General features: G+C 64.3%; 57 protein-coding genes and 1 pseudogene (2 of these 58 cut by a window edge). 22 read left to right on the plus strand and 36 right to left on the minus strand.

All coding sequences use genetic code 11. From position 1 onward, the window contains the following. On the plus strand, positions 1-1,504 hold the 3' portion of the coding sequence (locus tag F8237_RS15335; protein WP_162006377.1) for a response regulator. 722 nt of this gene lie to the left of the window's left edge; only the last 1,504 of its 2,226 coding nucleotides appear in the window; the start codon falls outside the window, past its left edge; its stop codon occupies positions 1,502-1,504. A 122-nt stretch (positions 1,505-1,626) separates the two neighbouring features. On the opposite strand, the gene coaA is transcribed toward F8237_RS15335, so the two are convergent. From coaA to hisB, 7 genes are all read right to left on the minus strand, one after another. Next, complete coding sequence (gene coaA / locus F8237_RS15340) at positions 1,627-2,583, minus strand: type I pantothenate kinase (protein WP_151645856.1); 957 nt, start codon at positions 2,581-2,583, stop codon at positions 1,627-1,629. A gap of 26 nt (positions 2,584-2,609) precedes the next feature. Further along, positions 2,610-2,930: a phosphoribosyl-ATP diphosphatase gene (locus F8237_RS15345; protein ID WP_151645858.1), complete on the minus strand. Its 321-nt coding sequence runs from the start codon at positions 2,928-2,930 to the stop codon at positions 2,610-2,612. A gap of 77 nt (positions 2,931-3,007) precedes the next feature. After that, positions 3,008-3,784, minus strand: a complete 777-nt coding sequence (gene hisF / locus F8237_RS15350) for an imidazole glycerol phosphate synthase subunit HisF (RefSeq protein ID WP_151645860.1) — start codon at positions 3,782-3,784, stop codon at positions 3,008-3,010. Positions 3,785-3,794: 10 nt separating this feature from the next. Beyond that, a complete protein-coding gene (gene hisA / locus F8237_RS15355; RefSeq protein ID WP_201280197.1) occupies positions 3,795-4,538 on the minus strand; it encodes a 1-(5-phosphoribosyl)-5-[(5-phosphoribosylamino)methylideneamino]imidazole-4-carboxamide isomerase in 744 nt (247 codons plus the stop codon). After that, positions 4,526-5,176, minus strand: a complete 651-nt coding sequence (gene hisH, locus F8237_RS15360; RefSeq protein WP_014438822.1) for an imidazole glycerol phosphate synthase subunit HisH — start codon at positions 5,174-5,176, stop codon at positions 4,526-4,528. Before hisH ends, hisA begins: the two co-directional genes overlap by 13 nt. Further along, positions 5,173-5,703: a DUF2628 domain-containing protein gene (locus F8237_RS15365; RefSeq protein ID WP_151645862.1), complete on the minus strand. Its 531-nt coding sequence runs from the start codon at positions 5,701-5,703 to the stop codon at positions 5,173-5,175. The genes hisH and F8237_RS15365 overlap by 4 nt, the downstream gene beginning before the upstream one ends. Before the next feature lie 65 nt (positions 5,704-5,768). After that, positions 5,769-6,362, minus strand: coding sequence for an imidazoleglycerol-phosphate dehydratase HisB (gene hisB / locus F8237_RS15370; protein ID WP_151645864.1), 594 nt, complete (start codon positions 6,360-6,362; stop codon positions 5,769-5,771). A 203-nt stretch (positions 6,363-6,565) separates the two neighbouring features. On the opposite strand from hisB, the gene hslV reads away from it, so the two are divergent. Genes hslV through F8237_RS15390 form a run of 4 tightly spaced genes read left to right on the plus strand, consistent with a single transcriptional unit; the run spans position 6,566 to position 10,261 of the window. Then, a complete protein-coding gene (gene hslV, locus F8237_RS15375; RefSeq protein WP_151645866.1) occupies positions 6,566-7,126 on the plus strand; it encodes an ATP-dependent protease subunit HslV in 561 nt (186 codons plus the stop codon). 3 nt (positions 7,127-7,129) lie between these two features. Then, positions 7,130-7,750 (plus strand): DUF2585 domain-containing protein, encoded by a 621-nt coding sequence (locus tag F8237_RS15380; RefSeq protein WP_151645868.1) that lies wholly within the window; start codon positions 7,130-7,132, stop codon positions 7,748-7,750. Positions 7,751-7,803: 53 nt separating this feature from the next. Further along, positions 7,804-9,108 (plus strand): ATP-dependent protease ATPase subunit HslU, encoded by a 1,305-nt coding sequence (gene hslU / locus F8237_RS15385; RefSeq protein WP_151645870.1) that lies wholly within the window; start codon positions 7,804-7,806, stop codon positions 9,106-9,108. A gap of 28 nt (positions 9,109-9,136) precedes the next feature. Beyond that, positions 9,137-10,261 (plus strand): hypothetical protein, encoded by a 1,125-nt coding sequence (locus F8237_RS15390; protein ID WP_151645873.1) that lies wholly within the window; start codon positions 9,137-9,139, stop codon positions 10,259-10,261. Here F8237_RS15390 and F8237_RS15395 read toward each other — a convergent pair. From F8237_RS15395 to F8237_RS15405, 3 genes are read right to left on the minus strand one after another with little or no spacing between them, the layout of a single operon-like run. Further along, complete coding sequence (locus F8237_RS15395; RefSeq protein ID WP_151645875.1) at positions 10,258-10,848, minus strand: Smr/MutS family protein; 591 nt, start codon at positions 10,846-10,848, stop codon at positions 10,258-10,260. The genes F8237_RS15390 and F8237_RS15395 overlap by 4 nt on opposite strands. Continuing rightward, complete coding sequence (gene mltA / locus F8237_RS15400) at positions 10,845-12,413, minus strand: murein transglycosylase A (RefSeq protein WP_162006061.1); 1,569 nt, start codon at positions 12,411-12,413, stop codon at positions 10,845-10,847. The genes F8237_RS15395 and mltA overlap by 4 nt, the downstream gene beginning before the upstream one ends. Next, positions 12,391-13,098 carry a Tim44/TimA family putative adaptor protein gene (locus tag F8237_RS15405; protein ID WP_151645877.1) on the minus strand — a complete coding sequence of 236 codons (708 nt, stop codon included), beginning with the start codon at positions 13,096-13,098 and terminating at the stop codon, positions 12,391-12,393. The genes mltA and F8237_RS15405 overlap by 23 nt, the downstream gene beginning before the upstream one ends. Before the next feature lie 403 nt (positions 13,099-13,501). On the opposite strand from F8237_RS15405, the gene secB reads away from it, so the two are divergent. Then, a complete protein-coding gene (gene secB / locus F8237_RS15410; protein ID WP_151645879.1) occupies positions 13,502-13,987 on the plus strand; it encodes a protein-export chaperone SecB in 486 nt (161 codons plus the stop codon). A 22-nt stretch (positions 13,988-14,009) separates the two neighbouring features. Here secB and dnaQ read toward each other — a convergent pair whose 3' ends face one another. Genes dnaQ through F8237_RS15430 form a run of 4 tightly spaced genes read right to left on the minus strand, consistent with a single transcriptional unit; the run spans position 14,010 to position 16,836 of the window. Next, positions 14,010-14,726 carry a DNA polymerase III subunit epsilon gene (gene dnaQ / locus F8237_RS15415; protein ID WP_151645881.1) on the minus strand — a complete coding sequence of 239 codons (717 nt, stop codon included), beginning with the start codon at positions 14,724-14,726 and terminating at the stop codon, positions 14,010-14,012. 30 nt (positions 14,727-14,756) lie between these two features. After that, positions 14,757-15,356: a dephospho-CoA kinase gene (gene coaE, locus F8237_RS15420; protein ID WP_151645883.1), complete on the minus strand. Its 600-nt coding sequence runs from the start codon at positions 15,354-15,356 to the stop codon at positions 14,757-14,759. A gap of 23 nt (positions 15,357-15,379) precedes the next feature. Further along, the gene (locus F8237_RS15425) at positions 15,380-15,988 is read right to left on the minus strand and encodes a Maf family protein (protein ID WP_151645885.1); all 609 of its coding nucleotides are present in this window, start codon (positions 15,986-15,988) and stop codon (positions 15,380-15,382) included. A gap of 8 nt (positions 15,989-15,996) precedes the next feature. Further along, positions 15,997-16,836, minus strand: a complete 840-nt coding sequence (locus tag F8237_RS15430; RefSeq protein WP_014438838.1) for a pyruvate, water dikinase regulatory protein — start codon at positions 16,834-16,836, stop codon at positions 15,997-15,999. 458 nt (positions 16,837-17,294) lie between these two features. Here F8237_RS15430 and hemJ point away from each other — a divergent pair, with 458 nt between their 5' ends. The 7 genes from hemJ to F8237_RS15470 all read left to right on the plus strand — a co-directional run bounded on the left by hemJ (position 17,295) and on the right by F8237_RS15470 (position 25,905). Then, a complete protein-coding gene (gene hemJ / locus F8237_RS15440) occupies positions 17,295-17,729 on the plus strand; it encodes a protoporphyrinogen oxidase HemJ (protein ID WP_151645887.1) in 435 nt (144 codons plus the stop codon). Between the two features lie 259 nt (positions 17,730-17,988). Next, complete coding sequence (rho, locus tag F8237_RS15445; protein ID WP_028133442.1) at positions 17,989-19,254, plus strand: transcription termination factor Rho; 1,266 nt, start codon at positions 17,989-17,991, stop codon at positions 19,252-19,254. Positions 19,255-19,565: 311 nt separating this feature from the next. Further along, a complete protein-coding gene (mnmE, locus tag F8237_RS15450; protein WP_151645889.1) occupies positions 19,566-20,870 on the plus strand; it encodes a tRNA uridine-5-carboxymethylaminomethyl(34) synthesis GTPase MnmE in 1,305 nt (434 codons plus the stop codon). Between the two features lie 419 nt (positions 20,871-21,289). After that, positions 21,290-23,170 (plus strand): tRNA uridine-5-carboxymethylaminomethyl(34) synthesis enzyme MnmG, encoded by a 1,881-nt coding sequence (gene mnmG / locus F8237_RS15455; RefSeq protein WP_151645891.1) that lies wholly within the window; start codon positions 21,290-21,292, stop codon positions 23,168-23,170. A gap of 9 nt (positions 23,171-23,179) precedes the next feature. Then, positions 23,180-23,953 (plus strand): 16S rRNA (guanine(527)-N(7))-methyltransferase RsmG, encoded by a 774-nt coding sequence (gene rsmG, locus F8237_RS15460; protein ID WP_151645893.1) that lies wholly within the window; start codon positions 23,180-23,182, stop codon positions 23,951-23,953. A 30-nt stretch (positions 23,954-23,983) separates the two neighbouring features. After that, positions 23,984-24,838, plus strand: a complete 855-nt coding sequence (locus F8237_RS15465; protein ID WP_151645895.1) for a ParA family protein — start codon at positions 23,984-23,986, stop codon at positions 24,836-24,838. Between the two features lie 176 nt (positions 24,839-25,014). Then, a complete protein-coding gene (locus F8237_RS15470; protein ID WP_162006062.1) occupies positions 25,015-25,905 on the plus strand; it encodes a ParB/RepB/Spo0J family partition protein in 891 nt (296 codons plus the stop codon). Positions 25,906-26,126: 221 nt separating this feature from the next. On the opposite strand, the gene holA is transcribed toward F8237_RS15470, so the two are convergent. The 3 genes and pseudogenes from holA to leuS form a co-directional block, all read right to left on the minus strand. Next, the gene (gene holA / locus F8237_RS15475; protein ID WP_151645899.1) at positions 26,127-27,155 is read right to left on the minus strand and encodes a DNA polymerase III subunit delta; all 1,029 of its coding nucleotides are present in this window, start codon (positions 27,153-27,155) and stop codon (positions 26,127-26,129) included. A gap of 100 nt (positions 27,156-27,255) precedes the next feature. Then, positions 27,256-27,807 (minus strand): LPS assembly lipoprotein LptE, encoded by a 552-nt coding sequence (gene lptE / locus F8237_RS15480; RefSeq protein ID WP_151645901.1) that lies wholly within the window; start codon positions 27,805-27,807, stop codon positions 27,256-27,258. Next, positions 27,794-30,417: pseudogene (gene leuS, locus F8237_RS15485) on the minus strand (leucine--tRNA ligase). Before leuS ends, lptE begins: the two are co-directional and overlap by 14 nt. Before the next feature lie 190 nt (positions 30,418-30,607). Between leuS and F8237_RS15490 the strand changes: the two are divergent. Next, positions 30,608-31,654 carry a GGDEF domain-containing protein gene (locus tag F8237_RS15490; protein WP_201280198.1) on the plus strand — a complete coding sequence of 349 codons (1,047 nt, stop codon included), beginning with the start codon at positions 30,608-30,610 and terminating at the stop codon, positions 31,652-31,654. A 3-nt stretch (positions 31,655-31,657) separates the two neighbouring features. Here F8237_RS15490 and F8237_RS15495 read toward each other — a convergent pair whose 3' ends face one another. Continuing rightward, the gene (locus F8237_RS15495) at positions 31,658-33,355 is read right to left on the minus strand and encodes a diguanylate cyclase domain-containing protein (protein WP_151645903.1); all 1,698 of its coding nucleotides are present in this window, start codon (positions 33,353-33,355) and stop codon (positions 31,658-31,660) included. A gap of 108 nt (positions 33,356-33,463) precedes the next feature. On the opposite strand from F8237_RS15495, the gene F8237_RS15500 reads away from it, so the two are divergent. Next, positions 33,464-34,153, plus strand: a complete 690-nt coding sequence (locus F8237_RS15500; RefSeq protein ID WP_151645905.1) for a YggS family pyridoxal phosphate-dependent enzyme — start codon at positions 33,464-33,466, stop codon at positions 34,151-34,153. Between the two features lie 193 nt (positions 34,154-34,346). On the opposite strand, the gene F8237_RS15505 is transcribed toward F8237_RS15500, so the two are convergent. Both F8237_RS15505 and F8237_RS15510 read right to left on the minus strand, forming a co-directional pair. After that, positions 34,347-35,132: a 2-keto-4-pentenoate hydratase gene (locus tag F8237_RS15505; protein WP_151645907.1), complete on the minus strand. Its 786-nt coding sequence runs from the start codon at positions 35,130-35,132 to the stop codon at positions 34,347-34,349. A 6-nt stretch (positions 35,133-35,138) separates the two neighbouring features. Beyond that, the gene (locus F8237_RS15510; protein WP_162006063.1) at positions 35,139-35,708 is read right to left on the minus strand and encodes a L,D-transpeptidase family protein; all 570 of its coding nucleotides are present in this window, start codon (positions 35,706-35,708) and stop codon (positions 35,139-35,141) included. A gap of 202 nt (positions 35,709-35,910) precedes the next feature. Between F8237_RS15510 and F8237_RS15515 the strand changes: the two genes are divergently transcribed. Further along, entirely contained in the window at positions 35,911-36,597 is a 687-nt protein-coding gene (locus F8237_RS15515) for a response regulator transcription factor (RefSeq protein ID WP_008142830.1), read from the plus strand. Positions 36,598-36,656: 59 nt separating this feature from the next. Continuing rightward, complete coding sequence (locus tag F8237_RS15520) at positions 36,657-37,100, plus strand: cyclic nucleotide-binding domain-containing protein (protein WP_151645910.1); 444 nt, start codon at positions 36,657-36,659, stop codon at positions 37,098-37,100. 55 nt (positions 37,101-37,155) lie between these two features. On the opposite strand, the gene xth is transcribed toward F8237_RS15520, so the two are convergent. From xth to F8237_RS15580, 12 genes are all read right to left on the minus strand, one after another. After that, on the minus strand, positions 37,156-37,971 hold the full coding sequence (gene xth, locus F8237_RS15525) for an exodeoxyribonuclease III (RefSeq protein ID WP_151645912.1): 816 nt from the start codon (positions 37,969-37,971) through the stop codon (positions 37,156-37,158). A 208-nt stretch (positions 37,972-38,179) separates the two neighbouring features. Then, positions 38,180-38,935, minus strand: a complete 756-nt coding sequence (locus F8237_RS15530; RefSeq protein WP_151645914.1) for an outer membrane lipoprotein carrier protein LolA — start codon at positions 38,933-38,935, stop codon at positions 38,180-38,182. A 152-nt stretch (positions 38,936-39,087) separates the two neighbouring features. Beyond that, positions 39,088-41,574 carry a DNA translocase FtsK gene (locus F8237_RS15535; protein WP_151645916.1) on the minus strand — a complete coding sequence of 829 codons (2,487 nt, stop codon included), beginning with the start codon at positions 41,572-41,574 and terminating at the stop codon, positions 39,088-39,090. Between the two features lie 9 nt (positions 41,575-41,583). Beyond that, on the minus strand, positions 41,584-42,798 hold the full coding sequence (locus F8237_RS15540; RefSeq protein ID WP_162006064.1) for an aminotransferase class I/II-fold pyridoxal phosphate-dependent enzyme: 1,215 nt from the start codon (positions 42,796-42,798) through the stop codon (positions 41,584-41,586). Positions 42,799-43,018: 220 nt separating this feature from the next. Continuing rightward, positions 43,019-43,423, minus strand: coding sequence for a GFA family protein (locus F8237_RS15545; protein WP_151645920.1), 405 nt, complete (start codon positions 43,421-43,423; stop codon positions 43,019-43,021). Positions 43,424-43,627: 204 nt separating this feature from the next. After that, positions 43,628-45,076, minus strand: coding sequence for an ammonium transporter (locus F8237_RS15550; protein WP_151645922.1), 1,449 nt, complete (start codon positions 45,074-45,076; stop codon positions 43,628-43,630). Positions 45,077-45,115: 39 nt separating this feature from the next. Further along, positions 45,116-45,454 (minus strand): P-II family nitrogen regulator, encoded by a 339-nt coding sequence (locus tag F8237_RS15555; protein ID WP_008142813.1) that lies wholly within the window; start codon positions 45,452-45,454, stop codon positions 45,116-45,118. A 445-nt stretch (positions 45,455-45,899) separates the two neighbouring features. Further along, positions 45,900-46,502 carry an ATP-dependent Clp protease proteolytic subunit gene (locus tag F8237_RS15560; RefSeq protein WP_151645924.1) on the minus strand — a complete coding sequence of 201 codons (603 nt, stop codon included), beginning with the start codon at positions 46,500-46,502 and terminating at the stop codon, positions 45,900-45,902. A 40-nt stretch (positions 46,503-46,542) separates the two neighbouring features. Further along, positions 46,543-46,893 (minus strand): SRPBCC family protein, encoded by a 351-nt coding sequence (locus tag F8237_RS15565; RefSeq protein WP_151645927.1) that lies wholly within the window; start codon positions 46,891-46,893, stop codon positions 46,543-46,545. Continuing rightward, positions 46,890-47,204, minus strand: a complete 315-nt coding sequence (locus F8237_RS15570) for an ArsR/SmtB family transcription factor (RefSeq protein ID WP_014438866.1) — start codon at positions 47,202-47,204, stop codon at positions 46,890-46,892. Before F8237_RS15570 ends, F8237_RS15565 begins: the two co-directional genes overlap by 4 nt. Before the next feature lie 42 nt (positions 47,205-47,246). After that, positions 47,247-48,548 carry an ammonium transporter gene (locus tag F8237_RS15575; protein ID WP_151645929.1) on the minus strand — a complete coding sequence of 434 codons (1,302 nt, stop codon included), beginning with the start codon at positions 48,546-48,548 and terminating at the stop codon, positions 47,247-47,249. 73 nt (positions 48,549-48,621) lie between these two features. Then, entirely contained in the window at positions 48,622-48,960 is a 339-nt protein-coding gene (locus tag F8237_RS15580; RefSeq protein ID WP_027535359.1) for a P-II family nitrogen regulator, read from the minus strand. Between the two features lie 238 nt (positions 48,961-49,198). On the opposite strand from F8237_RS15580, the gene F8237_RS15585 reads away from it, so the two are divergent. Then, positions 49,199-50,083 carry a DUF4339 domain-containing protein gene (locus F8237_RS15585; protein ID WP_151645931.1) on the plus strand — a complete coding sequence of 295 codons (885 nt, stop codon included), beginning with the start codon at positions 49,199-49,201 and terminating at the stop codon, positions 50,081-50,083. Between the two features lie 3 nt (positions 50,084-50,086). Here the strand turns inward: F8237_RS15585 and tesB are convergent, their stop codons facing one another. Continuing rightward, positions 50,087-50,950 carry an acyl-CoA thioesterase II gene (gene tesB / locus F8237_RS15590; RefSeq protein WP_143842567.1) on the minus strand — a complete coding sequence of 288 codons (864 nt, stop codon included), beginning with the start codon at positions 50,948-50,950 and terminating at the stop codon, positions 50,087-50,089. Positions 50,951-51,166: 216 nt separating this feature from the next. Between tesB and F8237_RS15595 the strand changes: the two genes are divergently transcribed. Then, positions 51,167-52,387, plus strand: coding sequence for a ubiquinone biosynthesis hydroxylase (locus tag F8237_RS15595; protein ID WP_151645933.1), 1,221 nt, complete (start codon positions 51,167-51,169; stop codon positions 52,385-52,387). Between the two features lie 184 nt (positions 52,388-52,571). Here the strand turns inward: F8237_RS15595 and F8237_RS15600 are convergent, their stop codons facing one another. Both F8237_RS15600 and F8237_RS15605 read right to left on the minus strand, forming a co-directional pair. Continuing rightward, complete coding sequence (locus tag F8237_RS15600; protein ID WP_074117933.1) at positions 52,572-52,769, minus strand: Trm112 family protein; 198 nt, start codon at positions 52,767-52,769, stop codon at positions 52,572-52,574. Between the two features lie 57 nt (positions 52,770-52,826). After that, positions 52,827-53,357, minus strand: a complete 531-nt coding sequence (locus F8237_RS15605) for a TetR/AcrR family transcriptional regulator (RefSeq protein ID WP_162006065.1) — start codon at positions 53,355-53,357, stop codon at positions 52,827-52,829. A 91-nt stretch (positions 53,358-53,448) separates the two neighbouring features. Between F8237_RS15605 and F8237_RS15610 the strand changes: the two genes are divergently transcribed. The 3 genes from F8237_RS15610 (at position 53,449) to F8237_RS15620 (ending at position 54,935) form a co-directional block, all read left to right on the plus strand. Beyond that, the gene (locus F8237_RS15610; RefSeq protein ID WP_151645937.1) at positions 53,449-53,799 is read left to right on the plus strand and encodes a hypothetical protein; all 351 of its coding nucleotides are present in this window, start codon (positions 53,449-53,451) and stop codon (positions 53,797-53,799) included. 202 nt (positions 53,800-54,001) lie between these two features. Beyond that, entirely contained in the window at positions 54,002-54,280 is a 279-nt protein-coding gene (locus F8237_RS15615; RefSeq protein ID WP_162006066.1) for a PepSY domain-containing protein, read from the plus strand. Between the two features lie 52 nt (positions 54,281-54,332). Next, positions 54,333-54,935: a cytochrome b/b6 domain-containing protein gene (locus tag F8237_RS15620; RefSeq protein WP_151645941.1), complete on the plus strand. Its 603-nt coding sequence runs from the start codon at positions 54,333-54,335 to the stop codon at positions 54,933-54,935. A gap of 75 nt (positions 54,936-55,010) precedes the next feature. On the opposite strand, the gene F8237_RS15625 is transcribed toward F8237_RS15620, so the two are convergent. Further along, a protein-coding gene (locus tag F8237_RS15625) for an LON peptidase substrate-binding domain-containing protein (protein ID WP_151645943.1) crosses the window boundary here: on the minus strand, positions 55,011-55,448 show its 3' portion. The gene runs 240 nt beyond the window's last position; only the last 438 of its 678 coding nucleotides appear in the window; the start codon falls outside the window, past its right edge — the gene reads right to left on this strand; its stop codon occupies positions 55,011-55,013.

Raw genomic sequence — 55,448 nt, forward strand, 5'->3', positions numbered from 1 at the left:
TTCGCACGAGATCCGCACGCCGCTCAACGGCATCATCGGCATGGGCGGCCTCCTGCTCGACACCAATCTGACGCCGGAGCAGGCGACCTATGCAAGGGCGGTGAAGACATCAGGCGAAGCCTTGATGGCGCTGATCGAGGAGCTGCTGGACTATTCCAAGATCGAGGCCGGCAAGCTCGATCTCGAGCAGCGTCCCTTCGCGCTCTCCACCCTGATCGAGGAGATCACCGAGCTGCTCGCGCCCCGGGCGCAGGCCAAGCAGCTCGAGATCGCCGCCTATGTCGACGAGCGCCTGCCGCTGGAAGTGGTCGGCGATGCCGCGCGGCTGCGCCAGGTGCTGCTCAACCTTGCCGGCAACGCCATCAAGTTCACCGCGAGCGGCGGCGTCGCGCTGATCGTCGAGCCCGGCATCTGGCCGAACGAGATCAGCTTCCTGGTCCGCGACACCGGTATCGGCATCGCAGCGGACGCGCAGCAGCGCATCTTCCGCGAATTCGAGCAGGCCGACGAGCGCGTCGCCCGCACCTATGGCGGCACCGGGCTCGGCCTCGCCATCAGCGAACGCATCGTCAAGCGCATGGGCGGCCGCATCACGCTGACCAGCGAACCGGGCAAGGGCTCGACCTTCGAGGTCGCGATCCCGCTCGCGCCGTCGCAAGCCGGTGCGGGACAGACCGCGTTCCCAAGCCCCGACCTGACCGGAAAGTCCATCCTGCTGATCGCCGACGGCATCGAAGCGTCGCTGATCGCGCGGCGGCTGGAGCGCTGGGGCGGCCAAACCTGCCTGGTCTCGGATGGAGCGGTCGCCGAGGCGCTGCTGCCGGAACGCTCGTGGCACGCGGTGCTGATCGACCGCGCGCTCGGTCCCGCCATTGCCGACCAGCTGGGAGAAGCCGCGCGCGCGCACGCGCCGCAGCGGCTGGTGCTGCTGACGTCGAGCTCGCGCCATGAAAAGCTCTCGGCCGCCTTCACCGGCTTCCTGGTGAAGCCGCTGCGCGCGGCCTCGCTGGCCGCACGGCTCGCGCTGACGCCGGAGGTCGCCTCGCCGGATCTCGCGCCGGAGCCGCCAGTTGAATCGACCAGCGCGGCGCCAGCCAAGGGTCTTTCGATCCTCGTTGCCGAGGATAACGAGATCAACGCACTGCTGATGCGGTCGCTCCTGACCAAACTCGGCCATCGCGTCGTCATCGCGATCGATGGCGAGGCCGCGCTGGAATCCTGGCTTGCCGCATCGTCCGCCGGCGCGCCCTATGACCTCGTGCTGATGGACATCCAGATGCCGCGTCTCGACGGCATCGAGACGACCAAGCGCATCCGCGCCCACGAGGCCGCCGCCGGCGGTCACCACACGCCGATCCTGGCGCTCACCGCCAATACCCTGGTGGAGGATCGCTACGCCTGTTTCGAGGCCGGCATGAATGGATTTCTGATCAAGCCACTCGATCGCGACAAGCTGGACGAGGCGCTGGCGGGGCCCGCGGCGTCACGGCATCTGGCGGTGTAGCGTCGATTGAAGGTGCCGTAGGGTGGGCACGCTACGCTTTGCCCACCATTCGCGTTCAACAATGCCGGATGGATGGTGGGCACGGCGCTTTGCGCCCTTGCCCACCCTACGGCGTCGAGCTCTTACAGCCTTCTCAACGCCACGCTCTGCACCACGTGGTCGGCGCCCTTCTTGATGATGAGGGTCGCACGCGGGCGGGTCGGCAGAATGTTGTCCTCGAGATTGGCGAGGTTGGTGCGTTCCCAGATCGCGATCGCGGTCGCGGTGGCTTCCTCGTCCGACAACAGCGCGTAGCGGTTGAAGTAGGACTTTGGATTGGTGAACGCGGTGTCGCGCAGCGCCAGGAAGCGCTTGATGTACCAGCGCCGCAGCGCCGCTTCGTCGGCATCGATATAGACCGAGAAATCGAAGAAGTCGGAGACCACAGGCACCGCCTTGCCGTCACGCGGCAGCTTGCCGGTCTGCAGCACGTTGACGCCCTCGACGATCAGGATGTCGGGCTGGTCGATCTCGGCCCATTGGTTCGGCACGATGTCGTAGGTCAGATGCGAGTAGACCGGCGCCCGGACGTGGCGGCGGCCGGCCTTGATGTCGGAGAGGAAGCTGAGCAGCAGCGGCAGGTCGTAGCTCTCGGGAAAGCCCTTCTTCTGCATGATGCCCTGCCGGTCGAGCACCGCATTGGGATAGAGAAATCCGTCAGTGGTGATCAGCTCGACCTTCGGACGCGGCGACCAGCGCGCCAGCAATGCCTGAAGCACGCGGGCCGTGGTGGATTTTCCGACCGCGACCGAACCGGCGACGCCGATGATGTAGGGCATCTTGCGGTCGCGGATGTTGAGAAACTGGCGCTCGGCGTAATACAGCCGCTGCATCGCGTCGACGTAGATCGAGAGCAGCCGCGACAGCGGAAGATAAATGTCCTCGACCTCCTGCAGGTCGAGACGATCGTGCAGCGAACGAAGCCGGTCGAACTCGCCCGGCTCCAGCGTCATCGGCGTGTCGTCGCGCAAACGCGCCCACTCTTCGCGCGTATAGACGCGGTACGGATTATACTGCTGCTCGGGTGCGCGGATATCCATGACGCGACCTTTCCGTTGGGGACCTACTAGCCCTTACGCGAAGCTTTCTCTTCCAGACCTGACATATTCGTACGCTTGTCCAGCGCCGCTTCCACTTCTTCCAGCTTCACGCCGCGGGCCTTGAGCAACACAAGGAAGTGATAAAGCAGGTCGGCGCCCTCGGCGATCAGATGCGCGCGATCGTTTTCGACTGCAGCGATGACGGTTTCGACTGCTTCCTCGCCGAACTTCTTGGCGCAATGCTCGGCGCCCTTGTCTAGGAGCTTGCGGGTATAGGAGGCTTCGCCTCCGGCCGCCGCGCGGGCGTCGATGGTTTCGGCTAGATCGTGGATCGTGAAACGCGGCATCGGAATTACTCGGAAACACAAGAGGACACGGCGGCCATCCCCGCCGGCCTGTGTAGCATTTTTATGAAGCGGAGTCGTCAGGCATCGAGGCGCATGGGCAGCCCCCGCCGCGACATGTGCTCCTTGGCTTCACGAATGGTGAATTCCCCGAAATGGAAGATCGAGGCGGCCAGAACGGCTGTGGCGTGCCCGTCGCGGATACCGTCGACGAGATGGTCGAGATTGCCGACGCCGCCCGAGGCGATCACGGGAACGGCAACGCTGTCGGCGATCGCCCGGGTCAGCGGAATGTCAAAACCCTGCCTGGTGCCGTCGCGGTCCATCGAGGTGAGCAAAAGCTCGCCAGCCCCGAGCGAGACCACTTCCTGGGCATATTCGATGGCGTCGATGCCGGTCGAATTACGGCCGCCATGGGTAAAGATCTCCCAGCGCTCGCCGCCGCCCGCACGCTTGACCCGCTTGGCGTCGATCGCGACCACGACGCATTGTTCGCCGAATTTTTCGGCAGCTTCCTTGACGAACTCGCGCCGCGATACCGCCGCGCTGTTGATCGAGACCTTGTCGGCTCCGGCGCGCAGCAGCGTCTTGATGTCGTTGACCTCACGCACGCCGCCACCGACGGTCACGGGCATGAAGCAGGCCTCCGCCGTGCGCCGGACCACGTCCAGCATGATGCCGCGGTTCTCGTGGGTCGCGGTAATGTCGAGGAACGTCAGCTCGTCGGCACCGGCCGCGTCATAGGCGATCGCGGCTTCGACGGGATCGCCGGCGTCACGCAGATCGACGAAATTGACGCCCTTGACGACCCGTCCGTCCTTGACGTCGAGGCAGGGGATCACGCGCACCTTGAACATCGGATGACTCCTAGGCGCGTGCGTTGCGGATCAAGGTGAGGGCGGCGGCGGGATCGAGCCGGCCGTCGTAGAGCGCGCGGCCGGCGATCGCACCAGCCAGCTTCTTGGTGCGCGGCGTCAGCATCGCCTTGACGTCCTCGATCGAGGCGAGGCCGCCCGAGGCTATCACGGGGATAGAGATGGCGTCGGCCAGCGCAATGGTCGCGTCCAGGTTGAGGCCCTTGAGCAGGCCGTCACGCGCGATGTCTGTGAAGATGATGGCGGCAACGCCGGCATCCTCGAAACGCTGCGCGATTTCCAGCACCGTCACCTGCGAGGTCTCGGCCCAGCCTTCGACCGCGACCTTGCCGTCGCGGGCATCCAGCCCGACCGCGACGCGGCCGGGAAATTTCCTGGCCGCGGCTTTCACCAGTTCAGGATCGCGCACCGCCGCGGTGCCGATGATGACGCGGGTGATGCCCTTATCGAGCCAGGCTTCGACGGTCGCGAGATCGCGAATGCCGCCGCCGAGCTGCACGGGAATCTTGATCGCCTTCAGCATCGCCTCGACGGCCTGCGCATTCACCGGCTTGCCGGCAAAGGCGCCGTCGAGGTCGACGACGTGGAGATACTCAAACCCCTGCGCCACAAAGCTCTGCGCTTGCGCGGCGGGATTGAGGTTGAACACGGTGGCGCGCGCCATGTCGCCTTGCTCGAGGCGCACGCACTGGCCGTTCTTGAGGTCAACAGCGGGAAAGAGAATCACGGCTTCCATCGCAAAAAGTTCGAGATCAAGGCCAAGCCGAAACGCTGGCTCTTCTCGGGGTGGAACTGGGTGCCGATGGCGGTGTCCTTGGCGACGATCGCAGTCACCGGGCCACCATAGTCGGCGCGCGCGAGCACGTCCGCCTCGTTGGCGGCGTTGAGGTGGTAGGAGTGCACGAAATAGGCGTGCTGGCCCTTGGGGCCGAGCGACAGCTTGTTCAGCACCGGGTGCTCGCGCAGAACGTCGAGCGTATTCCAGCCCATGTGCGGGATCTTCAGGCTTTCATCGCGCGGCGTGATTTTTTCGACGTCGCCGCCGATCCAGTTCAGACCGTCGGTCGTGACATGCTCCTTGCCGCGACTCGCCATCAGCTGCATGCCGACGCAGATGCCGAAAAAGGGCCGCGCCTTGACGCGCACCGCTTCGTTGATCGCCTCGACCATGCCGTTGACGGCATCCAGCCCGCGCCGGCAATCGGCGAAGGCGCCGACGCCCGGCAGCACCAGACGGTCGGCGCTATAGGCCTGGTCCGGATCGCTGGTGACGAAGACCTTTTGCGGGTTCTCCATGCTGCGCGCGGCGCGCTCGAAAGCCTTCGCGGCGGAATGCAAATTGCCGGAACCGTAATCGATGATGGCGACGCTCATCGTGACCCTCCCGGTTCTGGAAACAAACCAATGATGCCGCCGGCCGGAATCGGCGGCGGGTTCGAGAATTGCTGGCCCGGCGTGTGGCGGGTCGGCGGCGGACCGCCGCGGTCGACCGCCCATTGATCGTTGACGATGCCGTGCTGCTTCTGGCTCCAGCGCTCGAAGAAGCGGCGCTCGGCCGTATCCTCGTCATCGCCGACAACCACGTCGAGCTGCCGCCATTTGCCGCGCGACAGGGTCCAGCGGCGCAGGCTGGAGGCCTCGAACCCCATCAAGAGCGCGACAATGACATTGGCCAGGAAGATCGAGCTGCGGCCAACGCCGAGGCTATGCAGGGCGGCATCGAATGCAGCCAGGAAGATCACCCAGCCGATCAGCGCCAGCCACAACCTGTTCCAGAGCAGCCAGAACGGGCCGAAAACCATCGCCCAGACATGGAAACCGTCGCGCACGAACACGAACTTGTCGGTCGCGCGCAGGTCGGCTCCTGCAGGGGAGGGAGCATGAACTGTGTAGACAGGCATGGCGATGGCCCGTTCCTAGGAATTCAGTGATGCCGCCGGCGTCATTTCGTCAACCGACGGAGATGTCAGCCGCCGAGCGAGCCCTTGGTGGACGGGATTTCGCCCACAGCCTTGGGATCGATCGCGACCGCGGTGCGCAGCGCCCGCGCCAGGCCCTTGAAGCAGGACTCGGCGATATGGTGGCTGTTATCGCCATATAGGGTCTCGACGTGGAGAGTCACGCCGGCATTCATGGCGAAGGCCTGGAACCATTCGCGCACCAGCTCGGTGTCGAACTCACCGATCTTGTCGCGGGGGAAGTCGGCCTTGAACACCAGGAACGGGCGGCCTGAGATGTCGATGACAACGCGCGACAGCGTCTCGTCCATGGGCATGTGGATCCCGGCATAGCGGGTGATGCCCGCCATGTTGCCGAGCGCCTGCTTGACGGCCTGGCCAAGCGCGATGCCGGTGTCTTCGGTAGTATGGTGATGGTCAATGTGCAGATCGCCGACCGCCTTGACCGTGAGGTCGATGCGGGAATGGCGGGCGAGGAGATCGAGCATATGGTCGAAAAAGCCGATGCCGGTCGCGATATTGGCCACGCCGGTGCCATCGAGGTTCACGGTGACCTCGATGTCGGTTTCCTTGGTCTTGCGCTTGATCGTCGCGGTGCGCATTGAAAGCTGGCTTTCGCTGTGGTTCGGGGCCGAAAACGCCAGTCTATTAACAGCCAAATGACACCTTCGCTACTGCGGGAACGGCTGGCGGGGCTCTACTTCTGCCTATGGTGAGCGAAATTGGGCCCGGAGCGGCCCGTTGTGCGCCCCTGTTGTCCCCTTGCCCCCGACCGACTAAATCAGGCCGGACAACGAGGTATTTCATGCAGGATTCCCAGAACAGCTCGCCGGGCTGGCACGGCACCACGATTTTGACGGTCCGCAAGGGCGGCAAGGTGGTGGTCGGCGGCGACGGCCAGGTCTCGATCGGCCAGACCGTGATCAAGTCCAACGCCAAGAAGGTCCGCAGGCTCGGCAAGGGCGACGTCATCGGCGGCTTTGCCGGCGCCACCGCAGACGCCTTCACCCTGTTTGAGCGGCTGGAGAGCAAGCTCGAGCAATATCCGGGGCAATTGACCCGGGCCGCGGTCGAGCTCGCCAAGGACTGGCGCACCGACCGCTATTTGCGGCGGCTGGAGGCCATGATGATCGTGGCCGACAAGGACGTCTCCCTGGTGCTGACAGGCACCGGCGACGTGCTCGAGCCCGAGTCCGGCGTGATGGCGATCGGCTCCGGCGGCAATTACGCGCTGGCCGCCGCCCGCGCCCTGCTCGACACCGACAAGGACGCCGAGACCATCGTCCGCCGCTCGCTCGACATCGCCGCCGACATCTGCGTCTACACCAACCGCAACATCACCGTCGAAACCCTGCCGGCCGGCTAGCAGATGGCATTGGCCCGCAGCACCAGCCCGACCCATCAAGCGCTTCCGCCGCTCGCCTGGGTCGGCATCGCATTGTTGCTGCTGGCGCTGCAGGCCTCGATCCTGTTCGCGATGGGGCGGGTGCCGATCTGCACCTGCGGCTACGTCAAGCTGTGGCACGGCGTAGTCAACAGCTCGGAGAATTCGCAGCATATTGCGGACTGGTACAGCTTCTCGCACGTCCTGCACGGCTTCCTGTTCTACGGATTGACCTGGCTGCTGTTTGCGCGCCTCCCGTTGCTGCGCCTTTCCTGGCCCGCGCGGCTGATCATCGCGATGCTGATCGAAGGCTGCTGGGAGATCGTCGAGAACTCACCCTTCATCATCGAGCGCTACCGCGCCGGCACGATTTCGCTGGATTATTTCGGCGACAGCATCGTCAATTCGGTCTCGGACAATGTGTGCATGGTGCTGGGGTTCCTCGTGGCGCGCGTGCTGCCGATCAAGGTCACTGTCGCGCTCGGGCTCGCCTTCGAGATCATGCTGGCGCTGCATATTCGCGACAATCTGACGCTTAACATTCTGATGCTGATCCATCCGATCGACGCCGTGAAACAATGGCAATCGGGTCCGCCGATCATCTGACGGCTGAAAAAAGCAGCTTGTCCCGGCCCGCATCTGACCCTAGCTAAGATCCCATGACAGACTTCTCTCCCCGCGAAATCGTTTCCGAACTCGACCGTTTCATCGTCGGCCAGGCCGATGCCAAGCGCGCCGTCTCGATCGCGCTGCGCAACCGCTGGCGGCGGCAGCAGCTCACCGGCACTTTGCGCGAAGAGGTGCTGCCGAAGAACATCCTGATGATCGGCCCCACCGGCGTCGGCAAGACCGAGATCGCGCGGCGCCTCGCCAAGCTCGCGAATGCGCCGTTCCTGAAGGTCGAGGCGACGAAGTTCACAGAGGTCGGCTATGTCGGCCGCGACGTCGAGCAGATCATCCGCGATCTCGTCGAGGTCGCGATCGCCCAGGTGCGCGAGCGCAAGCGCAAGGACGTGAATGCCCGCGCCCAGCTTGCCGCCGAGGAACGCGTGCTCGACGCGCTGGTCGGTGCCAATGCCAGCGCCGCGACGCGGGAGTCGTTCCGCAAGAAGCTTCGTGCCGGCGAACTCAACGACAAGGAAATCGAGATCGAGACGCAATCGTCCGGCGGCGGCATGCCGATGTTCGAGATTCCGGGCATGCCGGGCGCGCAGATGGGCGCGGTCTCGATCGGCGACATCTTCGGCAAGCTGGGCGGCCGCAGCAAGACGCGGCGGCTGACGGTGGAGAGTTCGCACGAGATCCTCGTCAACGAGGAATCCGACAAGCTGCTGGACACCGATCAGCTGACGCTGGAGGCGATCAGCGCGGTCGAGAACAACGGCATCGTGTTCCTGGACGAGATCGACAAGATCTGCGCCCGTGACGGCCGCGTCGGCGGCGACGTCTCGCGCGAGGGCGTGCAGCGCGACCTGCTCCCCCTGATCGAGGGCACCACGGTCTCGACCAAGCACGGCGCGGTGAAGACCGACCACATCCTGTTCATTGCGTCCGGCGCCTTCCACGTCGCAAAGCCGTCCGACCTGCTGCCGGAATTGCAGGGCCGCCTGCCGATCCGCGTCGAATTGCAGGCGCTGACCCGCGACGACATGCGCCGCATCCTGACCGAGCCCGAGGCTTCGCTGATCAAGCAATATGTCGCGCTGATGCAGACCGAGGGCCTGACGCTCGACATCACCGACAGCGCCATCGACGCGCTGGCCGACGTCGCGGTCGCCGTCAACTCGACCGTTGAGAACATCGGCGCCCGGCGGCTCCAGACCGTGATGGAGCGGGTGTTGGACGAAATCTCCTTCACCGCCCCCGACCGCAGCGGCGAGACCGTCCGGGTCGACGCCGATTTCGTGCAGAAGCACGTCGGCGACCTCGCCAAGAACGCCGATCTGAGCCGGTTCATTTTGTAATTCCGCGCGGCCACGCTATGGATGCGGCGTGACCGCACGCATCCTGCAAAATCCCTGGCGCCTTCTGCTCGCGATCAACGCGGCGGTCATCGTCGGCGTGTTCGTCCACAAGATCCAGCTGCCGCCTTACGTCCCCTACATCCACCTGCTCGTCGACTATCATTTCGGCTTCATCAAGCGCGCGCTGATCGGAGCCATCGTTGCACTGTTCACCGCAAAGGTGCCGGTCTGGCTGGTGTTCGCGATCGGCGGGGCGACATGGCTGGTGACGTCAGCCCTCTACGCAAGGCTGTTCCAGAAGACGTTCGGCTTCACCGCGAGAACGCTGCCGCTGTTCGTGTTCATCGCGGGCTCGCCGTTCTTCCTGAAGAACTTCATGCACACGCTCGGCCATTTCGACATCTATGGCTGCGCGCTGGCGATCATCCTGCTGCTGATGCCGGCGGGCTCATTGCTGTTCGTGGCAATGGCCACTTTGTTCTCGATCGTCCTCGTCCTGATCCACCACATTCACCTGCTGATGTATGTGCCGACCATCATCACCATCGTCGTGATCCGGCACTACCTCGCCTGCGGCTGCAATCGCAGCAATGTCGCATTCGGCGTCGCTGCCCTCGCGATCGTGACCGCGCTGTTCTTCGCCGCGCAATTTTTGGGAACGATGCCGATCCCGGAAGCGGACTTCGTTGCCTACCTGAAAACCCGGATGGCCGATCCCTCGCGCACCGATCTGCTGCAATTCAGCTACATCTGGTATCAGCCGCTGGCGAAGGAGATTTCCGACACCTGGAGCCGCCTGCCGCACAATAGCCTCGGCATGCCCGTGTTCGCGCTGCTGATCTGGCTGCACACGCCGCTGTGGCGCTTCTTCGCAAACCTGATCGGCGCGCTCGCAAGCGACACGCATCGCCGTCTCGTGGTTGCGGCGCTGATCGGTATCAGCCTCGCCTATCTCGTGATGTTCGCGATGGTGTTCGACTATTCGCGCTGGATCTCGAACTGGGCGGTCTGCATGTTCCTGGTGCTGCATGCGGTGAAGATGCTGCCGGCCGCGCGGGAGACGTCGCTGATTCCGGCGGAGGATCGGACGACGAACATCTTCGGCCTGATCCTCACCCTGATTCCGCGCGTCGGAATCGTGCGACCGTTCTAAAATCTCGCCCGGCGGATCCGTACATACAGCGCGCCCTCGCCGCCATGGCCGATCGCGGCCTCCTCGAAGCCGACGACGAAGGCGCGGAATTCCGGCAGGCTCAGCCATTCCGGCACCTGGCGGCGAAGCACGCCGCTTTCGCCACCGCTCCTCCCCTTGCCGGTGATGACCAGCACGAAGGTCAGGCCATCGTGATGGGCGCGGTGCAGGAAGCCGGTCAACGCGCGATGGGCGCGCGTCTGGGTCATGCCGTGCAGATCGAGGCGCGCCTCGATCTCGCTGCGGCCGCGCGATAGTTTTGTGCGCTCCCGCTTGCCGAGCGGTGCCAGCGGCGGCATGGCCGGTTTTGCGACACGCGGTGCCGGTGCAGCGGCAATGGGCCGGGGTGGCGGCGCAGGTCGCGTCACCGATGGCACAGAAGAGGGCTCAGTGCGCGCCGCCGCCGGCGCCTTTGCCGCGCGGTGCTTCTTCAGCGGCTTGACCTGTCTTGCGACCGTGTCCCAGAGCTCGCGCTCTTCCTCGCTCAGCGCGCGGCGGCGCGGCGAGGGACGAGGCTCCAGCACGGGCGGACGGGACGATCGCTTCATTGCTGCGGATGGGAACGATTTTTTGCCGGCCGCCGCGGCTCGCGAACGGGCTCTATCACGGGACGCGGAACCGGCAGCGGCACCGGGCTGGCGACAGCGACCGTCTCACTCTTATCTTGCGCCACGGCTGCGGCTGGAGCCGCCGGCTTGCCCTGATCCTTGCTGGAATCCTTGGCGGGAGCGGTTTGTGGAAACAGCTTTGCGATCTTCTCCGAGGGCCGCGGGTCCGGCACCGGCAGCTTGGCGGCGCGCACCGCGGGATCGATCCCCCTAGGCACCAGCATGACGAAATGCATGGGATGGCGCAGCCGGCCCGAGACCCGGCCGGCATCCGCGCCTGCGCCGAAATAGAGATCGGCACGCGCGGGTCCAATGATGGCCGAGCCGGTGTCCTGCGCGATCATCAGCCGATGGAACGGCGTCCTGGCGCGTTCGGACTCGATCGGCAGCTCGCCCTCGATGAAGAACGGCGTACCGTAGACATGAAGCGATTTGTCGACCGCGATGGAGCGACCCGCGGTCAGCGGAATGCCTTGCGCACCGACCGCCTCGTCCTTGTCGGACAGATTGACCTCGCGGAAGAAGATGTAGGCACGGTTCTGGCGGCGCAGCTCCTTGGCGCCGTCAGGATTTTGAGCCATCCACTCCCTGATCTTCTGCATCGACATCTCCTCTTTCGGGATGATGCCGCGCTCGATCAGGATGCGACCCACGGCCGTATAGGGATAGCCGTTATAGGCGTCGTAGTTCAGCCGGAGCGTCGTGCCGTCCTCGAACTTGATCCGCGCCGAGCCCTGGATCTGGGCGAACAAAAGATCGGTCGGGTCCTTCAGCCAGGCGACCTCCAGCCCGCGGCCGGCGATCTTGCCGTCCTCGATCTCGCCGCGATCGTAATAGGGCACCAGCTTGCGGCGGCCGATCTTGCGATAGACCGGGCCCTTGTTGGGCAGGCTCACCGAGTCCTGCTTGTAGCCGCGCACGAAAAGGTTCGAAGGACGGCGATAGACCGGGACGTTGTAGACATCGGTCTGCGTGCGCGATCCCTCGAGCACCGGCTCGTAATAGCCGGTGACGAAACCATCGGGCTCACCGAGGCGGGAGATCCGCAGCGGCGCAAAATTCTCCTCGAAGAAGGTTTTGGCCTTGGCGTCGTCGGTGAGCTCCAGCGATTTGGCGGCGCGGCAAGGTTCGCTCAGCGAGCCGCCGAGCGCCTTCAGTTCAAGTGCCTTGGGCTCGGAAGCGCCGGTCTGCGCATTGATCGACTTGCAGCTGGCGCGGAACGTCTTGTAGGCGGCGAGATGATCGTCATCGCTCCAGCCCTTCACGTCAGCCCAGGGCAGCGGCAGATATTGCGCGCCGGGGATTTCGAAGGGCAGGGGAAGCTGCGGATAGGGCAAGGCCCGCTGGGGAGCCGCAGGCAGTGCCGGAAGGTGGTGATGATGGCTGCGATGGTGCCGCCGCGCCGCCTCGGCGCCGAGCGAAAACGACGACAGCACGACGAGGGCAGCGCAAAGCGCCGTCGCGCTGTTCTTCAGGAATACCTTAATTCGCGCTACCGGTGCCAACCAGCTTCCAGTTCGGATCGCGAGAGGTGATGTCGCGGGCGAAAGTCCAGATGTCGGTGATGTCGGCAACCGTGTCGGCGCTGCCGTCGACGATGTTGCCGGCCTTGTCGCGGGTGGCCGAGATCATCTGCGAGACGAAGCGGATCGTGAGCTGGGCGGTGCGATCGCGCAGCTCGGCGCCGACGAGCTCGGCCTTGTCGATCGAGACGAAGCGCGTCTCGGTCTTCTGCTCGTTCTTCTCGCGCTCCTTGATGGCGGCGTCGAAGCTCTCATAGACCTCAGACGACAGCAGGTCGCGCAGTGCGCGGCGGTCGCCATTGGCAAAGGCCAGCACGATCATCTCGTAGGCGCCACGGGCACCCGAAATGAAATGGCGCGGGTCGAAGGTGGAATCCTTGTCGACGATGGCGTCGAGACCCTGGGCCAGCGTGGTGCCCGGCTCGGTCAGGCCCTTCCAGCGGTCCGAGGGCGGGGCCGGCTCGGCCGTCGGAGCCAGCGGGGCCTGGTCGATCACCTTGCCCGGCATGGTCACGACGTTCTTGTCCGGGGCACCCCCCAGTGCATTGCGGGCGGCGGTGCGGTCGAACGGCGGCCGTTCGTTGCCCGTCCGCTGCCCCAATACGCTGCGCAGCCTCAGAAAGATGAAGACCGCCAGCGCCAGGAAGATGATGGTGTAGATGTCCACGTCGTATTCGCTTTCTGGTCTTCTCTAGAAGGGGTCGTCGCCGGGAAAATCAATCCGGCCAGTAGACCGTTCCATACAGGAACGGCAAGTCTACATCACCATTTTAGGTCCGCGCGTCAGGTCCGTGGGATGTAGGCACGAAATCTTGCCCGGCCAATGGCGCCTTTTGGCACAGTGACAAGTGTAGCGCGTTTTATGCTTAAGGGGAAACCCGATCCTGCCCGGAAATCGCGCATCTTCAAGCGTTTAACGCACGATTTCGCTGGGCGGGCGGGATGAACGTCCCAGTTGTGGGCACGGACCGGAAACCCCATCCGGGACCGTTCGTCCTTGTGGAATGAGGCGGCCCTATGTTAGCCAACCGCCGCGAAATTCAGCCCAAATCGGGTAAGGAGAGACTTTCATGACCAACGGCAACGGCACCCCTCCCGAGGCGGCCCAGGCTCCCCAGCTCAACGTGCTGGCGCAGTACACCAAGGATCTTTCGTTCGAGAACCCGAACGCGCCGAGCTCGCTCCAGCAGCAGAGCCAGCCGCCCCAGATCAACATCCAGATCAACGTCAGCGCCAACAATCTCAGCGAACAGGAGTTCGAGGTGACGCTGTCGGTCGAGGGCAAGGCCGAGACCGCCGGCAAGGTGATGTTCTCGTTCGAGCTCGCTTATGCCGGCGTGTTCCGGATCGCCAACGTGCCGAAGGAGAATTTGCATCCGCTGGTCATGATCGAATGCCCGCGCCTGCTGTTCCCGTTCGCCCGCGAGATCATCGCGACCGCGGTGCGCGACGGCGGGTTCCCGCCCCTGATGCTGGATCCGGTCGACTTCGTCGGTCTCTACCGTCAGAACATGGAGCGGCAAATGGCCGCCGGTGGTCAGGCAGGCCAAGCTTAACTGATAGGCTAACCAGCAGGGCCTAACCGGCTGGAGGGGCGACTGGAGCGGGCAGGAACTCGTTCCAGATCGCCTTGTCGCCGAGCGTGGCGATAAAGGCCCGATGCGCCTCGCGCTCGGCATCCGAAATCCGGGGCGCGAGCGGCACCAGCCGCTGCCGCCGCGGCGCATCTCCGGCCGCATGGATACGGATATCCTCGGCTTCCGACGCCAGCAGCAATTGCGACTGCCTCGCCCCGACCAGATCGACATAGACTTCGGCAAGCAACTCGGCATCGAGCAAGGCGCCGTGCTTGGTGCGGTGCGAATTGTCGATCAAATAGCGCGAGCAGAGATCGTCGAGCCGGTTCGACACGCCGGGATGCTTGCGCCGCGCCAACAACAGTGTGTCCACCAGCCGCTCGCGCGGAATTGCCGCACGCTTGATCCTGTCGAGCTCGGCATTGATGAAGCTGATGTCGAACGAGGCGTTGTGGATCACCAGCGGCGCGTCGCCGATGAACTCGAGGAATGCATCGACCACCTCGTGGAACAGCGGCTTGGTCGACAGGAATTCGGCTGACAGCCCGTGCACCGCAAAGGCTTCCGCCGGCATATCCCGTTCGGGATTGATATAGACGTGATACGTCTGCCCCGTCGGCATCCGGTTCAACATCTCGACGCAGCCGATTTCGACCAGGCGATCGCCGCGCAGGGGATCGAGGCCGGTGGTTTCGGTATCGAGAACGATTTCGCGCATGATCTTGAGACGCCGTGTGAGGGCGGCGAATCAGGCTCGCCGCTGCGGCATTTTAACGACCTCGGCCAGAATGTGCGTGATTTGAGCGCGCACAGGCTCAACTCCGTGTGACGTATCCACCACGAAATCGGCGCGTCGGCGCTTTTCCGCGTCCGGCGTCTGCTTGGCAATGATGGCGTCGAGCTTGGCCTCGTCCATCGTGCCGCGCGCCAGCACCCGTTCACGCTGGAGTTCTGGCGAGGTCGACACCACGACGACAGCGTCAACCCGCTTCTCGCCGCCGGTTTCGAACAGCAATGGAATGTCCAGCACAACGACCGGCGCCTTGACGGCTTCCGCAGCGGCAAAGAATTTCTGGCGGGAAGCGCCGAGCATCGGATGCACGATCTGCTCGAGCTGCTTGATGGCGGCGGGATCATGCACGACGCGCGCAGAGAGTTTCGGCCGGTCGACCTTGCCGTTCACGGTGGTCCCGGGAAAGGCGGCCTCGATCGCGGGAGCGGCCTCTCCTTCATAGAGCTGATGAACGGCAGCGTCGGCGTCGTAGACGGGCACGCCCGCCTCCGCGAACAATTTTGCGGTGGTGGATTTGCCCATCCCGATCGAGCCGGTCAGTCCCAGGATCCGCATCAGCGCCCAGCCTCGTCTGCCATTCACACCGCAACTAGCCGTTCGCTGCGCAGGAACGCAAGCAGCGGCAGCAGCGGTAGTCCGAGAATGGTGAAATGGTCGCCCTCGATCCGCTCGAACAGATGGATACCGAGGCCTTCGAGTTGATAGGCGCCGACGCTGGTGGTGACGGCATCGCCGGCGGCGTCGAGATAGGCAGAAAGCTCAGCCTCGCTCATCTGCCGCATGGTCATGCGGGCCACCGCGACGTCCTCGAAAACAACCTTGCCGTCGCGCGCCACGGCGACAGCGGAATTCAGCTCGTGGCTCTTGCCGGCGAGATCGCGCAATTGCGCCAGCGCCTGCGGCCGGCCCGCGGGCTTGTTGAAGAGACGCATCCCGAGGGCCAGCGTCTGGTCGGCGCCGATCACATGGCTTCCGGGACGATGGACCGAGACCGCTTTCGCCTTCTCGCGGGCCAGCAACAGAGCAATCTCGCGCGGGTTGGAAAGCCCTGAGGCGGCCTGAATGCCGCGCTCATCGATATCGGCCGTAACAGCCTCAAACGCCAGCCCGGCATTGGAAAGCAGCATTTTCCGCGCGCTGCTTTGCGAGGCCAGGATCAACGGAGACTTGCCGAGCCACAGACCCATCGCGAAAACTATTCAGAGGGTCGATTGCGCTGGCGATCACTGTAGAGCTTCATGATCGCCGCTGCGGTTTCCTCGATCGAACGCCGCGTGACGTCGAGCAGCGGCCAATCGTGCTTGGCGCTGAGCTTGCGGGCGAACGCGACCTCCTCGGCGACCGATTGCTTGTCGGTATAGGTGTCGCCGCTGGAGTCGGCGCCCATCGAGAGAAGACGGTTCGTACGGACCTGGATCAGGCGTTCCGGCGTCGCATGCAGACTGACCACCAGCGGGCGTGTCAGCGTCTCCAATTGCGCCGGCACCGGAATGCCAGGCACCAGCGGCACGTTGGCGGTGCGGATGCCGCGATTGGCGAGATAGATCGATGTCGGCGTCTTCGACGTTCGAGACACGCCGACCAGCACGACATCGGCATCGTCGAGACCTTCGACGTGCTGACCGTCATCGTGGATCATCGTGTAATTCAGCGCGTCGATGCGCTTGAAATATTCCGCGTTGAGGACGTGCTGGGCGCCGACGCGACCGGTGGTCGCAGCCCCGAGATACGCCTCGAACAGCTGCATCACCGGACCGATGATCGACAGGCTCGGAACGTTGATTCCCTTGCACTTGTCCTCCAGCCTGGCGACCAGATCCTTCTCCAGCAGCGTGAACAGCACGATCCCCGGTGCTTCCTCGATCTCGTCGAGCACGCGATCGAGCTGCTTCTGGCTGCGCACCAGCGGATAGACATGCTCGACCGGGGTGACGTTCGCGTACTGCGCGGCAACGGCCCGCGCGACGGTGATCAGCGTTTCGCCGGTGGAGTCGGACACGAGGTGCAGATGGAAATAATTGTTCGAGGTCGGCACAAAAGCCCTTTGTATGGAGAGGGTGTGGTTTGTGGATTTCTGTGGACCTTAACCCCTCGGAAAGGGTTGCGCGACACCGGGGGCGGGACAACTGCCAATTTTGTTCACACCACTGCCCCTCTGAACAAGTTCGATGCCCCGGAAATGCAGACATGGAATTCCGCGGACAACCCCCTTGATAAGCTGCCGACAGACACGCGCAAGCCTTTGAAGCTGGCCGACTTCTCGGAAGTCGCCAGAGCTTCCAGGGATATGTTGATGGATGTGAACAAACGATCGGGAACGTGCGGACGGAATCTTGTGAGTCCAATTCACGGTCACATAGACTCAAACCTTAAGAATCTAAGATTCTTTATAGGAGAAGGGACGCTCCAGATGGACTATGTGTGCAGGTGAGACCTTAACGAGTTCTTACTATCCCCAGTTCCATTCGCTGGCAGAAATCCCGGGCGCCAAACATGTTCGAAGACGTCTACCTCTGGATCAAGGCGCTGCATGTGATCGCGGTCATCGCCTGGATGGCCGGCATGCTCTATCTGCCGCGACTGTTCGTCTATCACTGCGAAGCCGAGATCGGCTCGAAGCAGTCCGAGACGTTCAAGATCATGGAACGCCGGCTGTTCAAGGCGATCATCAACCCTGCCATGATCGTGACCTGGCTCGCCGGGCTCTATCTCGCCTGGTCCGGCCACTGGTTCACGTTCGGCTGGCTGCACGTAAAACTGGCATTGGTCCTGGCGATGTCCGCGGTCCACGGCTTTTTTTCGCGTTGGCTGAAGGATTTCGCCGCCGACCGGCGCCCGCGGAGCCAGAAATTCTATCGGATTATCAACGAGGTGCCGACCGTCCTGATGATTCTCATCGTCGTCATGGTGATCGTGAAGCCGTTCTAGGCAAGATTCTGGGCAATAATCGCGAACGATCGCTCAGCGCTTCGGCTTGCGCAGTGAGAAGCGATTTTCTATATTAGCGGCATCCCACCCAACGCAGGCGGATGTGGTTGTGTCTGAGCTTTCCAGAGGCCGGACACCGCATCAGGTTTGAAGCCTCACCGGCGCTCTCCTTGCCAGACCTGCGGACCTTACCTTTTCGCGTCCGCATTTCAGAGCCTCCTCGCACCCCCTCCCAAGGTTACCCCACAGGACCACCCCAATGCGGGAAATTAAACTCCAGGACCTCAAGTCGAAGACGCCGGCCGAGCTCGTCTCGTTCGCGGAAGAGCACGGGGTCGAGAACGCCAGCACCATGCGCAAGCAGGAATTGCTGTTCGCCATCCTCAAGCAGCTTGCGCTCGCGGAAACCGATATCGTCGGCGAGGGCGTCGTCGAGGTGCTCTCGGACGGTTTCGGCTTCCTGCGCTCGCCCGATGCGAATTATCTGCCGGGCCCGGACGACATCTACGTTTCGCCGTCGCAGATTCGCCGTTTCGGCCTGCGGACCGGTGACACCATCGAAGGCCACATCCGCAGCCCGAAAGAGGGCGAGCGCTATTTCGCGCTGCTGAAGGTCAACACGCTCAATTTCGAGGACCCGGAAAAGGCCAAGCACAAGGTCAATTTCGACAACCTCACGCCGCTGTTTCCGAATCAGCGTTTCCGCATGGAAATCGACGATCCGACGAGAAAAGACCTTTCTGCAAGGGTGATCGACATCGTCGCGCCGATCGGCAAGGGCCAGCGCGCTCTGATCGTGGCGCCGCCGCGCACGGGTAAAACCGTGCTGATGCAGAACATCGCGCATTCGATCACGCACAACCATCCCGAATGCTATCTGATCGTGCTGCTGATCGACGAACGTCCGGAAGAAGTCACGGACATGCAGCGCTCGGTGAAGGGCGAGGTCGTGTCCTCGACCTTCGACGAGCCGGCGGTGCGTCACGTCCAGGTCGCCGAGATGGTGATCGAGAAGGCCAAGCGACTGGTCGAGCATGGCCGCGACGTGGTCATCCTGCTCGATTCGATCACGCGCCTCGGCCGCGCCTACAACACCGTGGTGCCGTCATCCGGCAAGGTGCTGACCGGCGGTGTCGACGCCAACGCCCTGCAGCGCCCGAAGCGCTTCTTCGGTGCCGCCCGCAACATCGAGGAGGGCGGCTCGCTGACCATCATCGCGACCGCGCTGGTCGATACCGGCAGCCGCATGGACGAAGTCATCTTCGAAGAGTTCAAGGGCACCGGTAACTCGGAACTGATCCTGGACCGCAAGGTTTCGGACAAGCGCACCTTCCCGGCGATCGATATCTCGCGCTCCGGCACCCGCAAGGAAGAGCTCATCACCGACCCGCAGGTGCTCAAGAAGATGTACGTGCTCCGCCGCATCCTCAACCCGATGGGCACGATGGACGCGATCGACTTCCTGCTCGACAAGCTGCGCTCGACCAAGAGCAATTCGGAGTTCTTCGACTCCATGAATACCTGAGTGCAGTGCAATATAAACGCAGAGGGCGCCTTCGGGCGCCCTTTTTGTTTGTGCGGTCTTGCTGCAGCAAATTTGCAGCATGACGAACGGCCCGACATAGATCTGAGTCGTTAAAGCTGTTGATATATCTATGGAATGCTTGACGGAGGTCTAGCCCATAGGGCGCAAGCTCAGATCTCGGCAGAAGAATACTGCGGTTTATATTGCACCGCAATATCACCTTTGCTGCGCGTTAGAGCGCAGCAAAGCCGGGACCTCCTCGCTCGATAACAGCGGGTTTGCCTTTTCTCCGGCAGCCGGACAAATAGGCCATGCATCCGCGAGACCAGACCATCTTTGCGCTATCGTCCGGGCGTGCACCAAGCGCGATTGCGATCGTGCGCGTCTCCGGGCCGCAGGCTGATCTGGTGCTGACGACGCTCGCAGGCAAGCTGCCGGCGCCGCGACAGGTCAGCCGCCGGCTGCTCCGGGACAACGCGGGCCAGCCGATCGACGATTCGGTGGTGCTCTGGTTTCCGGGGCCGGGCAGCGCGACCGGTGAGGACGTCGCCGAATTCCACGTGCATGGCGGCCGTGCGGTGCTCTCGGCGCTTCTCGCCGCTATTTCGGTAATACCGAATACGCGGGCGGCTGAGCCCGGCGAGTTCACGCGGCGTGCTTTCGAGAACGGCAAGCTCGACTTGACCGAGGCCGAGGGTCTCGACGATCTCATCCATGCCGATACCGACCGACAGCGGCGCCAGGCGCTGCGGCAATTGCAGGGTCTCCTTGGCGATCGCGCGCGCGACTGGCGCGAGCGCATCATCGAAGCCTCGGCCCTGATCGAGGCCGGCATCGATTTCTCGGATGAGGGCGACGTGCCCTCCGAATTGATGGCGCCTGCGGTCAAGGCGATCAAAGCGCTTCATGATGAAATCACAGAAGTCCTTGCAGCACAGGGACATTCTGAACGCCTGCGTGACGGCCTGGTGGTTGCGATCGCCGGCGAGCCGAACGTCGGCAAGTCGACGCTGATGAACCAGCTAGCGCGCCGCGAGGTCGCGATCGTCTCGCCGCACGCCGGCACCACGCGCGACGTGATCGAGGTGCAGCTCGATCTCGACGGCTATCCGGTTACGGTGATCGACACCGCCGGCATTCGTGAGACCGACGATCCCGTCGAGCAGGAAGGCGTGCGCCGCGCGCGGGCGCGAGCCGAAGACGCCGACCTCGTGCTCTGGCTGGTGGACGGGAAGCGCGCTGTCGATCCGTCCGGCGGCTCGGTCTGGATTGTACGCAACAAGATTGATCTTGGCGGTGGCGGATCCGATGGCGAGTTCGGAATTTCGGCGAGCCGCGGCGACGGAGTTCCGGAACTGGTCGACGCGCTCGTAAAATTCGCTGCCGAATTTTTCGGAGCCAGTGAAGGCGCTTTGGTGACGCGGGCGCGTCAGCGCGATCTGTTGAGCCAGGCGTCGGGCGGCTTGCGCCGGAGTCTGGAGCTTGTAGAAGAGGGCGAGGAGCTTGCCGCCGAAGAGCTGCGCGCGGCGGCCTACGCCCTTGGTCGGCTGCTTGGCCGGGTGGACGTCGAGGACGTCCTTGGAGCCATTTTCCAGAAGTTCTGCATCGGAAAGTAGGACTAGTTCTTCAATGTAGAACTAGCGCTTGTTCCACTTCTTGTGTTTCACGTGAAACACGGGCGGCAGGGGTTGCACTCCGTTTCACGTGAAACATTGGTCTCCACGCCCTAACCGCGTCGTCGGAAGGAATCCTTGCGACGAAGCAATCCAGGCTTGTCTCGACAGCAGGATTCTGGATTGCTTCGTTCCGCTCGCAATGACGGAATTTGGAGCAGGCGCCCCTGCGGCCATTGAACACCTGCGTCTGTGTCGACGTTGTTTCACGTGAAACACTAGTCACTCCAGCGCACTTCCTACTGTGCATGGGGTTGTTTTCAGGAAATTGCGCGCCGCCGTCCGGCTCGCGTTTCACGTGAAACACCCGTCTCGCCAGTTTCTGCTTCCGGCTTTCCGGCCTCTGAGCTAGAAGTCCGCCCATGCGACCAGAGCGGGATACTTTCGACGTCATCGTCATCGGCGGCGGCCATGCCGGCTGTGAGGCCGCTTCTGCGGCCGCCCGGATGGGCGCGACGACTGCCCTGGTGACGCATCGTTTCTCCACGATCGGCGCGATGTCCTGCAATCCCGCCATCGGCGGTCTCGGCAAGGGCCATCTGGTCCGCGAAGTCGATGCGCTGGACGGTCTGATGGGCCGGGTCGGCGACGCCGGCGGCATCCAGTTTCGCGTTCTGAATCGCCGCAAGGGCCCCGCTGTCCGTGGTCCGCGCGCCCAGGCTGACCGGAAGCTCTATGCCGCCGCCATGCAGGCCGCGATCCGGGAGACCGGGGGTCTTTCCGTCATCGAGGGTGAGGCCGACGAGCTGATCATGGTCGATGGCCGGGTGACCGGACTACGCCTGGCGGACGGTCGCGAACTCCGGGCAGGCGCTGTCGTCGTGACCACCGGCACCTTCCTGCGCGGTTTGATCCATCTCGGCGAGAAGAACTGGCCCGCCGGCCGGGTCGGCGAGGCGCCGGCGATGGGTCTTTCGAGCTCCTTCGAACGCGCCGGCTTCACCCTGGGACGGCTCAAGACCGGTACCCCGCCGCGTCTGGACGGTACCACGATCGACTGGTCGGCGGTCGAGATGCAGCCCGGAGACGAGCCGCCGGAGCCGTTCTCGGTGCTGACGGAGCGGATCACGACGCCGCAGATCCAGTGCGGCATTACCCGGACCATGCCTGCGACCCATGAGGTGATCCGGGCCAATGTCCATCGTTCCCCGATGTACTCCGGCCAGATCAAGAGCTCCGGACCGCGCTATTGCCCCTCGATCGAAGACAAGATCGTCCGCTTCGGCGACCGCGACGGCCATCAGATCTTTCTGGAGCCGGAAGGCCTCGACGACAGCACGGTCTATCCCAACGGCATCTCGACCTCACTCCCCGAGGAGGTCCAGCTCGCGATTCTCGCCACCATTCCCGGCCTTGAGCGGGTCAAGATGGTCCGCCCGGGCTACGCCATAGAGTACGACCACATCGATCCCCGCGAGCTCGATCCGACCCTGCAGACCAAGCGCCTGCGTGGTCTCTTCCTGGCCGGGCAGATCAACGGCACCACCGGATACGAAGAGGCCGCCGGCCAGGGCATCGTCGCCGGCCTGAACGCGGCGCTGGCCGCGAGCGGTGCGGCGTTGACGGTTTTCGATCGTGCCGACGGCTATCTCGGCGTGATGATCGACGACCTCGTCACTCGCGGTATCAGCGAGCCCTATCGGATGTTCACCTCGCGCGCCGAATACCGGCTGACCCTGCGGGCCGACAATGCCGATCAGCGCCTCACCGAGAAGGGGATTGCGTTCGGATGCGTCGGAAGCGTCCGAACGCAGCATCACCGCGCCAAGATGGATGCCCTGAATGCGGCGAGGGCACTGTCGAAGTCCCTGACCATCACCCCGAACGAGGCGATCAAGCACGGGCTGACCCTGAACCGGGACGGCCAGCGCCGCTCGGCGTTCGAGCTGATGGCCTATCCGGACATCGGCTGGAGCCAGGTCCGAGCGATCTGGCCGGAGCTGTCGGCGATTGATCCCGTCATTGCCACCCATCTCGAGATCGACGCCAAGTACGATGTCTATCTCGAGCGTCAGAGCGCCGATGTGGAAGCCTTCCGGCGCGACGAGGGGATGGTGTTGTCCGAGGTCGACTACCAGCAGGTCCCCGGTCTCTCGAATGAGGTCCGCGCCAAGCTGGAGAAGGCGCGGCCGTTCACGGTTGGCCACGCCGGCCGGATTGACGGCATGACGCCGGCGGCGCTCGGCATCCTCGCCGCCTATCTGCGGCGCGAAGCACGGAAGACTTCCAAGGCAATTGCATAGGCGTTTCACGTGAAACAGCGCGGATCGGGCGGAGACAGACCGCTAACGCGACGACCCGGTGCGGGTGAGGGCGCCGCGCGCCAATCCGAATCGACACCGGCCAAACCGAGGATCGACAAGGCGAGCGCCAACGATCCATCGCTGGACGCCATCATCGCCGCCGACAAGGCGGCGGCGCTCAAGCTCGCGCCCGTTCCAAATGAAACCGAGGCTCGGCTCGATCGCTACATCGCGTTGCTCAGGGAGTGGCAGGCCAAGACCAATCTGGTCGCGCCATCGACCCTGCCGCACCTCTGGACCCGACACATCGCCGACTCGCTTCAGCTGGTCGATCTCGCGCCCTCGGCAAAGCGCTGGGCCGATCTCGGCAGCGGCGGCGGCTTTCCCGGCGTGGTGCTGGCGTGCGCCATGGCGGGGACGCTGGACGCGCGCGTTCATCTGGTCGAGCGAATCGCCAAGAAGGCTGCCTTTTTGCGCGAAGCGATTCGCGTCACCACCTCTCCGGGAGTCGTACATCTGGCTGAGATCGGGGATAATGTGGATAGAATCACCGGCCCTGTCGATTGCATCACCGCGCGTGCGCTGGCTCCGCTACATCAACTTATCGGCTTTGCGGAGCCGCTGATGCGCCAGGGCGCAAAGGCGTTGTTTCTCAAGGGTCAAGATGTAGAGGCTGAATTGACCGAAGCCGCTAAATATTGGAATATTCAGCCGCAGCTCCATCGAAGCCGGACGGGCGACGGGTGGATCGTCGAGCTGATGTCCGTCGAGCGGCGCGGGTGAGTCGTTCAGGGGTCGAGTGGGGAATTTGCGATGAGCGTGATTGACGAGCCGCAGCAACAACAAGCCGCCGAGGTGCCGCAGGGCCACCCGCGCATCCTGGCGCTGGCGAATCAGAAGGGCGGCGTGGGAAAAACAACCACGGCGATCAACCTCGGAACGGCACTCGCTGCGATTGGCGAGCGTGTCCTGATCGTCGATCTCGATCCGCAGGGCAACGCCTCGACCGGCCTCGGCATCGATCGCCGCAACCGCTCCTGTTCGACCTACGACGTGCTGATCGGCGAAGCGGCCTTGCGCGAAGCCGTGGTCTCGACCGCGGTGCCGCGGCTGCATATCGCGCCCTCGACCATGGATCTCTCCGGCCTCGAGCTCGAGCTCGGCACCACGCCAGGCCGCGCGTTCAAGCTGCGCGACGCCATCGGTGCGCTCAACAACAACGTCTCGCCGGACGCCGACTACACCTATGTGCTGATCGACTGCCCGCCTTCGCTCAACCTGCTCACCGTGAATGCGATGGCGGCGTCGGATGCGATCCTGGTGCCGCTGCAGTGCGAGTTCTTCGCGCTCGAAGGTCTGTCGCAATTGCTCCAGACGGTGGAGCAGGTGCGTTCGACGCTCAATCCGAACCTGTCGATCCACGGCATCGTGCTGACCATGTTCGACTCGCGCAACAACCTCTCGAACCAGGTCGTCGCCGACGTCCGTCAGTTCATGGGCGAGAAGGTCTACAAGACCATGATCCCGCGCAACGTGCGCATCTCGGAAGCGCCGTCCTACGGCAAGCCGGTGCTGGTCTACGATCTCAAATGCGTCGGCAGCGAAGCTTATCTGCGGCTCGCCACCGAAGTGATCCAGCGCGAGCGCGAGCTGCGCGTCACGCATTGAAGCGGTGCCGTAGGGTGGGTTAGCCGAAGGCGAAACCCACCACTGTCTATCTCCGCGGAAACAGAAGGGGTGGGTTACGTCGAGCAATCGCGCTTCGCGCAATTGCAGGGCTAACCCACCCTACGATTCGAAATTCAGTTCTGGAGTGTTGCACCGTGAATCCAAGGGAGCTGGCGATGGCCGATGAAGCGCGTTCGCGACTGGGCCGCGGTCTTGCAAGTCTGATCGGTGACGTCGGCGGCGAGGCGCAGCATGTCGATCGCCCGCGCGCGCAGCGCAAGGTGCCGATCGAATTCATCAAGCCCAACCCGCGCAATCCGCGCCGCACCTTTTCGGACACGGAGCTCAAGGAGCTGTCCGAGTCGATCAAGCAGCACGGCGTGATCCAGCCGATCGTGGTGCGCCCCGTGAAGGGCGCGCAGGATCGCTTTGAGATCATTGCCGGCGAACGGCGCTGGCGTGCCTCGCAGATGGCCGGCCTTCACGACGTGCCGATCGTGCCGGTCGACATCAGCGACAGCGATGCGCTGGAATTCGCGATCGTCGAGAACGTGCAGCGCGAAGACCTCAATCCGATGGAGGAGGCGCAGGGCTACCATGCGCTCGCCAACGAGTTCAAACGCAGCCAGGACGACATCGCAAAAGTCGTTGGCAAGAGCCGCAGCCACGTCGCCAACATGATGCGACTCACGAAACTGCCGGCCGAGGTGCAAGCCTTCATCGCCACCGGCGAGCTGACGGCAGGCCACGCCCGCGCGCTGATCGGCGTGCCCGATCCGCTCGCTGCCGCCAAGCGCATCGTCGAGGAGGGCCTTAACGTCCGCCAGGCCGAGGCGCTCGCACATGAAGAGGGTGTGCCGGAGCGCAAGCCGCAGAAAGCGCGCAGCAGCACCGGCGGCAAGGAAAAAGACCCCGACACGGTCGATCTCGAGAAGCGCGTCAGCGATGCGCTCGGCCTCAAGGTCACCGTCAGTCACCGCGACCCCGGCGGCTCCGTGCAGATCAACTACCGCAACCTCGACCAGCTCGACGAAGTGATGAAGCGGCTGGCCAAGGGCGCGCTGTAGGCCTTGGCCACCGCTGTCGTCCCTGCGAAAGCAGGGACCCATACCGCGTGATCTCTCGATTAAATTGGGTAGCCGTACCGGGCTGCGAGTCTTCGCCAAACTACTCCCTGCGGTTATGGGTCCCCGCGTTCGCGGGGACGACAGCGGAGTGTGTGGCGCGCATCTGTTCCCACATCGTCATTGCTTCGCTGCGCTCGCAATGACGAGGAGAGAGTGGGGGCTCAGCCCCGCCGCTTCGCGTTCGCGGCGATCGCCATCAGCGTGCGCTGTGCGATGGCGGCGGCGAGGGTGGATTGCTTGCGGGTGTCGAGCGCGGCCGTCGCGAGCTGCTCGATGATTGCGGCGAGCCGCGTCACGCTGAAATTGCGCAGCGCGGTTTCGACGGCCGGCTTTCGCGAAAAATGCAGCCGTGGAAAGCCGCCGTCGAGAACCGCGGAAGCCGGCGTGCCGTCGGCGATGGCGAGTGCGGATTTGTGCAGCCACGCGGCCTGGCGCTGTGCGGCGGAGATGATCACGCCAGGATAGGTGCCGGCGATCATGGCCTTGGCGAATTCGGTCTCGACGATATCGGGCCGGCCGGCGAAGGCGCCGTCGACGATCGGATCGAGCTTCAGCTCGGATGCATCGGCGACCACGGCCATCACGTCATCCAGCGTGATCTCGCCTTTGCCATGAGCATAGAGGGTGAGCTTGCGCAGCTCGTTGCGCGAGGCCTGGCGGTCGCCGCCGAGGAACGACATCAGCGCCGCGCGGGCATCCTGCGCAATGCGCAAATTCGCGATGCGGAGCTCGTCCTCGATCAGCCTCGCAAGGTCGCGCTCGGTGTCGGGATAGCAGCCGATCGCCACGGCCGTCTTGGCGCGTTCGCAGGCTTTGCGAAGTGGCGATTCCGGGCGCAGCTCGCCGGCCTCGATCACGATCCGGCAATCCTTCACGCCCATCTCCGCCAGGGTGTCGATACCGCTGGCAAAGCTACGCGAGCCGGCGCGGACGCGGATGGCGCGGCGGCCGCCGAACAGCGGCACTGTCATGGCTTCGTCGACCAGGCGTGACGGCTCGGCCGAGAGCTCGTCGCCGTCGAGTTTGACCATCGCGAAAGGATCGTTGGGATCGTCGACGGCGGAGGCGATCAGCGCATCCGCGCGCTCGCGCACGAGGCCTGCGTCGGGACCGTAGAGCAGGATGATCGGCCGGCCCGCATCGGGGCGAGCGAGGAAGGCGTCGATCTCTTTTCCGCGGAGTGCGACCATCGGACCCAACCGTCATTCCGGGGCGCGCGAAGCGCGAACCCGGAATCTGGAGTTCATGGATTGAGATTCCGGGTTCACCCTATGGGCGCCCCGGAATGACTTACGTGCCCGCAGTGAAGAACGCGGCGAGCCGGGTCGTGATGTTCTCGGCGATCTCGTTGGCGGCACGATCCTCGGCATCACGCACGGCGCGGTTGCGGGCGAAGCGCTGATAAGAACCGGGCATGTCATAAGACACGCGCGAGAACGTGGTGCCGGTCATCACCGACTTGCCGCTGACGACCTCGATCAGATTGTACTGGGCGTCGATGCCGTAGTTTTCACTGCTCGGCAGACCGGTGCTGGGATCGACAATCAGGGAGGACTTGCTGGTGTTGAAGCGGATCACCAGGCGGTGGGTCGGCGGCATGCCCGTGGCCGTGCCGTAGAGCTTGAATGCGAGGGCGTTACGAACCTCCACTCCGACCCGGGCCTCACGGGAGGCGTTAGCCTTGTCGATCGGCGGCAGATCGACGCCCATCAGCTTCTCGCGAAGGCCGGGTGTGCCGTCGGTACGCTCGGCATACATCGGCTGGAAGCAGCCGGCCGTCAGCGCCGCCAGAGCGGCGACTGCGAGCAGGCGAGCTGCGATGCGGATCCTAGCCGACAACATTCACGATCCTCTTGGGGACGATGATCACCTTGCGGACGGGCTTGCCGTCCAGGGCCAGTTTTACCGCATCGAGGGCCAAAACGGCAGCCTCGATTTCCGTATTCTGGGCCGCTGTTGCAACTGTGACCTCGCCCCGCTTCTTGCCGTTGACCTGGACCACCAGGGTCACGCTGTCTTCAACCAGCAAATCGCGTTCGATTTGGGGCCAATTGGCCTCCGAAACCAGCCCGCTTTGGCCCAGGGCCTGCCAGCACTCCTCGGCCAGATGCGGCATCATCGGAGAGAACAGCGGAACCAGGATCTGGCTGGCCTCCCGGATCGCCCAGACCAGGTCGGGGGCGGGCTGACCGGGACGCTGGAGGATCTCCGAGAACGCATTGGCGAATTCGCGGATATGGGCCAGGCACACATTGAAGTGCAGCCGCTCGATACCGGTGGTGACCTTGTCCAGTGCGCCATGGGCGGCCTTGCGCAAGGCGGTCGCATCAGGCCCGAACGAAGCCGGCCGAGCCGCCGGCGCACCCTTGCCGAGTTCCGCCGCGTCATTCACCAGCCGCCACAGCCGCTGCACGAAGCGCGAGGCGCCCTGGACGCGCTCGTCGCTCCAGATCACGTCGCGGTCAGGCGGGGAGTCCGACAGCATGAACCAGCGGGCGACGTCGGCGCCGTAGGTCTCGATGATGTCGTCGGGATCGACCGTGTTCTTCTTCGACTTCGACATCTTCTCGATCGCGCCGATCTGGATGTCTTCGCCCGTCGTCAGCAGCGTGGCGCGGCGCCCGTTGCCGCCGACCTCGATCTTCACCTCGGCCGGCTGCACATAGGCGCCGTCGGCCTTCTGATAGGTCTCGTGCACCACCATGCCCTGCGTGAACATGCCGGCGAACGGCTCGTCCAGCGCAATGTGCCCGGTCGCCTTCATCGCACGGGTGAAGAAGCGGCTGTAGAGCAGATGCAGGATCGCGTGCTCGACGCCGCCGATATACTGGTCGACCGGTAGCATCCGGTTGGCGATGGCGGGCGTCGTCGGCGCGGTCTCGTTCCAGGGATCTGTGAAGCGCGCAAAATACCAGGACGAATCCACGAAGGTATCCATGGTGTCGGTTTCGCGCTGTGCCTTCGCCCCGCATTTCGGGCAGGTGACGTGCTTCCAGGTCGGATGATGATCGAGCGCATTGCCCGGCTTGTCGAAGCTGACATCCTCCGGCAGCACCACCGGCAGATCGGCAGCCGGCACCGGCACCACATCGCATTTTGGGCAATGGATGACAGGGATCGGGCAGCCCCAATAGCGCTGGCGCGAAATGCCCCAGTCGCGCAGGCGGAAATTGACCTGCCGCTCGCCGACCGGCGCGTTGCCACGCAGCTCGGTTTCCAGGCGCTTTGCAACCTCGTCCTTGGCCTGATCAATGGTCATGCCGTCGAGGAAGCGCGAATTGATCATGCGGCCGTCACCGTCATAGGCGGTGTCGGTGATGACGAACGTCTTCGGATCCTGGCCCTCGGGCAGACGACCGGCGTGTTGCCGAGACCGTACTTGTTGACGAAGTCGAGGTCGCGCTGGTCGTGCGCGGGGCAGCCGAAGATCGCGCCGGTGCCGTATTCCATCAGCACGAAGTTGGCGACATAAACCGGCAGCTTCCAGCTCGGGTCGAACGGATGCACCGCGCGGATGCCGGTGTCAAAGCCCTGCTTCTCCGCGGTGTCGATGATCGACTGCGCGGTGCCGATCTTCTTGATGTCGGCAATGAACTCCGCGAGTTTCGGGTTCTTCGCGGCGGCGGCCTGCGCCAGCGGATGGTCGGCTGAGATCGCCATGAATTTTGCGCCGAACAACGTGTCGGGGCGTGTCGTGAAGATCTTCAGCTCGTTCTCGCCGGCGGGTGTCGTCGCCGCATCCAGTGCGAAACGGATCAAGAGGCCCTCGGAGCGGCCGATCCAGTTGCGCTGCATCAGCCGCACCTTGTCGGGCCAGCGGTCCAGCCCATCCAGCGCCGACAGCAGCTCCTGCGAGTACTTCGTGATCTTGAAGACCCACTGGCTCATCTCGCGCTGTTCGACAACGGCACCGGAGCGCCAGCCGCGGCCGTCGATCACCTGCTCGTTGGCGAGCACGGTCATGTCGACCGGATCCCAGTTGAGCTTGCGCTTCTCGCGCTCGGCGAGGCCGGCGGCGAGCATGTCCAAGAACATCTTCTGCTGGTGCTTGTAGTAGCTGGGGTCGCAGGTCGCGATCTCCCGGCTCCAGTCCAGCGACAGCCCGATCGAGCGGAGCTGCTTCTTCATCGCGGCGATGTTGTCGTAGGTCCAGGCCTTCGGCGCGACCTTGCGCTCGATGGCGGCGTTCTCGGCCGGCAGACCGAAGGCGTCCCAGCCCATCGGGTGCAGCACGTTGAACCCCTTGGCGCGCATGAAGCGGGCCAGCACGTCGCCGAGCGTGTAATTGCGGACATGGCCGATATGGATGCGCCCGGACGGGTAGGGGAACATCTCGAGCACATAATATTTCGGCCGCGAATCGTCGTTCTTGGAAACGAAGATCGCCTGCTGGTCCCAGGCGGCCTGCCAGCGCGGTTCGGCGTCGCGGGCGTTGTAGCGTTCGGAGGTCATGGAATCGTTCGGTTTTCGTGGTTTGGGCCGTCTAAAGACGGCGGACTAGGCCATAGAAGTCCTCAGGGGTCAATGGGTTGCCGCTGGCGGCGGCATCCCGCAAGGCTGCTCCGCAAAACTACGGAGCGGCCTATTGGGGTCGGATTAAGGGGTCGGTGCGAGGTTGGCCGCCAACAGCACCCGCCAGGCAATGGATTCAAGCTTCGACGATCACGATCACGACTATGCCGCGTCCATCGCCGGACGGGCGATGCGGAGCATGGCCGAGCAGCGGATTCCGCCGACACCGACCAATTTTGCCGTCTGGTTCCAGTATTTTGCAGGCAGCCAGGACGATTTGCGCAACGCCGTCGATCTCCTGATCGACCACAATCGCCCATTCGATGCCAGGACCAATCAGGATCTGTTCGAGACCTATGTCGCACCCCAGGTGAGTGCCGTCGTCGTCAACACGTCCGAGCGGCTGCATACCCTGATGGGCGCGGCGAAGGAGTTTCTGGCGACCGCGATCGCGGACAACCAATCCCAGATGCAGGCGATCAGCCAGGTTACCGACCAGGGCAACGCCGGCGTCGATCCGAAGGCCCTGGTCGGACAGCTCATGAACGAGCTGGCGCGCGCCGCCACGAGGGCGACACGGCTCGAGGCAGGCTTTGCGGAGAAGACCCGGGAGCTCGATGTGATCCGCGACTCGCTCTCCAAATCCGAGGAGCGCGCCCGGACGGATACGTTGACGGGCCTCGCAAACCGGCGGGCGCTCGACGAGTTCCTGCGCAAGGCGCAGACGATGGCGGACTGGGGCGAGCCGCTCAGCGTTCTGATGCTCGACATCGACCACTTCAAGACCTTCAACGACAATTTCGGTCACGGCGTCGGCGACCAGGTGCTGCGGCTGATGGCGAGGGTGCTGCGCGAAAAGGTTCGTCAGCAGGATCTGCCGGCGCGCTATGGTGGCGAGGAACTGATCGCCGTGCTGCCGGATGCCGATCTCGCCATTTGCGCCGAGATCGCCGAGGTGATCAGGCGCGCGATCGCCGAATGCACGATCACGCGACGCTCGACCGGCGAGATCCTGCCCGGCATCAGCGTGTCGATCGGTGTGGCGCAGTACCGGGCCGGCGAGGCGATCACCGACCTGATCGAGCGCTGCGACCGCGCGCTCTATCTTGCCAAGGGTGGCGGCCGCAATCGCGTGGTGACGGAGAGCGAGCTCGATCGCGCCGGAGCTGCGGGTTAGCGATCAACCCGCCATCATCATGTCGGCCGCGCCGTTCTCGATCACCTGGATGCCGTGCTCGACGACGTTGTTGCGGCCGCGATGTTTTGCGGCATAGAGCGCGGCGTCCGCGGCTTCGATGAGATCGCCGGGCCGCAGGCTCTCGTTGGGCTTCGTGGCGGCAACGCCGATCGAGACGGTGACGATCATGTGCGCCGAGGTGATGTGCGGCAGGCAAAGTTTCAGCACCGCGGCGCGCACCAGCTCGCCGATCTCGACGGCGCGCATCACGTCGGTGTTCGGCAGCAGCAGGCAGAACTCTTCGCCGCCATAGCGCGCCGCAAAGCCCATCGTGTCGGCGGCAATGCCGGACAGCGATTCGCCCAGGCGGGTCAGGCAGGAATCGCCTTCGAGATGGCCATAGGTGTCGTTGAACAGCTTGAAGTGGTCGACGTCGATCATCAGCAGCGCGAGGTCGCTGTTATATTGCTGCGCGCGCATCCATTCGAAGTCGAGCCGGCTCTGGAAGCCGCGGCGATTGGCGAGTCCCGACAGCATGTCGATCGAGGCCATCACGGTCAGCCGGTCGTTGCTCGCGATCAGCTCGCGCTCGCGCTGGCTGAGCTGCGCGGCCATCGCGTTGAACGCGCGGGCCAGCGGCACGAACTCGGCCGGCAGGCGGTTGCGCGCGGCGCGCGCCGACAGATCGCCTTCGCCAAGACGCTTGGCCATGTCGGCCAGCATCTCGATCGGCTTGATCACGAGTTTCTCGGCGGCAATCAGCGCGCCGAGCAGGACGAACAGAACGACGAAAGCGAGCTGGAGATAGGCGGTGCGGATGTCGCGGCTGACCGCCGCGGACACCTTGTCCTCGTCGATGCTTGCGATCAGGCGGGCATTGGTGCCGGCGATGCGGATGTAGCTGACCGCGCGGCGGGAGCCGTCGGCGGCCAGGAAAGAGAGTGAGCCTTCATCCTGGTTCGACCGCAGCGCCTTGTCGGCGATCGCGGACATCAGCGGCATGTTGTCGAGAGGGCGGCCGATCGCGCCATGCTGGTCGGCCGGCGCCGCCAGCACGATGCCGGCGCTGTCGACCAGCACGGCGGTGATGCCGGCGCGGCCGCCGAGATTGTTCATGACCTTCGACATCCAGTCGAGGTTGACGGTCGCCAGTACGACGGCATCCGCCGTACCGCTGAAGGCGGAGACGGGATAAACCGCCATGACGGTCGGAGACAGCACGGGCCGCGACAGGATGAAGTCGCTCAGAACGAAGCGGCCGGTTTCCTGCGCCTGCTGGAAATAGGGCCGGTCGCTGAGGTCGAGGCCGACATACATGTTGTTGGTGGCGCACTGGATGCGCCCGTCCTGGCCGGCGATCAGCAGCGTGCGGATCCAGGGAAGGTTCGACGGCAGGCTCGCACGCAGCACGTCGCAGCTCTTGCTGATGCCGCCGGCGGATGCCCGGATGAAAGCTTCCGATTTCAGGATGGTCTCGACCGACGAGATCACCTCGCGCTGCGCGTCGGCGCTGTGCCTTGCCACGGTCGTGAACTCGGCGGTGGCCTGCGCGATCTGCCGCGCGCGCGTGTCCTCGAGCGAACGGATGCGCTCGAACATCAAGGGCGTCACCAGAATCACCGCGAGCAACGCAAGCCGTGCCCGGATTCCGAGAACCTGCTTGAGTTTCGCTCGTTTGCGGTTGAAACTGACGTTTGCCATCTTCGCTACCCACCCCGCGGGCTAAGGTAAAGCGAAGGGTTCAAAAACTCTTTCTTGAACTCGGTAAAATTGGACTTACCTCGGTTACGATCGCAGACAATCGACCTCATGACAGACGCCAATGCCGCGCCGGTAACCGGCCATTCACCAAACGCGCTCGCCGCGGTCGAAGCCGAGATCGCGCGCGCCTGCAAGGACGCGCGGCGCGAGCGCGCCTCGGTGACGCTGATCGCAGTGTCAAAGACGTTCGCGGCAGATGCAATTATGCCGGTCATCGCCGCCGGACAGCGCGTATTCGGCGAAAATCGCGTGCAGGAGGCCAAGGGCAAGTGGCCAGCGTTAATCTCTGCTTACCCGGATATCGCACTGCATCTGATCGGGCCGCTGCAATCCAACAAGGCAAAAGAGGCGGTCGCGCTGTTCGATGCCATCCATTCGGTTGATCGCCCGAGCATTTGCCAGGCGTTAGCCAAGGAAATCGAATCCCAGGGCAAGCATCCCGAACTGTTCGTCCAGATCAATATCGGCGAGGAGCCGCAGAAGGCCGGCATCGCCCCCGGCGAGGCCGACGCCTTCATCGCCAGCTGCCGCGACACCTATGGGCTGACGATTTCCGGCTTGATGTGCATTCCGCCGGTCGACGAACCGCCGGCGGCGCATTTTGCGCTGACCGCCAGGATCGCGGAGCGCAACGGACTGAAGAAGCTCTCGATGGGCATGAGCGCGGATTTCGCAACCGCCATCATGCTCGGTGCCACCCATGTGCGCGTGGGGAGCGCGATCTTCGGGCACCGGTAGTGCTGTCGTCTCGGACAAGCGCAGCGAAGCGGAGCGCAGATCCGGGACCCATACCGCGTGATCTCTGATTGGCGAATGGTCTTCGTACCGGCGAGAGTTAGGCAACTCTCAGTCTTCGCCAAACTTCTCCCTGGGGCTATGGGTCCCGGATCTGCGCTCCGCTTGTCCGGGACGACAGCGGACTTTGCCGCGGTTACACAAACCCCACCGATACCTTCCCCAGCACGCCGAAGTCCGCCGCAAAATGATCGCCGGCTTGAATCGGCAGCGGCGGATGGCATGTGCCTGTCGTCACCACCTCCCCTGCCCGCAAGGTAATGCCGAGTCCGCGCAGCTCGTTGGCAAGCCACGCCAGCGCAACACGGGGATCGCCAAGCACGCTCCTGCCGTGGCCGATGTAGCGCTCACCGCGCAGCGTGATCTGCGGCCGTTGCTCGACCAGATCCATCGCACGCCAGTTCGCGGTCGTCGGCTTGCCCAGCACGAACTGATGCGCGCAGGCATTGTCGGCGATGAGCTGCGCCTCGCCCGCGCCAACAAAATCGGCAAAGCGCGAATCGGGAATCTCGATCGCGGGATGCAAGGTGTCGACGGCGGCGAGCACGTCGTCGATGGTGTATGGCGTCGCACGCGGCGGCAGGTCGCGGCCCATGCGGAAGGCGAATTCCGGCTCGCCCACGGCCATCTCGTTGCCCTTCATCGACGCCGTGCCGCCATCGGCGATCAGTGTGTCGCTCATGATGCGACCCGCCAGCGGGCCCGCGACATTGATGTGCTTCTGTCCGGCCTCGCTCGTCGCCGCGATCTTCCAGCCGAACAGTTTTCCGAGCGACTGTGTTTCGAGCGCGGCCTGGATGGCGTAGCCGTCAGCACGGCTCTGCGGCCGCAAATTTCTCTCGAGCGCATCGAGCTTGGTGCCGTCGCGCCAGTGCTGGACGAGCAGGCGCGATGCGGCGGCGATCTGATCCTGGTCGAGCATGTGTCCTCATCCGATGATGATTTTTGTTTTTGGTCCAAGCCGTCGCAGCAATTGCAGCATCGCCGCCCTGGTCATGGAGACGCAGCCCGCGGTCGGGCCGAAATTGTCGCGCGCCAGATGCAGGAACACGGCGCTGCCGCGGCCGGCGATCCGCGGCCGTGTGTTGTGGTCGATTTCGATGATGAAGTCATAGAGTTGGTCGGCTCGCTTGAGCCGGTCACCGGCCTGCTCCCGATCGAGCCGGATTGGCTGATTGTAGTGGCGGTCTTTGGGGTCCTCACACCAGGCGTCGGTGTCGCCGATGGTCCGTGCAGGCAGGAAGGTCTGTGGGCGGCTGTGCCGGTCGCCCCGCCACCACAATTGTCTGGGACGGAAGCTGCCCCTCGGGGTGCCGCCATCGCCCTCGCGCTTGTTGGCCAGGATGCCGCCGCGCCCCAGCGCCACCGGAATCGTCAACGGTCCAGCCGTCAGCCAGCCCCGGCGCGGATTCCCCGCAGCAGGCTTAACGCGGATCGCCGGAAGCGGCCCCGAGGTCCGATTCCTGGTGTAACCAACTGACGCTGCTTTATTTTTCATGTGAGCGTGCGATGTCGAATTCATTACAGGACATTCATCAAAACGGCCTGCTATTCTGGGTTAGAGTGCTTCCGGCTTGTGAATCGGTAACAGCCCACTACTTCAACACGAATAACAATAATAACGGCGACCCCTAACTTTCCCTCGCGGCTGGGTGCAGCATGCATGCGCGCCGAGTCGGACTCCAAAAGGATGACCCCCTATGGCCAATGCCCGCAAGATCCTCATCGTGGATGATGATACCGATCTGCGCGATACGTTGGTGGAGCAATTATCGCTGCACGAAGAATTCGAAGCCTCCGCCGTCGATACCGGCGCCAAGGGCGCGAGCGCCGCGAAGGCTAATTCCCCCGATCTCGTCCTGATGGATGTCGGCCTTCCCGACACCGACGGCCGCGAGGTTGTCCGCTCCCTGCGCAAGGGCGGCTTCAAGGCCCCGATCATCATGCTGACCGGGCATGACACCGATTCCGACACGATTTTGGGGTTGGAATCCGGCGCCAACGACTATGTCGCAAAGCCCTTCCGTTTCGCCGTGTTGCTGGCGCGCATTCGTGCCCAGCTCCGCCAGCACGAGGCCAGCGAGGACGCGGTGTTCTCGGTCGGCCCCTACTCCTTCCGCCCCGGCTCGAAGATGCTGACAGCGGCCAATGCGCGCAAGGTCCGCCTCACCGAGAAGGAAACGGCGATCCTTCGCTTCCTCTACCGGGCCGGTCAGATGCCGGTCTCGCGCGAGACCCTGCTCCAGGAGGTCTGGGGCTATAATTCCGGCGTCACCACCCACACGCTGGAAACCCACATCTACCGCCTCCGCCAGAAGATCGAGAAGGACGCCGCCAATCCGGAGATCCTGGTCACGGAAGCCGGTGGCTACAAGCTGGTGCCGTGATACGCTTCAAGGGCGTGCGAATCGTTTTAGATCGCATGCCCTTTGAGCCTCGGACCTGAATGTCAATCGACGACGACGTAGCGCTTCTCGAGCGTGTCCCGACATTGCGCCTGTTGGGAGACGCCTCGCTGCGCATGCTGGCGATCGGCTCCGAGCAGCGTAACTTCGTCCGCGGCGACGTCCTGTTCAATCTCGGCGACGATGCCGATGCCGGCTACGTGGTCCAGCGTGGCGCCTTCCGGGTCGATGATGGCGCCGGCGCCGAAATGATCGCGGGTCCCGGCGCGCTGATCGGCGAGCTCGCGCTGGTGGTGCCGATGAAGCGGCCGTCGAGCGCGATCGCGCTGGAGCACGCCTCCGTCATCCGTGTCGCGCGCAGCCTGTTTCAACGCGTGCTCGAAAGCGACCCCGCGGCCGCCGTTCGCCTGCGCGACGAATTCGCGGTGCGGTCGAGCCAGATTGCGAGCGATATATTGATGGCGGGCGCGAAGCTGACGTCGTAGCTCTCTCCCCTCGTCATTCCGGGGCGCGCGCAGCGCGAGCCCGGAATGACGGGACTCAAACCTCCAGCGTCACCGTGACAGGCACGTGGTCCGACGGACGCTCCCAGCTCCGCGCGTCGCGCAAGATCCTGAAATCGCTGACCGCATCCTTCAGCGCGCGCGAGACCCAGATGTGGTCGAGCCTGCGGCCGCGGTCGCCGACGGTCCAGTCGGCAGAGCGGTAGCTCCACCACGTATAGACCTTTTCCGACATCGGGATGCGATCGCGTGCGACGTCGACCCACTCGCCGGCTTCGAGCGCGGCCTTCAGCTTCTCGGTCTCAACCGGCGTGTGAGAGACGACCTTCAGAAGCTGCTTGTGCGACCACACGTCGTTCTCGTGCGGCGCGACGTTGAGATCGCCGACCAGGATGTGGCGATCCTCCCCGCGCGGATGCAGCGGCTCGCAGGCCTTCATCTCGTCGAGGAAGCGAAGCTTGTGGTCGAATTTCTCGTTCAGTGCGGGGTCGGGAATGTCGCCACCGGCGGGCACGTAGAAATTATGCAGCACCAGCGGCTTTGCGATGTTGGCCTTGCTTCCGAAGGATACGGAGATATGGCGCGAATCCACCTTGTCGCAGAAGGTCCGGATGTCCGTCGATTCGAACGGAATCTTCGAGACGATGGCGACGCCGTGATAGCCCTTCTGTCCGTTCAGCGCGACATGCTCATAGCCGAGCCGCTTGAAGCGCTTCAGCGGGAAGGCATCGTCGATGCACTTGGTCTCCTGCAGGCACAGCACGTCCGGCCGCGCGCTCTTGAGAAACTTCGCGACCAGTTCGATGCGCAGCCGCACCGAATTGATGTTCCACGTTGTCAGGGAAAAACGCATGAGAGATGCGTCTTAGCATGGATTGGCGCGGGGAAAGCATCTGCGTGCGATAGGCTGACTCTGGCCATCCACGACAATCTCGTGCCCCGGACGCTGCGCGGCACGAAGTGACGCGCTGCAGAGCCGGGGCCCAGCTGTGAGAGAGTCTGGGTCCCGGCTCTGCGCCGCACCGCTGCGCGCTGCGTCGCGTCCGGGACACGAGACCGGGCTACCCCGGCGACTGGCCGTAATTGGTGAAATCGATCTTGAACATGCCGGGGTCGAGCTTCTTGGTCGCGTCGAGATTGTAGACCGCGATCGTGGTGTCGTAGCCCTGCGGGTCGGTGACGGTCCACTGCTTCAACTGGCCGTCCTTGGCGCCGAACATCAGCATGAGGCGGCTGGTGCCGACCAGCGCCTGCTTCTCCTCGATGGTGACGCTGACGAAGACGTCGTCGGCCGAGACGCTGACGACGTTGGTGTCCTTCATCAGGTCGATGCGGTCGGACAGCAGGAAGCGCAGCGGCGTCTGCGACAGCGGATAGACGTCCTGCGTAGCCAGCTTGCGGTCGCGCACCACCAGCGACGATCCGTCGGCGACGATGTCGATCGGGCTCGGTGCGTCATATTCGAAGCGCACCTTGCCGGGTTTCTGGATGTAGAAGTCGCCTTGCGTCTTGCTGCCGTCGGGGCCGACCTGCACGAAATTCCCGACCAGCGTCGACAGGGAGGACAGGTAGGCGCTGACCTTGGCCGCCTGTGCCTTCTGGTTGGCGTCGAAGGTCTGGAAGATGCTGCTCGGCACGTTGCGGCGCGGATCAGGAATGACCGGATTCGGCGGCGTCTGCGTCGCGCCGGTGACGGCGGGTCCTCCGGCGGGCGCGCCACCGTCGCGGCCCTTCGGCGCGGGCTTCGGCACAGGCACGGTCTGCGCGACGGACGCCGCGGTCACCATCGCGGCGGTGACGAGAAGCACGCCGGCCATGCGCGCGCCTCGCGCAGCGAGGGTGGCAGCGAATCGAATGTCCGGATGTCTGATCAACGCGTCGTCCTGGTTGGCTGGGCGTCTTTTTAGCGTGATTTCGGGCAAAAGCAGATAACGTTTTTGCGTGAAATAATGTTCTGAGGCGGCTGGCCTCACATATGGCTGTCTTCTTCTTCGACCAGAATCTCGCGTTTGCCGGCGTGGTTGGCGGGGCCTACGATGCCTTCCAGTTCCATGCGCTCCATCAAGGACGCGGCACGGTTATAGCCGATTTGCAGGCGGCGCTGGATGTAGCTGGTCGAGGCCTTGCGGTCGCGCTTGACGATGGCAACGGCCTGCTGGAACAGGTCGCCGCCGCCATCCGCGCCCATGCCACTGGCGTCGAATACCGCGCCGTCCTCGTCCTCGGCGGGCTCTTCGGCGGTAACAGCCTCGAGATATTCCGGCTGGCCCTGGGTCTTGAGGTGACGCACCACCTTCTCGACTTCCTCGTCGGAGGCAAACGGTCCGTGCACGCGGCTGATGCGGCCGCCGCCGGCCATGTAGAGCATGTCGCCCTGGCCGAGCAATTGCTCGGCGCCCATCTCGCCCAAAATGGTGCGGCTGTCGATCTTGGAGGTGACCTGGAAGGCGATGCGGGTCGGGAAGTTCGCCTTGATGGTGCCGGTGATGACGTCGACCGACGGACGCTGCGTGGCGAGGATCACGTGCAAGCCGGCGGCGCGAGCCATCTGCGCGAGGCGCTGCACCGCGCCTTCGATATCCTTGCCGGCGACCATCATCAGGTCGGCCATTTCGTCGACGATGATGACGATGTAGGGCAGCGGATCGAGCGAGAGCTTCTCTTCCTCGTAGATCGCCTTGCCGGTTTCCTTGTCGAAGCCGGTGTGCACCGTGCGCGTCGGCTCTTCGCCCTTGGCCTTCAATTCGAGCAGGCGCGTGTTGTAGCCGTCGATGTTGCGCACACCGAGCTTGGCCATGTTCTTGTAGCGCTCCTCCATCTCGCGCACCGCCCATTTCAGCGCGACCACCGCCTTCTTCGGATCGGTCACGACGGGCGTGAGCAGATGGGGAATGCCGTCATAGACGGAGAGTTCGAGCATCTTCGGATCGACCATGATCAGGCGGCACTGGTCCGGTCGCAGCCGGTAGACCAGGCTGAGGATCATGGTGTTGATCGCGACCGACTTGCCGGAGCCGGTGGTGCCGGCGATCAGCATGTGCGGCGTGCGCGCGAGGTCGATGATGACGGGGTCGCCGCCAATGGTCTTGCCGAGGCAGAGCGGCAGCTTCGCAACCGAGTCGACGGTTTCCTTGGCGACCAGCAGCTCGCGCAGATAGACCTTTTCGCGATGCGCGTTCGGCAGCTCGATGCCGATGGCATTGCGACCGGGCACGACCGCGACACGCGCCGACAGCGCGCTCATCGAGCGTGCGATGTCGTCGGCAAGTCCGATGACGCGCGACGACTTGATCCCCGGCGCGGGCTCCAGCTCGTACAGCGTGACGACAGGACCCGGATTGGCCTTCACGATCTCGCCGCGCACGCCGAAATCCTGCAGCACGCCTTCGAGCGAGCGCGAATTGGCTTCCAGCTCGGCCTTGCTGAGCGGCTGGCGATCGCCGGCCTTCGGCGCGGCCAGCACGGACACGGACGGAAGCTCGAACCTGTCGGAGGATTTTTTGGAAGCGGCTTTCGGCGCGGCCTTCTTGCGCGGGGCGCGCGCGGCGGGCTCCTCCTCTTCCTCCTCCTCCTCCTCGTCTTCCACCTCTTCTTCGTGCTCGTCCTCGTCGTCTTCGTCATGGGACTGCGGCGAGATCGACGGTGCGGCACGACCGCCTCCGAGATTCGGCTCCTGGCGGCTGAACGAAACGGCCTTGGTCTTCGGTCCGCTCGAGACCAGCGAGCGGTAAGCGGCACCGCACAGCCAGATCAGCCGCGCCTTCGTGCTCATCAGCGCGTGGAACAGCCAGCCCAGCGACACCGAACCGCGATCGCCCTCTTCGTCTTCGTCGAGCGGCTTGTCGTCATCCTCGATCTCCGCGAGCTCGTCGTCATGCTCGCGGGCGCCGAGGCCGCAGGCGATCAGGAAGGTCGCGGCCATCGCGGCGAACAGGATCGTGCCCAGCACGATGCGATAGATCGTGCCGGCGGGTCCGAAGATCACCGCGGGCGCGCGCACCAAGGCATCGCCGACCACGCCGCCGAGGCCGGTCGGCAGCGGCCAGGCGCCGCCATGCGGCCAGCAGCTGACGAAGCCAGCCGCGATCACCGTGCAGAGGATCCAGGAGCCGAGCCGCAGCGCTTCGCGGTCGAACGGCCGATGCGTCAGCATGCGCCAGCCCCAGACGGCGACGGTCAGGATCAGCATGATCGCGCCGAGCCCGAGGATCTGCATCGCAAGGTCGGCGCCGATCGCGCCGGCATAACCCAGGATGTTGCGGATCGGCCGCGAGGTGGCGTGGCTGAGGCTGGGATCCTGCACCGACCAGGTCATCAGCGCGGCGGAGGCGACGCCCGACAGCGTGATCAGGCCGAAGCCGGCGAGCTCGCGTACGCGCCGGCCCAGCGCCTCGCGGATCGAGGGCGGCAGATGGCTGACCAGTGGAATGACACGTTCGATCGCCGACATGCTCATGGGCCCCGCCTAACCCAGAGTCTCGACCAGTCGGTGCAGCGCCTGCGCCGTGGTCTCGCTATCCTGCACCAGCGCGAGGCGAATGTAGCCCGCGCCGGGGTTGAAGCCGTCGGGCTGGAGCCGCGCCAAAAAGCTGCCGGGCACCACGCGCACGCCTGCTTCCTTGAAGAGTTTCAGACACACCGACACGTCGTCGCCGATGTCGGACGTGTTGAGCCAGACGCAGAAGCCGGCATCGGGCCGGCGATAGCCGTAGCGATCGCCGATGATCTGGTCGGCGAGATCGAACTTGATCCGGTAGAGCCGACGGTTCTCCTCGACGTGCGCCTCGTCGCCGTAGGCAACGGTCGCGACATGCTGGAGCGGCACCGGCACCTGCGGAGCAGCGATGTTGCGCAGCTCGAGGAACATGCCGATGAACTTCTTGTCGCCGGCGGCGAAGCCGACACGCAGGCCCGGCAGGTTGGAGCGCTTCGACAGCGATTGGAACGCAGCTACGCGGGTGAAGTCGGGGCCGGCGCATTCGAGTGCACTGCCCGGCGCCTCACGGGTGTAGATCTCGGAATAGCACTCGTCGCTGAGGATCATGAAGTTGTAGCGGTCAGCGAGGCTCTTCAAGCGCTTGAAATAATCGGGCTTGGCGACCGAGCCCTGCGGATTGGCGGGCGAGGCCAGATAGAATGCCACCGTGCGCGCGAGCGTCGCTTCGTCGATGGCATCGAGATCGGGCAGGAAGCCGTTTTGAGCTGTGGTCGGCAGATAGACCGGCTCGCAGTTGGCGGCGCGGGCGCCGGCGCCATAGACCGGATAGAACGGGTTCGGCATCAGGACGGCGGGCTTGCCGGGGCGCGGGCCGACATAGCGCGCGGCCGCGATCGCGGCGAGGAACAGCCCTTCGCGGCTGCCATTGAGGACGAGAATCTCGGTCTTGGGGTCGAGCGGTCGCGGCAGCTTGAAGCGCGACGACAGCCAGGCGCTCGCGGCTTGGCGGAACGGCTCGGTGCCCTGATTCATCGGGTAGCGGCCGAAATCGGCGATGTGCTTGGCCAGGACCGGGCCGACGAAGTCAGGCACGGGATGCTGGGGCTCGCCGACCGCAAGCGAAATCAGGGGCTTGCCTGGCTGATGGGGGGCCAGCAGCTCGTTCAGCCGGACGAACGGCGAGCGTTCGGTATCGGAGCTTCCACTGGCCTGCGGCGCACTGGATGAAGCGGTCATAGCCATTCTGGACGCCAGCACTCTTGGAACAGCCGGTCGCACCAAGGCGCCGGCGGGAAGCGGTTCAGTTCACCATAGATAGGGCGAGGTTAAGACGCGATTAACCATCGGTGGCCCGGCCCGTCCAGAGCTGGAATTATGAGGCCGGATAACGACCGGACGCATGGCGGTTCTCACCTCTCCCGCTTGCGGGAGAGGGAGCACCGTCCTCCGGGCGATCTGAGCTTCAGTGCGCCGGCAGCTTCTCGAACGTCGCCATGCCCGCAGGGATGGCGTGAAACTCCTGCTTGTCGCAGGTGTAGATCGCCATCTGCGGATGGAACTGTTCCGGCTCGTCCAATGTGCCGACCTTCAGGATCGCGGCCGGCAAGCCCGGAACCTTGGTCACCAGATGCGTACCGCATTCGGGGCAGAACTCGCGTGTCACGGCGCGCGCGAGGTCCTTGCGCGTGAACTGCTTGGGTTGTCCGATGATGTAGCTGAAGCCCGCCGCCGGCATCGCGATGAAGGTATTGGGCGCGCCGCCCGAGATGTACTGGCACTCGCGGCAATGACACTGGGCCTGCATCATCGGATCGCCCTCGGCCACGTAGCGCACTTCGCCGCAATAGCATCCGCCTTCCAAACGCATGACGACCTCCCGGTTTGTTTTCGTTGTGGTCGATATTTCTGCGCCGGCCATCTGGAATGGCAATCTTTTTCTGCGGCGCACGGCTCAAAAAGAAAGGGGCTCCAACTTGCGCTGGAGCCCCTCAACGGTCAGGGCATTGCCGGGTATGTGCCCGAACCGTAGTTGTGGGTGCGGTCCTGGAGGGGACCGCGCCCGGGAGGAGAGTTACATGTTGTAGGCGCGCTCGGTGTGCTCGGTGATGTCGAGGCCTTCACGCTCGGTCTCGACATTGGCGCGGAGGCCAACGATCACGTCGACGACCTTGTAGAGGATCGCCGAACCGACGCCCGACCACACCAGCGTGGTGCAGACGCCCCAGAGCTGGGAGATCATCTGCGCCGCGAAGTCGTAATCGGCAACCTTCGGCGGGATCGCGGTGTAGTCGATGATGCCTGCACCACCGAGCGCCGGGTTGACGAGGATGCCGGTGCCGAGGGCGCCGACGATGCCGCCGATGCAGTGCACGCCGAACACGTCGAGGCTGTCATCGTAGCCGAGCGCGTTCTTCACGACGGTGCAGAAGAACAGGCAGACCACGCCGACCACGAGGCCGAGGACGATCGCACCCATCACGCCGGCGAAGCCGGCCGCGGGGGTCACCGCCACGAGGCCTGCGACAGCGCCGGAGATGACGCCGAGCACCGACGGGTGACCCTTCACGATCCACTCCGCGAACATCCACGACAGCGCGGCGGCTGCGGTGGCGACGAAGGAGTTGGTCATGGCGAGGGCTGCGCCGCCGTTGGCTTCGAGGTTGGAGCCGGCGTTGAAGCCGAACCAGCCGACCCAGAGCAGCGAGGCGCCGATCATCGACATGGTCAGCGAGTGCGGAGCCATCAGCTCCTTGCCGTAGCCGACGCGCTTGCCGATCAGCAGAGCGCCGACGAGACCTGCGATGCCGGCGTTGATGTGCACCACGGTGCCGCCTGCAAAGTCGATCGCGCCCTTCTTGAAGATCCAGCCGGCGTCGGCGTTGATCTCGTCGAGCTTGGCCTGCGCCGCGGTCTTCGCCGCTGCGTCAGTGGCAGCAGCCAGGGCCTTGGCTGCGTCCTGGATCATGTCCGGGCCAGGCCAGTACCAGACCATGTGCGCGATCGGGAAGTAGATCAGCGTGACCCAGAGCGGAACGAACAGAGCGAGCGCCGCGAACTTCATACGTTCGGCGAAGGCGCCGACGATGAGGGCGGGCGTGATCGCCGCGAAGGTCATCTGGAAGCACATGTAGATGAGCTCCGAGATGTTGGCGTCGACCGAGAAGGTCGCGGCCTTCGAGTCGGTGGTGACGCCCATCATGAAGGCCTTGGAGAAGCCGCCGATGAAGTCGGAACCGCCGGTGAAGGCCAGGCTGTAGCCGTACACGGCCCAGATCACGGTGACGACGCAGACGGTGTAGAACACCTGCATCAGGACCGAGAGCATGTTCTTGGAGCGGACGAGGCCGCCGTAGAACAGCGCGAGACCCGGGATCGTCATCAACAGCACGAGCACTGTCGATGTCAGCATCCAGGCGTTGTCTCCCTTGTTGACCGTTGGCTCGGCGTAGGCTGCGGTCGCAGCGAACAGGCCGACTGCGAGAGCCGCCAATCCCGCGCCATAGGGACGCTTAAACGTCATTTCACTTACTCCTGATTGAATTTTTGATTGGGCGAGAAATCAAAGTGCCGCGGCATCGGCCTCGCCGGTGCGGATGCGAACCGCATGGTCGAGATTGATGACGAAGATCTTGCCGTCGCCGATCTGACCGGTTTTCGCGGCGGACGTGATGGCGTCGATGGTCTTGTCGACCTGGTCGGAGGCGACCGCGACTTCGATCTTGATCTTGGGCAGGAAGCTCACGGCGTATTCAGCACCGCGATAGATTTCCGTATGGCCTTTCTGGCGGCCATATCCCTTGACTTCCGTCACCGTGAGACCGTGAACGCCGATGGCAGTCAGGGCGTCCCGGACTTCTTCCAGCTTGAATGGCTTGATAATCGCCATAACAATTTTCATGGGTCCTATCCCCGCTTGGGCCCGGTCCGGACGTGGCCGGGCGTTTCTCGACTGGTTCGCCACGAGGGAGAAGTTCACTACGCGGGCACAGCCAGGATCCTTAGAATCAAATGCCGTGCCAGATCGGGCGTGTTGCCTACCGGACTATGAAAACGGGTGTTTTCGCGTTTGACGGGTATTGCGGTGCAGTGCGCTATTACGTCGCGCTCATTGCGTGACCATGACTGCTTAAAAAACATGCAGGACAGGCTACCGACACAATGCTGCTCACGCGTCGGGCAACCGAAAGGTATCACCTTACGGACAAGGCTTAATGGAGGGCCTTGCCGCGCGGCGAAATATTGAGCCCCGCCGGTTCCTGCTCACGGGTTACGCGCGACTGGCCTGCCCGCTTGAGCAGGACAAAGGCTGCCGGGCGGTATCCGGCTGAGGCCGCCCTGGACGTTCAGGCGGCGTCGCGCTCCGCAAAGACCCGGTCGATCAGTCCCCATTCGACCCCCTGCTGGGCGGTCATGAAGTGGTCGCGGTCCAGGGTCCGTTCGACCTCGTCCTCGCGGCGTCCGCAGTGTCGCGCATACAGCCGGATGATGCGCCGTTTGGTTTCCTGCATTTCGTTGGCATGGATCAGGATGTCGGACGCCTGCCCTTGAAAGCCGCCAAGGGGCTGATGCACGTGGAGGCTGGCATTGGGCAGCGCGGCGCGGTGCCCGGGCTCGCCGGCCATCAGCAGGAACGAGCCCATGGAGCGCGCCGTGCCCATGCACAGCGTGTGGACCGGCGCCTTGATGAACTGCATGGTGTCGTACATCGCGAGGCCAGAGGTGACCACGCCGCCATAGGAATTGATGTAGAGGTTGATCGGCCTGTTCGGATTCTCCGCCTCCAGGAACAGCAGCTGCGCGCAGACGAGGCCCGACATCGCGTCGTTGACCTCGCCATTGAGGAAGATGATGCGTTCGCGCAAGAGCCGCGAGTAGATGTCGAAGGATCGTTCGCCGCGGGCGGATTGCTCGACGACCATAGGGACGAGCTGAAGCATGTCGCGCATCGGCGACCTCCATGTCTGCAGGTGATGAAGGCTGTTGGTGTTAGGCGGCTGCGCGCATCAGGCAGCAATTGCTGTTGGCTGGTTTCGGTAGCGCTTCGTCGCAGGCTTGCTGGATGATGCGAAAGCGGGTGCCGCCGGCTTCGTTCGGTTCGATCCGGAAGATGACGTGGCTCTCGCGAAACGGCGGTTCGGACTCGCGAAGCCGGTATCGCACCTCCTCGCCCGCGATCGATGATTCCGGCTCGGCGCCCGCAAGATCGCGATCCGGCAGCCAGCGTTCGCGCAGGGCTGGAATGGTCACGGCGCGCCAGACCTTTGCCGGCGGCGCGTCAAAATCATATTCGAGCACCAGAGCCGCGTCGGGGTGATCAGGCTTCAATTCGTCGCTCATTGATCCATATCCTTCAAGAGATCGGCGAGCGCTTCCATGCGCTTCGGCCAGTAGGCGCGGTAGCGCGCAAGCCATGCCCCGATCGCGACGATTCCGTCCGGGTCGACTTCGTAATTCACAAAACGGCCCTGCCGCTGCTCGCGCACCAGGCCTGCCGCGCGCAGCACGGCCAGATGCTGCGACATCGCCGGTTGGCTGATCTCCAGGCCGTCGCGCAAGGCGCTGGCATTCTGGCTTCCGCCAGCAAGCCTCTCAAAGACCTTTCGGCGCGTCGGGTCGGCAAGCGCCTTGAAGATGTCGGCTTCGATCATGGCAACACATAAGCACACGCTTATGTGTCGTGCAAGCCCCAGCTACTGAAGGGCTTCCCCGTGCTGCGAAATATCCAGCCCCTCGAGCTCATGTTCGCGCGAGACGCGCAACGGCACGAACAACGCGACCAGCCTGAGCAGGACGAAGCTCACGCCCGCCGACCAGACGAAGGCGACAGCAACGCCGTAGAGCTGGATCAGGAGTTGCTGCGGATGGCCCTCGAGCAGGCCGGCGGTGCCGCCGATCGCGGAGGTCGCGAACACGCCGGCCAGCAGCGTGCCGGTCAGGCCGCCGATGCCGTGAACGCCGAACACGTCGAGTGAATCGTCATAGTCGAAGCGGTGCTTCAGCCAGGTGCAGGCCCAATAGCAAACCGCCCCGGCGATGATGCCGATGACGATGCCATGCCACGGCGCGACGAAGCCCGAGGCCGGCGTGATGGTGCCGAGGCCGGCCACCGCGCCGGAGATCATGCCGAGCACCGACGGCTTGCGCCGGGTCGACCATTCGATCGCGCCCCAGGTCAGCGCGCCGGAGCAGGCCGCAAGATGCGTCGCGATGATCGCGAGCACCGCGCGCGAATTGGCCGCGCCGGCCGCGCCGCCGTTGAAGCCGAACCAGCCGACCCACAACAGGCCGGTGCCCATCACCGCGAGCGACAGATCGAACGGCGAGAGATTTTCGGTGCCGTAGCCGTGGCGGCGCCCCATCACCTTGGCGGCGACGAGGCCGCCGGTGCCGGCCGACAGATGCACGACGAGGCCGCCGGCGAAATCCAGCACGCCCATGCTGGCCAGGAAGCCGCCGCCCCACACCCAGTGCGCCAGCGGAATGTAGACGAAGATGAACCAGGCGACCGAGAACACGAGATAGGCGGAGAACCGCATCCGGTCGGCGACCGAGCCTGCGACCAGCGCCACCGTGATGATGGCGAACGTCATCTGGTACAGCATGAACAGCGCTTCCGGGATGGTCTTCGCCGCCGGGTTGACGCTGTCCATCGTCATGCCCGCGAGAAACCAGCGGTCGAGCGTGCCGATCCACGGGCCGTCGCCGACGAAGCACAGCGAATAGCCGAACGCGACCCAGAGAATGGAGATCATCGTCACCGCGGCAAGGCTCTGCGCCATGGTCGCAAGCACGTTCTTCTTGCGCACCATGCCGGAATAGAACAGCGCGAGCCCGGGGATCGTCATCATCAGCACCAGCGCGGTGGCGACGATCATCCAGGCGGTGTCGGCGGTGCTGATCTCGGAGCTTGCGGCCTGTGCGGGCGCGGCGACGATCGACATCAATCCGGCCGGCGCAGCCATAAAGGCTGCGCGGCGCAACAATCCCGCCATGTCGTTTCCCCCAGCATCGTGATTGCGTCGCACGCTGTGGCGTCGTTGCCCGGTGCGATCGACGAAAAACTTTCTAAAGCGCGTCGCTGTCGGTCTCGCCGGTGCGGATGCGCAGCGCGTGGTCGATCGGCGTGACGAAGATCTTGCCGTCACCGATCTGTCCGGTGCGGGCGGAAGCGGTGATTACGCCGACGGCCTTGTCGGCGATGTCGGAGGCGACCGCGATCTCGATCCGCAGCTTCGGCAGGAAGTTCACGACATATTCGGCGCCGCGATAAATCTCGGTGTGACCCTTCTGGCGGCCATAGCCCTTCACCTCGGTCACGGTCATGCCGTGGACGCCGATCGCTGTCAGGGCCTGGCGGACTTCATCCAGCTTGAAGGGTTTGATGATCGCGACGACGAGTTTCATGGTCAGGCCTGTTCCCCGGGATGCGCGGCGCCGTATGTCCCCGGCGCAGCGTCAATCTGGCATCTTTCCGGGCACATGGCATAAAAAACTTGCAGTTTGAAGCGGAAAAACGTTTGAGCGTGTGAACGGCCGCCTCTGTACAGGGCATCCGTTCATCCTCCACAATGCATTTTTGGCATGGATGCGGTGAACCCAAGCGTCCCGGCTGGTACAAAAGTATGTTCGAGGGGGACGCTTCATGGCGAGTTGGTTCTACGCATCCGAGGGCAAGCAGCAGGGGCCCTATCCGGAAGGGCAATTCCGCGACCTGGTCGCGCAAGGGATCGTGCGCCCGGATACGCTGGTGTGGTCCGAGGGCATGGCCGGCTGGCAGAAGGCGGCCGAAATCCCCGGCCTGATCGGCGGCGGCGGTGCGCCCCCGATGGTCCCGGCTGGCGGTCCGCCGATGATGGGTGGCGGTGGCTACGCGGGCGGCGGCAGCGCAGGATCGCTGTCGGTCGATTTCGGCATTCTCGATTTCACCTGGCGAACGCTCGTGTTCGTCATCGGCTCGTGCTTCATCATCCCGGTGCCTTGGCTGTTCGTCTGGTACACGAAATGGATCGTGGCCTGCGTGAAGGTCCCCGGACGGCCGAACCTCTCCTTCACCGGCAATGCCATGGCGATCGTGCCCTGGTTCTTCGGCTTCATCGTTCTGGCGATTGTCGTCGGCTATACCGGCATCCAGATACTGAGCACGGCGCTCTACATCGTCCAGATCGTTCTCTACTGGATGCTGCTCAAATGGATGGTCGCGAATATCGCCTCCAACGGGCAGCCGCTCGGCCTCAGCTTTACCGGCTCGATCTTGGGCTACATCGGCTGGAACCTGCTGCTCGCGATCTCCTTCATCACCATCATCGGCTGGGCCTGGGTTGCCGCAGCCCAGCTCCGCTGGATGTATCGCAACATCCAGGGCACGCGTCGGGAGATCATTTTCAGGGGCAGCGGGCTCGGAATTCTCTGGCGCGGAATCGTGGCCGCGATCCTGTGCAGCCTCATCATCCCGATCCCGTGGGTCTATCGCTGGATCATGAACTGGTTCGCGTCGCAGACCGAGCTCACACCGCGCGGATTGCTCTGACGATCAGCTCCTCCGCTCGCGCACGGACCCTTCCTGCGCGACGGAGGCGACCAGCGTGCCGTCGGGCTTGAAGATCGAGCCGCGGGTCAGGCCGCGGCCGCTTTGCGCACTCGGCGAATCCTGCGCGTAGAGCAGCCATTCGTCGGCGCGGAACGGGCGGTGAAACCACATCGCGTGGTCGAGGCTCGCCGGCATCATGCGCTTGTCGAACAGGGTGCGGCCGTAGCGCGCCATGATCGCGTCCAGCAGCGAAAAGTCCGAGGCATAGGCCAGCGCGCACATGTGCAGCGCCGGATCGTCCGGCAACTTCGCCGCGGTCCTGATCCAGACGTGAATGCGACCATCCTCGATCTTCTCGCCGAAATAGCGGCTGAGCTCGACCGGGCGCAACTCGATCGGACGATCCGACTCGTAGTAGCGGCGGATGAACTCCGGCATCTCCTTGAACATCGGCTGCTTCGCCACCTCCTCCGCCGTGAGCTTCTCCGGCGGCGGCACCTCGGGCATCTTGTCCTGATGGTCGAACGCGCTCTCCTCATCGGTGTGGAACGACACCATGATCGAGAAGATCGCGTTGCCATGCTGGATCGCGGTGACGCGGCGGGTCGAATAGCTCTTGCCGTCGCGCAGGCGCTCGACCTGGTAGATGATCGGGATCTGCGGATCGCCCGGCAGGATGAAATAGCAATGCAGCGAATGCGGCAGCCGGCCCTCGACGGTGCGGCAGGCCGCCACCATCGCCTGCCCGATCACCTGGCCGCCGAACACCCGCTGCCAGCTCGTCTTCGGGCTGTTGCCGCGGAACAGATTCACCTCGAGCTGTTCGAGGTCGAGGATCGAGATCAGGTCGATCAGGCTCTTGGACATGACACAGCTCCGGAATGTCTCTGGTCGTCATTCCGGGATGCGCCGGAACGGCGCAGGCCCGGAATCCATAACCCCGGCCTGTGGTTATGGATTCCGGGCTCGCGACCTGGTCGCGCCCCGGAATGACATGGTGGGCGAGTTCCGCCCTTGTTTCACCGCACTGTTTCGCCCACCTCAAGTCTGCTAGCAAGACCAAGAGTGAGCCAGGGATTGGGTATGTCGGTACAGGGTAGCATTGTCATTGGCGGCGGCGCGTTCGCGGGCCTGGCGCTGGCGCTCGCGTTGCGTCAGGGGCTCGGCCCCGAGATTCCCGTCATCGTCGCAGATCCGGCGCTCGGCACACGGCCGAGCCGCGACCAGCGCGCCACCGCGATCGTGGCCGCCTGCCGCCGCCTGTTCGAGGCGATCGGCGTCTGGGACGATGTCAGGGGCGAGGCGCAGCCGATCCTCGACATGGTCGTCACCGATTCCAAGCTGGAAGACGCCACCCGTCCGGTGTTCCTGAACTTCGCCGGCGACGTCGCGCCGGGCGAGTCCTTTGCGCATATGGTCGAGAATCGCCGCCTGATCGATGCGCTGGTGGCGCGCGCCGAGGCGGAAGGTATCGATCTCCGCGCCACCATTGTGTCGTCCTACGACGCGCGGAGCGACGGCATCGACGTGACGCTCGGCGACGGCAGCGTCATCGCGGCGAGCCTGCTGGTCGCCGCCGACGGCGCGCGGTCGAAGCTGCGCGAGCGCGCCGGCATCGCCACCCATGGCTGGGAATACGATCAGTCCGGCATCGTCGTCACCGTCGGCCACGAGCGCGACCATGAGGGCCGCGCCGAGGAGCACTTCCTGCCCGCGGGGCCCTTCGCGATCCTGCCGCTCGCGGGAAAACGCTCCTCGCTGGTATGGACCGAGCGCAGAGCTGAGGCCGCGCGCATCATTGCGTTGAGCGACGAGGAATTTCACGGCGAGCTGGAGCGGCGCTTCGGTCTGCATCTCGGCGAAGTGAAGGCGCTCGACAAGCCGCGCGCGTTTCCGCTGTCCTATTTCGTGGCGCGCTCCTTCATCGCCGAGCGCCTCGCCCTGGTCGGGGATGCCGCGCATGTCATCCACCCGATCGCGGGCCAGGGTCTCAACATGGGGCTGAAGGATGTCGCCGCGCTGGCTGAAGTCGTCGTCGATGCCGCGCGGCTCGGCATGGATCTTGGCGCAGCTGATGTGCTCGAGCGCTACCAGCGCTGGCGCCGCTTCGACACGATGGCAATGGGCGTCGCCACCAACTCGCTGAACTTCCTGTTCTCCAACCAGTCGACGCTGCTGCGCACCGTCCGCGACATCGGCCTCGGTCTCGTCGACCGCGCCCCGCCGCTGAAGAATCTCTTCATCCGCCAGGCCGCCGGACTGACCGGCGAGGTGCCGCGGTTGTTGAAGGGCGAGGCGTTGTAGCTACAAATTCCGCCGTCGTCCCGGACAAGCGAAGCGCAGATCCGGGACCCATACGCCGCAGCAAGAGTTTGGCGAAGACTCGGGGTGACCGGCTCGCGCCACAAGTCTCCCTGTGGTTATGGGTCCCCGCATTCGCGAGGACGACAGTGAGTGTGAGGCGCGGTCATCGCGCGCCACCCAATCCTCAATCGATCTTGCGCGCCTCTTCCGGCAGCATGATCGGGATGCCGTCGCGGATCGGATAGGCGAGCTTGGCGCTGCGCGAGATCAGCTCCTGCCGCGCGGAATCGAATTCCAGCGGACCCTTGGTCAGCGGGCAGACCAAAATCTCCAGCAATTTGGGATCGACGCTGTTTTCGGGACGTTCGGTGGGCGCGTTCATCTTCATCTCCGGCAATCGCCTGCCTCTAGCATAGAAAATCGCGTCAAAATAGGAACCTCAGACGGACACCATCCGCAGGATCTCGTCGAGCAGGCGCTGCAGCCGTGCGGCCGTCACCGGCGTGCCCGACAGGGCAAAGCCGAGGAAAGTCCAGTACAGGATCTGCGCCCGCGCCTGCGCCATCGCCGGCGCGAGTCCCCGCATCGCGAGCAGCGTCTCGATATAGTCGATCCTGCGGCGGTCGATCGCGCGGACCGCGGCCTGCGCGGCCGTATCGAACGCCGCCCAGTTGCGGACCGCGCGCTCGAGATCGAGCCGCGCGCCAAAGCTTCGCCGCAGCAGCGCCGTCAGCGGCTCGCCGCCCCCGGCCTCCACATCGGCGATGATCTGCTCGGCCGCGATCTCGCGCCAGCGCTTCAGGATGGCGGCGTGGAACGCGCCGAGATCGGCGAAATGCCAATAGAAGCTGCCGCGTGAAACCCCCATGGCCTTTGCGAGCGGATCGGCCTTCAGCGCCGTGAAGCCGCTTCCGGCGAGCGTCTTCAGGCCTTGCTTGATCCAGTCGTCGGCGGAGAGTTGCTCGGTCATGGCGGGTTCCGGAAATCCAGCCATACACTAGTGTATTGACAGGCGTCGGGCCAGCGCCTAATCGTCCATACATGATTGTATGGAGGCGTCGATGCGCGATCTCTTGCTCCAATGTGCCGGCGTTGCGGCCATTGCCGTGGCCCTGATCCACGGCGTCCTCGGCGAGACCAAGGTCTTCCCCCGGGCCCGCATCGAGCCGGAGCGGCTTCGCATCCTGATCCGCCTGGTCTGGCAGGTCTCGACCGTCGCCTGGATCGGCGGCGGCGTGCTCCTGATCGCGGCGCCCTGGATGGACTCGGCACCGGCGCGCCACTGGATCGTCCTCACCATGGCCAGTGTGTTCGGCTTGTCCGCTTGCGCCAACGCGTGGGCGACACGCGGCCGGCACTTCGGCTGGATGGCGCTCAGTGCCGTCGTCGCGATGGCTGTTGCCGGCTACTAGCGCTCCGTCGCAAACCGTGAGGCGTAAGGCCGCAGTCGGCCTTCAAATGCGCGCTGCATTCGGACAGCGCTGATCTTTTTCGGATCGTTAGAATAACTCTAAAGCCTCGCACGCGCGTAGCGGATTGACTTCACTCTCTCCATCCCATCCTTCACTCTCCGTCGCGCAAGATGTCGCGCCAAGGACAGAAGAGGAGATGCTCGTGAAGGTGATGCGTGTTGTTGCCATTGCACTGACGATCGGAATGGGCACGGGATCTGCGGCGATGGCCGACGGTTTCAAGGACTGCACCAAGCTCGACAAGGCGTCGTGGAAGCCGGCCAGCGAAGCCGAAGCCAAGGCCAAGGCACTCGGCTACGAGGTGCGGCGCTCCAAGATCGAAGGCTCGTGCTACGAGGTCTACGGCGTCAAGGAAGGCAAGCTCTACGAGCTGTTCTACAGCCCCGAAGATCTCAGCCTGAAGCACACGATCGCCAAGTAACCATCGCCACGTAACGACTGCCAGGCAGGCAGGAATTGAGGGTGGTCCTCGCTTGATCGACGAAGCGGCGCCAGGAACATGCGGGGTGTCCGACGGGACCCCCGCGGATCGAACCGCTTCGCGGACGGTCACGGTCTGGGACCTCCCTCTGCGCCTCTGGCACTGGGCTCTCGCTGCCAGCGTTCTGGCGGCGTGGTTCACGCCGACGGTCCATGACAGCGTTCATCGCATCGTCGGCTACACCGTGCTCGCTCTTCTGGCCTTCCGTCTGGTCTGGGGCGTCTGGGGAAGCCGCTATTCGCGCTTCCGTATGGTCGGCGTCAGGCTTCGTGCCGCGCCGCGTTATCTCTGGAATCTGCGCCGCGGCATGACCGGCCGCTATATCGGGCTCAATCCCGCCGGCACCTTGATGCTGGTGGCACTGCTGCTATCTCTCGCCGTCTCGGCGATATCGGGCGCATTGTCGGTGACCGTTACCTTCTTCGGCGTGTGGTGGATCGAGGACACCCACGCCTATGCGTCCGATGCGGTCATGGTGCTGGTCGTGCTGCACGTCGTTGGCGTCGTGCTGATGGGGTTGCTCCAGCGCGAGAACCTGATCCGCGCGATGTTCACCGGCCGCAAGCGCATCCGCGGTCATTCTCAGGGCGCTTAAGGCGACACGCTCTCCTCGTCATGCCCGGGACAAGCCCGGCCATGACGACGTTCGTGACGTGACGACCGTCGCCCCTCACTGCAACGGCGGATCGCCGCTGGTGCGCTTCTTGGCGAGGTCCATCTCGGTCACAGCGATCAGGATCTCGGCGCGGGTCTTCAGATCCATCGCCTCCAGCATGGCCTGCTTTTCCGCGGGACCATAGGGCGACATCATCGCCAGCGCGTTGACGAGCGCCTCGTTGGGCGCGCTCTCGACGCCCTCCCAGTCGACCTTGAGATTGTTGGCTTTCAGGAAGTCCGCCAGTACCGTCAGCAACGCCTCGCGATCAACCTCGTCCTCGCCCTTGCGCGCGGTGAAGTCGTCGATGAAGGTGAAGAAATCCACCTTGCACTGCCGGTAGGCGGTCAGCACCTCGAGCTCCTCGACCACCCTGAAGCGCGAGACGCCGGTCAGCTCGAGGATGTAGCGGCCATCGCCGGATTCGGCGAGCTGGGTGATGCGACCGACGCA

The sequence above is a fragment of the Bradyrhizobium betae genome (assembly GCF_008932115.1).
GTDB classification, from domain to species: Bacteria; Pseudomonadota; Alphaproteobacteria; order Rhizobiales; family Xanthobacteraceae; genus Bradyrhizobium; species Bradyrhizobium betae.

Coding starts and splice junctions, on each gene's coding strand:
- F8237_RS15515 (WP_008142830.1), top strand. CDS start 35,911: ATGGCCAATGCCCGCAAGATCCTCATCGTGGATGATGATACCGATCTG.
- mnmE (WP_151645889.1), top strand. CDS start 19,566: ATGCATCCGCGAGACCAGACCATCTTTGCGCTATCGTCCGGGCGTGCA.
- F8237_RS15550 (WP_151645922.1), bottom strand. CDS start 45,076: ATGACGTTTAAGCGTCCCTATGGCGCGGGATTGGCGGCTCTCGCAGTC.
- F8237_RS15395 (WP_151645875.1), bottom strand. CDS start 10,848: ATGAAGCGATCGTCCCGTCCGCCCGTGCTGGAGCCTCGTCCCTCGCCG.
- F8237_RS15495 (WP_151645903.1), bottom strand. CDS start 33,355: ATGGCAAACGTCAGTTTCAACCGCAAACGAGCGAAACTCAAGCAGGTT.
- F8237_RS15470 (WP_162006062.1), top strand. CDS start 25,015: ATGGCCGATGAAGCGCGTTCGCGACTGGGCCGCGGTCTTGCAAGTCTG.
- F8237_RS15565 (WP_151645927.1), bottom strand. CDS start 46,893: ATGAGCGACGAATTGAAGCCTGATCACCCCGACGCGGCTCTGGTGCTC.
- F8237_RS15365 (WP_151645862.1), bottom strand. CDS start 5,703: ATGCCTGTCTACACAGTTCATGCTCCCTCCCCTGCAGGAGCCGACCTG.
- F8237_RS15555 (WP_008142813.1), bottom strand. CDS start 45,454: ATGAAAATTGTTATGGCGATTATCAAGCCATTCAAGCTGGAAGAAGTC.
- F8237_RS15500 (WP_151645905.1), top strand. CDS start 33,464: ATGACAGACGCCAATGCCGCGCCGGTAACCGGCCATTCACCAAACGCG.
- F8237_RS15605 (WP_162006065.1), bottom strand. CDS start 53,357: ATGACCGAGCAACTCTCCGCCGACGACTGGATCAAGCAAGGCCTGAAG.
- F8237_RS15540 (WP_162006064.1), bottom strand. CDS start 42,798: ATGGCTATGACCGCTTCATCCAGTGCGCCGCAGGCCAGTGGAAGCTCC.
- dnaQ (WP_151645881.1), bottom strand. CDS start 14,726: ATGCGCGAAATCGTTCTCGATACCGAAACCACCGGCCTCGATCCCCTG.
- hemJ (WP_151645887.1), top strand. CDS start 17,295: ATGTTCGAAGACGTCTACCTCTGGATCAAGGCGCTGCATGTGATCGCG.
- F8237_RS15345 (WP_151645858.1), bottom strand. CDS start 2,930: ATGCCGCGTTTCACGATCCACGATCTAGCCGAAACCATCGACGCCCGC.
- F8237_RS15585 (WP_151645931.1), top strand. CDS start 49,199: ATGGCGAGTTGGTTCTACGCATCCGAGGGCAAGCAGCAGGGGCCCTAT.
- F8237_RS15490 (WP_201280198.1), top strand. CDS start 30,608: ATGGATTCAAGCTTCGACGATCACGATCACGACTATGCCGCGTCCATC.
- F8237_RS15505 (WP_151645907.1), bottom strand. CDS start 35,132: ATGCTCGACCAGGATCAGATCGCCGCCGCATCGCGCCTGCTCGTCCAG.
- hisH (WP_014438822.1), bottom strand. CDS start 5,176: ATGAGCGTCGCCATCATCGATTACGGTTCCGGCAATTTGCATTCCGCC.
- F8237_RS15380 (WP_151645868.1), top strand. CDS start 7,130: ATGGCATTGGCCCGCAGCACCAGCCCGACCCATCAAGCGCTTCCGCCG.
- F8237_RS15560 (WP_151645924.1), bottom strand. CDS start 46,502: ATGCGCGACATGCTTCAGCTCGTCCCTATGGTCGTCGAGCAATCCGCC.
- tesB (WP_143842567.1), bottom strand. CDS start 50,950: ATGTCCAAGAGCCTGATCGACCTGATCTCGATCCTCGACCTCGAACAG.
- rho (WP_028133442.1), top strand. CDS start 17,989: ATGCGGGAAATTAAACTCCAGGACCTCAAGTCGAAGACGCCGGCCGAG.
- F8237_RS15580 (WP_027535359.1), bottom strand. CDS start 48,960: ATGAAACTCGTCGTCGCGATCATCAAACCCTTCAAGCTGGATGAAGTC.
- F8237_RS15465 (WP_151645895.1), top strand. CDS start 23,984: ATGAGCGTGATTGACGAGCCGCAGCAACAACAAGCCGCCGAGGTGCCG.
- hslV (WP_151645866.1), top strand. CDS start 6,566: ATGCAGGATTCCCAGAACAGCTCGCCGGGCTGGCACGGCACCACGATT.
- F8237_RS15535 (WP_151645916.1), bottom strand. CDS start 41,574: ATGAGCATGTCGGCGATCGAACGTGTCATTCCACTGGTCAGCCATCTG.
- hslU (WP_151645870.1), top strand. CDS start 7,804: ATGACAGACTTCTCTCCCCGCGAAATCGTTTCCGAACTCGACCGTTTC.
- secB (WP_151645879.1), top strand. CDS start 13,502: ATGACCAACGGCAACGGCACCCCTCCCGAGGCGGCCCAGGCTCCCCAG.
- hisA (WP_201280197.1), bottom strand. CDS start 4,538: ATGGAAGCCGTGATTCTCTTTCCCGCTGTTGACCTCAAGAACGGCCAG.
- F8237_RS15545 (WP_151645920.1), bottom strand. CDS start 43,423: ATGCGTTTGGAAGGCGGATGCTATTGCGGCGAAGTGCGCTACGTGGCC.
- hisF (WP_151645860.1), bottom strand. CDS start 3,784: ATGTTCAAGGTGCGCGTGATCCCCTGCCTCGACGTCAAGGACGGACGG.
- hisB (WP_151645864.1), bottom strand. CDS start 6,362: ATGCGCACCGCGACGATCAAGCGCAAGACCAAGGAAACCGACATCGAG.
- F8237_RS15575 (WP_151645929.1), bottom strand. CDS start 48,548: ATGGCGGGATTGTTGCGCCGCGCAGCCTTTATGGCTGCGCCGGCCGGA.
- xth (WP_151645912.1), bottom strand. CDS start 37,971: ATGCGTTTTTCCCTGACAACGTGGAACATCAATTCGGTGCGGCTGCGC.
- lptE (WP_151645901.1), bottom strand. CDS start 27,807: ATGTTGTCGGCTAGGATCCGCATCGCAGCTCGCCTGCTCGCAGTCGCC.
- F8237_RS15610 (WP_151645937.1), top strand. CDS start 53,449: ATGCGCGATCTCTTGCTCCAATGTGCCGGCGTTGCGGCCATTGCCGTG.
- coaA (WP_151645856.1), bottom strand. CDS start 2,583: ATGGATATCCGCGCACCCGAGCAGCAGTATAATCCGTACCGCGTCTAT.
- F8237_RS15595 (WP_151645933.1), top strand. CDS start 51,167: ATGTCGGTACAGGGTAGCATTGTCATTGGCGGCGGCGCGTTCGCGGGC.
- F8237_RS15530 (WP_151645914.1), bottom strand. CDS start 38,935: ATGGCCGGCGTGCTTCTCGTCACCGCCGCGATGGTGACCGCGGCGTCC.
- coaE (WP_151645883.1), bottom strand. CDS start 15,356: ATGCGGATCCTGGGACTGACCGGCTCGATCGGGATGGGCAAATCCACC.
- F8237_RS15570 (WP_014438866.1), bottom strand. CDS start 47,204: ATGATCGAAGCCGACATCTTCAAGGCGCTTGCCGACCCGACGCGCCGA.
- mnmG (WP_151645891.1), top strand. CDS start 21,290: ATGCGACCAGAGCGGGATACTTTCGACGTCATCGTCATCGGCGGCGGC.
- holA (WP_151645899.1), bottom strand. CDS start 27,155: ATGGTCGCACTCCGCGGAAAAGAGATCGACGCCTTCCTCGCTCGCCCC.
- F8237_RS15520 (WP_151645910.1), top strand. CDS start 36,657: ATGTCAATCGACGACGACGTAGCGCTTCTCGAGCGTGTCCCGACATTG.
- F8237_RS15600 (WP_074117933.1), bottom strand. CDS start 52,769: ATGAACGCGCCCACCGAACGTCCCGAAAACAGCGTCGATCCCAAATTG.
- F8237_RS15510 (WP_162006063.1), bottom strand. CDS start 35,708: ATGAAAAATAAAGCAGCGTCAGTTGGTTACACCAGGAATCGGACCTCG.
- F8237_RS15425 (WP_151645885.1), bottom strand. CDS start 15,988: ATGGGTCTGTGGCTCGGCAAGTCTCCGTTGATCCTGGCCTCGCAAAGC.